Source organism: Kluyvera ascorbata, from assembly GCF_023195735.1.
GTDB lineage: Bacteria > Pseudomonadota > Gammaproteobacteria > Enterobacterales > Enterobacteriaceae > Kluyvera > Kluyvera ascorbata.
On the sequence record NZ_CP096201.1, the window covers coordinates 1,841,019 to 1,898,689 of the forward strand.

54 protein-coding genes, 2 tRNA genes and 1 other annotated feature (1 of these 57 only partly in view) are annotated in these 57,671 nt (G+C 53.3%); of the genes, 35 read left to right on the top strand and 21 right to left on the bottom strand.

The window, feature by feature from the left end:
- The 3 genes from gndA to ugd all read left to right on the top strand — a co-directional run.
- Nucleotides 1–812, top strand: partial view of an NADP-dependent phosphogluconate dehydrogenase gene (gene gndA, locus MY052_RS08615; RefSeq protein WP_202217653.1) — the 3' portion only. The gene continues 595 nt to the left of window position 1, outside the view; 812 of the gene's 1,407 nt are visible here — the last part of the coding sequence; its start codon lies off the left edge, out of view; its stop codon occupies nucleotides 810–812.
- Nucleotides 813–1,018: 206 nt separating this feature from the next.
- A complete protein-coding gene (locus tag MY052_RS08620) occupies nucleotides 1,019–2,038 on the top strand; it encodes a Wzz/FepE/Etk N-terminal domain-containing protein (protein ID WP_248538571.1) in 1,020 nt (339 codons plus the stop codon).
- Between the two features lie 302 nt (nucleotides 2,039–2,340).
- Nucleotides 2,341–3,507 (top strand): UDP-glucose 6-dehydrogenase, encoded by a 1,167-nt coding sequence (gene ugd / locus MY052_RS08625; RefSeq protein WP_248538572.1) that lies wholly within the window; start codon nucleotides 2,341–2,343, stop codon nucleotides 3,505–3,507.
- Nucleotides 3,508–3,559: 52 nt separating this feature from the next.
- Here the strand turns inward: ugd and hisIE are convergent, their stop codons facing one another.
- From hisIE to hisL, 9 genes are all read right to left on the bottom strand, one after another.
- Complete coding sequence (gene hisIE / locus MY052_RS08630) at nucleotides 3,560–4,159, bottom strand: bifunctional phosphoribosyl-AMP cyclohydrolase/phosphoribosyl-ATP diphosphatase HisIE (protein WP_248538573.1); 600 nt, start codon at nucleotides 4,157–4,159, stop codon at nucleotides 3,560–3,562.
- Nucleotides 4,153–4,929, bottom strand: coding sequence for an imidazole glycerol phosphate synthase subunit HisF (gene hisF, locus MY052_RS08635; RefSeq protein WP_248538574.1), 777 nt, complete (start codon nucleotides 4,927–4,929; stop codon nucleotides 4,153–4,155). The genes hisIE and hisF overlap by 7 nt, the downstream gene beginning before the upstream one ends.
- Nucleotides 4,911–5,648, bottom strand: coding sequence for a 1-(5-phosphoribosyl)-5-[(5-phosphoribosylamino)methylideneamino]imidazole-4-carboxamide isomerase (gene hisA / locus MY052_RS08640; RefSeq protein ID WP_035894869.1), 738 nt, complete (start codon nucleotides 5,646–5,648; stop codon nucleotides 4,911–4,913). The genes hisF and hisA overlap by 19 nt, the downstream gene beginning before the upstream one ends.
- Nucleotides 5,648–6,238: an imidazole glycerol phosphate synthase subunit HisH gene (hisH, locus tag MY052_RS08645; protein WP_035894867.1), complete on the bottom strand. Its 591-nt coding sequence runs from the start codon at nucleotides 6,236–6,238 to the stop codon at nucleotides 5,648–5,650. Before hisH ends, hisA begins: the two co-directional genes overlap by 1 nt.
- A complete protein-coding gene (gene hisB, locus MY052_RS08650) occupies nucleotides 6,238–7,305 on the bottom strand; it encodes a bifunctional histidinol-phosphatase/imidazoleglycerol-phosphate dehydratase HisB (RefSeq protein WP_248538575.1) in 1,068 nt (355 codons plus the stop codon). The genes hisH and hisB overlap by 1 nt, the downstream gene beginning before the upstream one ends.
- Nucleotides 7,302–8,363 carry a histidinol-phosphate transaminase gene (hisC, locus tag MY052_RS08655; protein ID WP_248538576.1) on the bottom strand — a complete coding sequence of 354 codons (1,062 nt, stop codon included), beginning with the start codon at nucleotides 8,361–8,363 and terminating at the stop codon, nucleotides 7,302–7,304. The genes hisB and hisC overlap by 4 nt, the downstream gene beginning before the upstream one ends.
- Entirely contained in the window at nucleotides 8,360–9,664 is a 1,305-nt protein-coding gene (gene hisD, locus MY052_RS08660; RefSeq protein WP_248538577.1) for a histidinol dehydrogenase, read from the bottom strand. Before hisD ends, hisC begins: the two co-directional genes overlap by 4 nt.
- Before the next feature lie 5 nt (nucleotides 9,665–9,669).
- Nucleotides 9,670–10,569: an ATP phosphoribosyltransferase gene (gene hisG / locus MY052_RS08665; protein WP_035894861.1), complete on the bottom strand. Its 900-nt coding sequence runs from the start codon at nucleotides 10,567–10,569 to the stop codon at nucleotides 9,670–9,672.
- Between the two features lie 34 nt (nucleotides 10,570–10,603).
- Nucleotides 10,604–10,724: a sequence feature (His leader region), on the bottom strand.
- Nucleotides 10,700–10,750 carry a his operon leader peptide gene (gene hisL / locus MY052_RS08670; protein ID WP_071594744.1) on the bottom strand — a complete coding sequence of 17 codons (51 nt, stop codon included), beginning with the start codon at nucleotides 10,748–10,750 and terminating at the stop codon, nucleotides 10,700–10,702. It overlaps the preceding feature by 25 nt.
- Nucleotides 10,751–10,928: 178 nt before the next feature.
- Between hisL and MY052_RS08675 the strand changes: the two genes are divergently transcribed.
- The 4 genes from MY052_RS08675 to tsuB all read left to right on the top strand — a co-directional run bounded on the left by MY052_RS08675 (nucleotide 10,929) and on the right by tsuB (nucleotide 14,989).
- Complete coding sequence (locus MY052_RS08675; RefSeq protein ID WP_035894860.1) at nucleotides 10,929–11,750, top strand: SDR family oxidoreductase; 822 nt, start codon at nucleotides 10,929–10,931, stop codon at nucleotides 11,748–11,750.
- Nucleotides 11,751–12,168: 418 nt separating this feature from the next.
- A complete protein-coding gene (locus MY052_RS08680) occupies nucleotides 12,169–13,527 on the top strand; it encodes an APC family permease (protein WP_035894859.1) in 1,359 nt (452 codons plus the stop codon).
- Between the two features lie 171 nt (nucleotides 13,528–13,698).
- A complete protein-coding gene (gene tsuA, locus MY052_RS08685; protein WP_035894858.1) occupies nucleotides 13,699–14,754 on the top strand; it encodes a thiosulfate utilization transporter TsuA/YeeE in 1,056 nt (351 codons plus the stop codon).
- A gap of 10 nt (nucleotides 14,755–14,764) precedes the next feature.
- Nucleotides 14,765–14,989, top strand: coding sequence for a thiosulfate utilization sulfurtransferase TsuB/YeeD (gene tsuB, locus MY052_RS08690; RefSeq protein WP_035894857.1), 225 nt, complete (start codon nucleotides 14,765–14,767; stop codon nucleotides 14,987–14,989).
- Between the two features lie 84 nt (nucleotides 14,990–15,073).
- Here tsuB and sbcB read toward each other — a convergent pair whose 3' ends face one another.
- Both sbcB and MY052_RS08700 read right to left on the bottom strand, forming a co-directional pair.
- A complete protein-coding gene (sbcB, locus tag MY052_RS08695; protein ID WP_248538578.1) occupies nucleotides 15,074–16,498 on the bottom strand; it encodes an exodeoxyribonuclease I in 1,425 nt (474 codons plus the stop codon).
- 47 nt (nucleotides 16,499–16,545) lie between these two features.
- Nucleotides 16,546–16,800 (bottom strand): hypothetical protein, encoded by a 255-nt coding sequence (locus tag MY052_RS08700; RefSeq protein WP_248538989.1) that lies wholly within the window; start codon nucleotides 16,798–16,800, stop codon nucleotides 16,546–16,548.
- On the opposite strand from MY052_RS08700, the gene dacD reads away from it, so the two are divergent.
- From dacD to cobT, 6 genes are all read left to right on the top strand, one after another.
- Entirely contained in the window at nucleotides 16,712–17,878 is a 1,167-nt protein-coding gene (dacD, locus tag MY052_RS08705; RefSeq protein ID WP_248538580.1) for a serine-type D-Ala-D-Ala carboxypeptidase DacD, read from the top strand. The two genes, MY052_RS08700 and dacD, sit on opposite strands and share 89 nt — an antisense overlap.
- A 170-nt stretch (nucleotides 17,879–18,048) precedes the next feature.
- A complete protein-coding gene (locus tag MY052_RS08710; protein ID WP_035894878.1) occupies nucleotides 18,049–19,107 on the top strand; it encodes an FUSC family protein in 1,059 nt (352 codons plus the stop codon).
- 201 nt (nucleotides 19,108–19,308) lie between these two features.
- Entirely contained in the window at nucleotides 19,309–19,629 is a 321-nt protein-coding gene (locus MY052_RS08715) for a DUF496 family protein (RefSeq protein WP_035894853.1), read from the top strand.
- Nucleotides 19,630–19,828: 199 nt separating this feature from the next.
- Nucleotides 19,829–20,374: a bifunctional adenosylcobinamide kinase/adenosylcobinamide-phosphate guanylyltransferase gene (gene cobU, locus MY052_RS08720; protein WP_248538919.1), complete on the top strand. Its 546-nt coding sequence runs from the start codon at nucleotides 19,829–19,831 to the stop codon at nucleotides 20,372–20,374.
- Nucleotides 20,371–21,111: an adenosylcobinamide-GDP ribazoletransferase gene (gene cobS / locus MY052_RS08725; RefSeq protein WP_248538582.1), complete on the top strand. Its 741-nt coding sequence runs from the start codon at nucleotides 20,371–20,373 to the stop codon at nucleotides 21,109–21,111. Before cobU ends, cobS begins: the two co-directional genes overlap by 4 nt.
- A 28-nt stretch (nucleotides 21,112–21,139) precedes the next feature.
- Nucleotides 21,140–22,192: a nicotinate-nucleotide--dimethylbenzimidazole phosphoribosyltransferase gene (cobT, locus tag MY052_RS08730; protein WP_248538584.1), complete on the top strand. Its 1,053-nt coding sequence runs from the start codon at nucleotides 21,140–21,142 to the stop codon at nucleotides 22,190–22,192.
- Between the two features lie 3 nt (nucleotides 22,193–22,195).
- On the opposite strand, the gene MY052_RS08735 is transcribed toward cobT, so the two are convergent.
- The gene (locus tag MY052_RS08735; protein ID WP_248538586.1) at nucleotides 22,196–23,086 is read right to left on the bottom strand and encodes a LysR substrate-binding domain-containing protein; all 891 of its coding nucleotides are present in this window, start codon (nucleotides 23,084–23,086) and stop codon (nucleotides 22,196–22,198) included.
- A gap of 122 nt (nucleotides 23,087–23,208) precedes the next feature.
- Here MY052_RS08735 and MY052_RS08740 point away from each other — a divergent pair, with 122 nt between their 5' ends.
- The gene (locus tag MY052_RS08740) at nucleotides 23,209–23,727 is read left to right on the top strand and encodes a hypothetical protein (RefSeq protein WP_248538588.1); all 519 of its coding nucleotides are present in this window, start codon (nucleotides 23,209–23,211) and stop codon (nucleotides 23,725–23,727) included.
- A 44-nt stretch (nucleotides 23,728–23,771) separates the two neighbouring features.
- Here MY052_RS08740 and MY052_RS08745 read toward each other — a convergent pair.
- Nucleotides 23,772–23,847: transfer RNA gene (locus tag MY052_RS08745), tRNA-Asn, on the bottom strand.
- Nucleotides 23,848–23,853: 6 nt separating this feature from the next.
- Between MY052_RS08745 and MY052_RS24285 the strand changes: the two genes are divergently transcribed.
- The 3 genes from MY052_RS24285 to MY052_RS08755 all read left to right on the top strand — a co-directional run bounded on the left by MY052_RS24285 (nucleotide 23,854) and on the right by MY052_RS08755 (nucleotide 25,692).
- Entirely contained in the window at nucleotides 23,854–24,033 is a 180-nt protein-coding gene (locus tag MY052_RS24285) for a DUF5951 family protein (protein WP_368894051.1), read from the top strand.
- A complete protein-coding gene (locus tag MY052_RS08750) occupies nucleotides 24,009–25,475 on the top strand; it encodes an EmmdR/YeeO family multidrug/toxin efflux MATE transporter (RefSeq protein ID WP_248538590.1) in 1,467 nt (488 codons plus the stop codon). Before MY052_RS24285 ends, MY052_RS08750 begins: the two co-directional genes overlap by 25 nt.
- 141 nt (nucleotides 25,476–25,616) lie before the next feature.
- Nucleotides 25,617–25,692 (top strand) — tRNA-Asn (locus tag MY052_RS08755).
- 91 nt (nucleotides 25,693–25,783) lie between these two features.
- Here the strand turns inward: MY052_RS08755 and MY052_RS08760 are convergent.
- Nucleotides 25,784–27,232 (bottom strand): AMP nucleosidase, encoded by a 1,449-nt coding sequence (locus MY052_RS08760; protein WP_035894848.1) that lies wholly within the window; start codon nucleotides 27,230–27,232, stop codon nucleotides 25,784–25,786.
- 187 nt (nucleotides 27,233–27,419) lie between these two features.
- Between MY052_RS08760 and ldtA the strand changes: the two genes are divergently transcribed.
- Together ldtA and MY052_RS08770 are read left to right on the top strand one after the other, a co-directional pair.
- Nucleotides 27,420–28,352: a L,D-transpeptidase gene (gene ldtA / locus MY052_RS08765; protein ID WP_248538592.1), complete on the top strand. Its 933-nt coding sequence runs from the start codon at nucleotides 27,420–27,422 to the stop codon at nucleotides 28,350–28,352.
- A gap of 79 nt (nucleotides 28,353–28,431) precedes the next feature.
- Nucleotides 28,432–29,373, top strand: coding sequence for a Gfo/Idh/MocA family protein (locus MY052_RS08770; RefSeq protein WP_202217667.1), 942 nt, complete (start codon nucleotides 28,432–28,434; stop codon nucleotides 29,371–29,373).
- Between the two features lie 271 nt (nucleotides 29,374–29,644).
- Here the strand turns inward: MY052_RS08770 and MY052_RS08775 are convergent, their stop codons facing one another.
- From MY052_RS08775 to MY052_RS08800, 6 genes are all read right to left on the bottom strand, one after another.
- Nucleotides 29,645–29,929, bottom strand: coding sequence for a type VI secretion system PAAR protein (locus tag MY052_RS08775; protein ID WP_202217668.1), 285 nt, complete (start codon nucleotides 29,927–29,929; stop codon nucleotides 29,645–29,647).
- Nucleotides 29,930–29,949: 20 nt separating this feature from the next.
- Nucleotides 29,950–30,798, bottom strand: a complete 849-nt coding sequence (locus MY052_RS08780) for a hypothetical protein (protein WP_202217669.1) — start codon at nucleotides 30,796–30,798, stop codon at nucleotides 29,950–29,952.
- Between the two features lie 218 nt (nucleotides 30,799–31,016).
- Nucleotides 31,017–32,462, bottom strand: coding sequence for a hypothetical protein (locus MY052_RS08785; protein ID WP_248538594.1), 1,446 nt, complete (start codon nucleotides 32,460–32,462; stop codon nucleotides 31,017–31,019).
- Between the two features lie 13 nt (nucleotides 32,463–32,475).
- Nucleotides 32,476–33,282: a DUF4123 domain-containing protein gene (locus MY052_RS08790; RefSeq protein ID WP_248538596.1), complete on the bottom strand. Its 807-nt coding sequence runs from the start codon at nucleotides 33,280–33,282 to the stop codon at nucleotides 32,476–32,478.
- Nucleotides 33,282–35,240: a type VI secretion system tip protein TssI/VgrG gene (tssI, locus tag MY052_RS08795; protein WP_248538598.1), complete on the bottom strand. Its 1,959-nt coding sequence runs from the start codon at nucleotides 35,238–35,240 to the stop codon at nucleotides 33,282–33,284. The genes MY052_RS08790 and tssI overlap by 1 nt, the downstream gene beginning before the upstream one ends.
- Before the next feature lie 220 nt (nucleotides 35,241–35,460).
- Nucleotides 35,461–35,979 carry an Hcp family type VI secretion system effector gene (locus MY052_RS08800; protein ID WP_016149965.1) on the bottom strand — a complete coding sequence of 173 codons (519 nt, stop codon included), beginning with the start codon at nucleotides 35,977–35,979 and terminating at the stop codon, nucleotides 35,461–35,463.
- Nucleotides 35,980–36,596: 617 nt separating this feature from the next.
- Here MY052_RS08800 and tssB point away from each other — a divergent pair.
- From tssB to MY052_RS08880, 16 genes are read left to right on the top strand one after another with little or no spacing between them, the layout of a single operon-like run.
- Nucleotides 36,597–37,094, top strand: coding sequence for a type VI secretion system contractile sheath small subunit (gene tssB / locus MY052_RS08805; protein WP_202217676.1), 498 nt, complete (start codon nucleotides 36,597–36,599; stop codon nucleotides 37,092–37,094).
- Nucleotides 37,095–37,113: 19 nt separating this feature from the next.
- Entirely contained in the window at nucleotides 37,114–38,592 is a 1,479-nt protein-coding gene (gene tssC, locus MY052_RS08810) for a type VI secretion system contractile sheath large subunit (RefSeq protein WP_202217677.1), read from the top strand.
- 5 nt (nucleotides 38,593–38,597) lie between these two features.
- Complete coding sequence (gene tssE, locus MY052_RS08815; protein ID WP_202217678.1) at nucleotides 38,598–39,029, top strand: type VI secretion system baseplate subunit TssE; 432 nt, start codon at nucleotides 38,598–38,600, stop codon at nucleotides 39,027–39,029.
- Nucleotides 39,029–40,855 (top strand): type VI secretion system baseplate subunit TssF, encoded by a 1,827-nt coding sequence (gene tssF / locus MY052_RS08820; RefSeq protein WP_202217679.1) that lies wholly within the window; start codon nucleotides 39,029–39,031, stop codon nucleotides 40,853–40,855. The genes tssE and tssF overlap by 1 nt, the downstream gene beginning before the upstream one ends.
- On the top strand, nucleotides 40,822–41,856 hold the full coding sequence (gene tssG, locus MY052_RS08825; protein ID WP_248538600.1) for a type VI secretion system baseplate subunit TssG: 1,035 nt from the start codon (nucleotides 40,822–40,824) through the stop codon (nucleotides 41,854–41,856). Before tssF ends, tssG begins: the two co-directional genes overlap by 34 nt.
- Before the next feature lie 16 nt (nucleotides 41,857–41,872).
- Nucleotides 41,873–43,150, top strand: a complete 1,278-nt coding sequence (gene tagH, locus MY052_RS08830) for a type VI secretion system-associated FHA domain protein TagH (RefSeq protein ID WP_248538602.1) — start codon at nucleotides 41,873–41,875, stop codon at nucleotides 43,148–43,150.
- Complete coding sequence (gene tssJ, locus MY052_RS08835) at nucleotides 43,150–43,680, top strand: type VI secretion system lipoprotein TssJ (RefSeq protein WP_374044019.1); 531 nt, start codon at nucleotides 43,150–43,152, stop codon at nucleotides 43,678–43,680. Before tagH ends, tssJ begins: the two co-directional genes overlap by 1 nt.
- 2 nt (nucleotides 43,681–43,682) lie before the next feature.
- Complete coding sequence (tssK, locus tag MY052_RS08840) at nucleotides 43,683–45,026, top strand: type VI secretion system baseplate subunit TssK (RefSeq protein ID WP_202217682.1); 1,344 nt, start codon at nucleotides 43,683–43,685, stop codon at nucleotides 45,024–45,026.
- Nucleotides 45,027–45,030: 4 nt separating this feature from the next.
- Entirely contained in the window at nucleotides 45,031–45,792 is a 762-nt protein-coding gene (gene icmH / locus MY052_RS08845; protein WP_248538605.1) for a type IVB secretion system protein IcmH/DotU, read from the top strand.
- Nucleotides 45,793–45,803: 11 nt separating this feature from the next.
- Nucleotides 45,804–48,464, top strand: a complete 2,661-nt coding sequence (gene tssH, locus MY052_RS08850) for a type VI secretion system ATPase TssH (RefSeq protein WP_202217684.1) — start codon at nucleotides 45,804–45,806, stop codon at nucleotides 48,462–48,464.
- Nucleotides 48,461–49,213 (top strand): type VI secretion system-associated protein VasI, encoded by a 753-nt coding sequence (gene vasI / locus MY052_RS08855; protein ID WP_248538607.1) that lies wholly within the window; start codon nucleotides 48,461–48,463, stop codon nucleotides 49,211–49,213. The genes tssH and vasI overlap by 4 nt, the downstream gene beginning before the upstream one ends.
- 5 nt (nucleotides 49,214–49,218) lie before the next feature.
- A complete protein-coding gene (gene tssA, locus MY052_RS08860; protein ID WP_248538610.1) occupies nucleotides 49,219–50,625 on the top strand; it encodes a type VI secretion system protein TssA in 1,407 nt (468 codons plus the stop codon).
- 20 nt (nucleotides 50,626–50,645) lie between these two features.
- Nucleotides 50,646–54,176 carry a type VI secretion system membrane subunit TssM gene (tssM, locus tag MY052_RS08865; RefSeq protein WP_338033449.1) on the top strand — a complete coding sequence of 1,177 codons (3,531 nt, stop codon included), beginning with the start codon at nucleotides 50,646–50,648 and terminating at the stop codon, nucleotides 54,174–54,176.
- Between the two features lie 10 nt (nucleotides 54,177–54,186).
- Nucleotides 54,187–55,533, top strand: a complete 1,347-nt coding sequence (locus MY052_RS08870; protein WP_248538612.1) for a VasL domain-containing protein — start codon at nucleotides 54,187–54,189, stop codon at nucleotides 55,531–55,533.
- Nucleotides 55,534–55,557: 24 nt separating this feature from the next.
- On the top strand, nucleotides 55,558–56,037 hold the full coding sequence (locus MY052_RS08875) for an Hcp family type VI secretion system effector (protein ID WP_248538614.1): 480 nt from the start codon (nucleotides 55,558–55,560) through the stop codon (nucleotides 56,035–56,037).
- 8 nt (nucleotides 56,038–56,045) lie between these two features.
- Complete coding sequence (locus MY052_RS08880) at nucleotides 56,046–56,291, top strand: hypothetical protein (protein WP_248538616.1); 246 nt, start codon at nucleotides 56,046–56,048, stop codon at nucleotides 56,289–56,291.
- Here MY052_RS08880 and MY052_RS08885 read toward each other — a convergent pair.
- The gene (locus MY052_RS08885) at nucleotides 56,275–57,036 is read right to left on the bottom strand and encodes a lipoprotein YafT (RefSeq protein WP_248538618.1); all 762 of its coding nucleotides are present in this window, start codon (nucleotides 57,034–57,036) and stop codon (nucleotides 56,275–56,277) included. The genes MY052_RS08880 and MY052_RS08885 overlap by 17 nt on opposite strands.
- Between the last annotated feature and the right edge of the window lie 635 nt (nucleotides 57,037–57,671).

Genomic DNA, 57,671 nt, shown 5'->3' on the forward strand with positions numbered 1-57,671 from the left:
AAGCTTACTCCCTGCTGAAAGGTGGCCTGAATCTGTCTAACGAAGAGCTGGCAACCACCTTCACCGAGTGGAACGAAGGTGAGCTGAGCAGCTATCTGATCGACATCACCAAAGATATCTTCACCAAGAAAGACGAAGAAGGTAAATACCTGGTTGATGTGATTCTGGACGAAGCGGCAAACAAAGGTACCGGCAAATGGACCAGCCAGAGCTCTCTGGATCTGGGTGAGCCGCTGTCTCTTATCACCGAATCCGTGTTCGCACGTTACATCTCCTCCCTGAAAGACCAGCGCGTTGCGGCAGCTAAAGTGCTGTCTGGCCCGCAGGCGAAACTGGCTGGCGATAAAGCAGAATTCGTTGAGAAAGTGCGTCGCGCACTGTACCTGGGCAAAATCGTCTCCTATGCACAGGGATTCTCTCAGCTGCGTGCCGCGTCTGACGAATACAATTGGGATCTGAACTACGGCGAAATCGCGAAGATCTTCCGTGCGGGTTGCATCATTCGTGCACAGTTCCTGCAGAAAATTACCGATGCGTATGCTGAAAACAAAGGTATTGCAAACCTGCTACTGGCACCGTATTTCAAAAATATCGCTGATGAATACCAGCAGGCGCTGCGTGACGTTGTTGCTTATGCGGTTCAGAACGGTATTCCGGTTCCAACCTTCTCTGCAGCCGTCGCGTACTACGACAGCTACCGTTCTGCGGTGCTGCCTGCGAACCTGATTCAGGCTCAGCGTGACTACTTCGGTGCGCATACTTATAAACGCACTGATAAAGAAGGTGTATTCCATACTGAATGGTTGGATTAATAAATAAATAAACATAGCCTGGGGTTTACCCAGGCTATACTCAAGATGAGCAAATGTATCCATATAAATTATTTATTCATTATTTGTTGATATTCTATTATTCTTTGACGTAACGCTTTATTTATAGTGTTTACTATAAAGAGTGGCGTATTTTCATTACACATTAATATACTGAAAGCACTTGATAACATATAGGTTGATGCAACATGAATCAAAAATCAGTGAAAGACATTTCGAATGATGAAAAACAGAGTGAAGTGGATCTGATTAAAGTTGCGATGAGACTATGGCGTGGAAAATGGACTGTTCTTTTTTGCGTTATTATATCATTGGCTACTTGTATGATATATTTGAAACATTCAAAAGAAAAATGGGTCTCAAGTGCATTAATAACTAGGCCAGCAGTAGGAGAAATATCTCCATATATTGATATTTTAGGTATTATATATGGTGAGGATGCGCCTAAAATTAGTGATAGTCAGAAGTTGTTTTTGGAACAATTCAAATCATCATTATATACATTGTCGTTGGATTATATGGGGAGGACTAGTGATGTTATTAGCTTTGATACGCTAGATATCGACCAGGCTAAAAATGCTGCATTGTCCCCCCTTGCTCCAACATTGCCTTTTAGAATTTCATACATGGTGCAGAGAGGCTCTGCAGAAGAGGCTCAAAGATCTCTAATTAGTTTGATTCATAATGCCAATGACGTTGCAACTGAGCGGCTAAAGAAAGATTTGGTGGCCTCATTAAATCACAAACTCTTCTTGCTAAAGAATGAGTTGTTAATTCAAAAGAATTTGGCCGCAGAAAAAAAACTACAGCGTGTGTCTGATGTCGAACAATCTTTAAAATTAGCAAATGAATTAAATATTAAAAAATCGAAAGCTGGCTTTGCTGAATACGTTAGCAACGATAAGCTTTTTATGCTTGGTAGCGATAATTTAGAACTTCTTTTGCAAAATTATAAAAATAGCCCTGTGGTACTTTCTGATAAATATTACGCTGTAGACAATAAAATAAAAATATTGGAGTCAGTCGACATTAAAAATATCAACATTGGTTCTTATGACTATTTAATGAGGCCTTTCTTGCCAACTGTAAGTATGGGCCCTAAAAAAATACCACTAATAGCTTTTTCCATTCTATTTGGTTGCATGCTGGGTGCTATAGTTGTATTAGGCTACGGTGCATTCAGAAAATATTGGTTAGAAAAAGCCTAAGAAAAACTGAGTCGCTTAGTTAATGCTCTTATGTTTAGTCGGTTTATTTTAGGGGGTTAGAGAAACTGAGACTCTGTTACAGAGTGTTTATAATTGAATAATTATATAATTCAGCATTGTGGTCGTGCTCACTAGCGTTTCTCCTAAAAATGTCAATACTAGGCTAACTCTTATCGGCCCAAGTTCAATTCAGTTTATACTTGCAGGGTTATTACTGAATGATCACTATATTTGGTGACAAATCAAGTAATATCGATGATGCATTCACCCTAAATGTTTAACCGGAAGAAGTTACACAACGAATGAAGATAACTATTTCAGGAACAGGTTACGTAGGTTTATCTAACGGCATTCTGATTGCCCAGCACCATGAAGTGGTGGCGCTGGATATCGTGCAGGCCAAAGTCGACATGCTGAATCAGAAAAAATCGCCGATTGTCGATAAAGAAATTGAAGAGTATCTGGCGACGAAGTCGCTGAATTTCCGCGCGACGACCGATAAGCATGATGCTTACCGTGATGCTGACTTCGTGATTATTGCTACGCCGACCGATTACGACCCCAAAACCAACTACTTTAATACTGCAAGCGTTGAATCCGTGATCCGTGATGTGACGACAATCAACCCGAAAGCGGTGATGATTATTAAATCGACTATCCCGGTTGGTTTTACGAATTCTATTAAAGAGCAGTTGGGCATCGATAACGTCTTCTTCTCGCCGGAGTTCTTGCGTGAAGGGCGTGCGCTGTACGACAACCTTCATCCGTCACGTATCGTTATCGGTGAGCGTTCAGAGCGTGCCGAGCGTTTTGCCGCATTATTGCAGGAAGGGGCAATTAAGAAAGACATCCCTACGCTATTTACTGACTCGACAGAAGCCGAAGCCATTAAGCTGTTTGCGAATACCTATCTGGCAATGCGCGTGGCCTACTTCAACGAACTGGATAGCTATGCGGAAAGCCTGGGTCTGAACTCCCGCCAGATTATCGAAGGGGTCTGCCTGGATCCCCGTATTGGCAACCATTACAACAACCCATCGTTTGGCTACGGCGGCTACTGCCTGCCGAAAGATACCAAACAGCTGCTGGCCAACTACGCTGCGGTACCCAATAACATTGTGGGCGCGATTGTGGATGCTAACCGTACCCGTAAAGATTTTATCGCTGATTCTATTCTGGCACGTAAGCCGAAAGTGGTCGGTGTATATCGCCTGGTCATGAAGTCAGGCTCGGACAACTTCCGTGCCTCCTCGATTCAGGGGATCATGAAGCGCATTAAAGCGAAAGGTATCCCGGTTATCGTGTACGAGCCGGTGATGGAAGAGGATGAATTCTTTAATTCTCGCGTTGTTCGCGACCTGGATGCGTTTAAACAGGAAGCTGATGTCATCATTTCTAACCGTATGGCGGAAGAATTGTCAGACGTCGCGGAGAAGGTATATACCCGCGATCTGTTTGGGAATGATTGATTGTTGATCTAAGAAATAAAAAGCCCGGTTCTGATACCGGGCTTTTTGTTGTTTACTGATGCCGCTCCCGCAAATTATCGATAACGGTCGTCAAATCTAACTCCTGATCCTGCAGCAGCACCAGCAGGTGATACATCAAATCTGAAGCTTCATTCTTCAACTCAAACTTATCGTGCACGGTAGCCGCCAGAGCGGTTTCCACGCCTTCTTCGCCCACTTTCTGCGCAATGCGCTTGGTGCCGCTGGCATACAGTTTCGCCGTGTAGGAGCTAGCCGGATCGGCGGTCTTACGCTCGGCCAGCAGTTGTTCAAGCTGATACAGGAACAGCCATTTGTGGCTGGTGTCACCGAAGCAGCTCGACGTGCCTTTGTGGCAGGTTGGGCCGATAGGGTTTACCAGAATCAGCAGCGTGTCGTTATCGCAATCGGGGGCGATACTGACCACGTTCAGGAAGTGGCCGGAGGTTTCACCTTTGGTCCACAGACGCTGTTTGGTGCGCGAGAAGAAGGTGACTTTGCCCGTTTCCTGCGTTTTCGCCAGCGCTTCCTGGTTCATATAGCCCAGCATTAACACTTCGCCGGATACCGCGTGTTGGATAACGGCGGGCATCAGTCCGTCGATTTTTTCCCAGTCCAGTTGTTCAGTTAACATACCCGTATCTCCACGCCCTGTGCTGCCAGGTACGCTTTTAGTTCACCAATATTAATAATCTGTTTGTGGAACACCGACGCGGCCAGCGCACCGTCGACGTTGGCGTCGCGGAATGCTTCCAGGAAGTGCTCCATGGTGCCAGCGCCGCCGGAGGCGATCAGCGGCACGTGGCAGACTCCGCGTACTTTTTTCAGCTGTTCCAGGTCGTAGCCGTTACGCACGCCATCCTGGTTCATCATGTTGAGGACGATTTCGCCTGCGCCGCGCTTTTGAACTTCCTGTACCCAGTCCAGCGTTTCCCACTGGGTCACGCGGGTGCGGCTCTCATCGCCGGTATACTGATTGACATGATACTTGCCGGTGTCGGCATCAAACCAGGTATCAATACCTACCACGATGCACTGCACGCCGAAGCGATCCGCCAGGCGGGTAATCAGTTCCGGGTCGGCGAGTGCCGGGGAGTTGATAGAAATTTTGTCCGCGCCGAAGGAGAGGATGCGCGCGGCGTCATCGATGGACTTGATGCCACCGGCAACGCAGAACGGGATATCAATGACTTCGGCAACGCGGGAGACCCAGCTTTTATCGACCACGCGGCCATCGCTGGAGGCGGTGATATCGTAGAACACCAGCTCGTCTGCGCCTTCATCAGCGTAGCGTTTTGCCAGCGGAACAATATCGCCGATGATTTCGTGGTTGCGGAACTGCACGCCTTTAACGACCTGACCATCACGCACATCGAGACAAGGGATTATCCGTTTTGCCAGCATTGGATGGCCTCCGTTACGTTAAATTTACCTTCCAGCAGCGCACGCCCAACAATCACGCCGCGCACGCCGGTACCGCGCAGCGCGGCGATATCGTTAAGGTCGCCAATACCGCCGGAAGACTGGAATGCCACCTGCGGATAGCGAGCGCAGACTTCTTCGTACAGCGAGACGTTAGAGCCCGCCAGCGTGCCGTCGCGGGAGATATCGGTACACAGCACGTGCTGCAGGCCAACCGGCAGATAGGTTTCGACCAGCTCTTCCAGCGTGACGCCGGAGTTTTCCTGCCAGCCGCTGACCGCCACCTGCTTGGTGCCGTTCTCATCAATGCGCACGTCAAGCGCCAGCACTAAATGCTCGGCGCCAAAACGTTTGAACCAGCCTTTGACCACTTCCGGTGATTTTACCGCCGTTGAGCCCACGACTACGCGAGCTACGCCTGCGTCGAGCAGGGCGGCTACATCTTCTTCAGTACGCACGCCACCACCAACCTGAACCGGCACCTTTACACCGGCAACCAGCGTTTTCAGCAGTGGGATCTGCCGCTGTGCCGGGTCTTTCGCGCCGGTTAAGTCTACCAGGTGCAGCACTTCTGCGCCCTGAGCCGCGTAATCTTGCAAACGCGGCATCGGGTCATTGCCGTAGTCACGCTGTTGCCCGTAATCTCCCTGATGGAGACGCACCACGGTGCCGTTAATCAAATCTAAAGCAGGAATGATCATCACATCTCCAGGAAGTTTTTCAGCAGCTGTGCGCCTGCGGCACCCGACCGTTCTGGGTGGAACTGCACGCCGTAAAAGTTATCTTTCTGCACGGCGGCGGTGAACGGCTCGCCATAGTTGCACTGGGCGATGGTGTACTCGTTGACCGGCATGGCGTAGCTGTGGACGAAGTAGAAGTAGGCGCCGTCTTCAATGCCGCGGAACAGACGGTCGCCTGCTTTCGGGTAGACGCGGTTCCAGCCCATGTGCGGCAGCGGCAGGCCAAAATCGGTCATCTTCGGCACATCTTGTTCAATGATGCCGAGTAGGTCTACGCCGTTTGTCTCTTCGCTACGGCGGCCGAGCAGCTGCATACCGAGGCAGATTCCCAGCACCGGCTGAGTACAGGCTTTGATTAAATCGACCAACTCGCGCTCGCGAATCTGGTCCATGGCGGCTTGCGCCGTGCCTACGCCCGGTAGAAAGAGCTTATCGGCGCGCAGCACCACCTCCGGGTCGCGACTCACCACTGGCTCGTAGCCGTGGCGAGCAATCGCTGACTTCACCGAGTTAAGGTTCGCGCAGCCGGTATCAAGGACGACCACATTCATCACAGCACTCCTTTCGAAGAAGGAAGGGTGTTGCCGTCTACGCGAATCGCCTGGCGCAGAGTACGGCCGAAGACTTTGAACAGACTTTCTACGCGGTGATGATCGTTTTTGCCCTTGGTTTTCAGGTGCAAGGTGATGCCCATGGCGTAGGAGAGCGATCGGAAGAAGTGCTCGATCATCTCGGTGCTGAGATCGCCTACGCGCTGGTAGGTGAACTCGGCTTTATATTCCAGGTGCGGGCGGCCGGAGATATCCAGCGCGCAGCGCGCCAGACATTCGTCCATTGGCAGTACAAAACCAAAGCGGTTGATACCGCGTTTGTCGCCGAGCGCCACCTTCAGCGCCTCGCCGAGCGCCAGGCCGGTATCTTCCACCGTGTGGTGATCGTCGATATACAGGTCGCCCTTCACGGTGATGTTCATGCGGAATCCGCCGTGGGTGGCAATCTGATCCAGCATGTGGTCAAAGAAGCCGACGCCGGTATTGATTTTGCTGCCGCCTTCGCGATCAAGCCACACTTCCACGTCAATCTGCGTTTCGCGGGTGTTGCGTTCGATGTGCGCGTAGCGGTCGCGGCGGGTCAGCCGTTCGCCAATCATCGCCCAGTTCAGCGTGTCGCGGTTATAGCGCAGGCCGGTAATGCCCATGTTGACCGCCAGCTCAACGTCGGTGGCGCGGTCGCCAATCACGTAGCTGTTGGCCGTGTCCATTACTTCATTCGCCAGCCATGCGGTCACCAGCTGCGTTTTTGGCTTGCGGCACTCGCAGTTGTCGGCTGGCAGGTGCGGACAGATCAGCACATCGTCAAAGATCACGCCCTGAGAGGTGAAGATCTGCATCATCAGGTTGTGCGGGCCGTCGAAGTCCGCCTGTGGGAAGCTGTCGGTGCCCAGTCCGTCCTGGTTAGTGATCATCACCAGCTTATAACCGGCTTTTTGCAGTTGAAGCAGCACCGGAATAGCGTCGGGTTCGAAGGCCAGTTTGTCAAAACGGTCTACCTGATAGTCGCTTGGTGGTTCGGAAATCAGGGTGCCATCGCGATCGATAAAGAGAAACTTCTGGGTCATACGGTCTCCGCTTTCAAAGCGTCAATCACGCGCTGGCTTTCAGCACGAGTGCCGATAGTGATGCGCAAACAGCCGCTTAATGAAGGTTGTTTATTCTGGTCTCGTAAGATAATGCCCTGATCCCACAAAGATTTAAATACGCTACTTGAGGCTTTGATTCGGGCCAGTACGTAGTTGGTCTCGGAATCAAAAACCTGCTCAACGCAGTCAATGGTGCGCAGGGCCTCTACCAGATACTCGCGCTCGCTTAAAATCTGCGCCACGCGCTCGCGCATCGCGGCAATCCCCTGCGCGCTAAGCGCCTGTGCCGCGATATCAGCAACCGGGGTTGAAAGCGGATAAGGCGCGATCACTTTCATTAATAGAGCAATGACTTCCTCGTTGGCGAGCGTGAAGCCGCAGCGCAGCCCTGCCAGGGCAAAGGCTTTGGAGAGGGTGCGCAGAATGACCAGGTGCGGGTATTCCGCCAGCCAGCCTGCCAGCGTCGCCTGCGGGCAGAATTCAATATAGGCTTCATCGGCAACCACCAGCGCTTTGTCGCGGGTCATCTCCAGCAGGGTACGGAAATCCTGCGGGTTAATAACCTGCCCGGTTGGGTTGTTCGGGCTACAGACGTAGACCACTTTCACGTTGCCAAGGCTATCGGCGATGGCAGGCAGGTCGAGCTGCCAGTCGGCTTTGGCCGGCACGGTGCGGCACTCTACGCCGATGGTTTCGGCGCTAACGCTGTACATACCGTAGGTTGGAGGGCAGAACAGTACCGCATCGCGGCCCGGCTCACAGAAGGCGCGTACCAGCAGTTCAATGCCTTCATCCGCGCCGCGGCTAACCAGCACCTGCGTGGGCTTCACGCCCGCATAGGCGGCATAGTTTTCAATCACCGCTTTTGGCTGACACTCCGGGTAGCGGTTCAGCGTTTGCTGGCTCAGCTCGAATGGCACCGCCGTCGGGTATTCATTGGCATTCAGCCAGACGTCACCTTTGCCGCCAAGACGACGGGCAGACTGGTACGGGGTTAAAGCGCGAATGTTGTCGCGGGCTAACTGTTCAATGCTCATGCTTGCTCCTTCAGGGCGTTAACGCGCAGGGTGACGGCATTTTTGTGGGCGGTAAGCAGCTCGGCGGCGGCCAGCGTTTCAATCGTGGCGGCGATAGCACTAAAGCCATCGCGGGACAGTTCCTGAACGGTCATCCGTTTCTGGAAATCGGCCAGCCCCAGGCTTGAACAGGTTGACGTGTAGCCGTAGGTCGGCAGCACGTGGTTAGTACCGGAAGCATAATCGCCCGCTGACTCCGGCGACCAGTCACCGAGGAACACGGAACCGGCGCTGGTGATATCGTCAACCAGCTCACGGGCGTTGCGGGTCTGGATGATTAAGTGTTCCGGGCCATAAGCATTGGAAATCGCCACGCATTGCGCCAGGTCTTTTGCCACGATAAGGCGGCTAGCGGAGAGCGCTTGTCGCGCGGTATCTGCGCGGGAGAGTTCGGCAAGCTGGCGTTCAACGGCTTCGGCGACGCCTTCGGCAATCTTCGCATCTGGCGTCAGCAGGATAACCTGTGAGTCCGGGCCGTGTTCCGCCTGAGAAAGCAGGTCAGAGGCGATAAAATCTGGCGTGGCACCGCTGTCGGCGATCACCAGCACTTCAGAAGGGCCGGCAGGCATATCAATTGCCGCACCGTCGAGGCGCTGGCTGACCTGGCGCTTCGCTTCGGTGACATAGGCATTACCTGGGCCGAAGATTTTATCGACCTTCGTAATCGATTCGGTGCCCAGCGCCAGCGCGGCAATCGCCTGCGCGCCGCCGACTTTATAGACGTTCTCTACGCCGCAAAGCTGCGCGGCATACAGGATCTCATCGGCAATCGGCGGTGGTGAACAAAGCACCACTTTTTTGCAGCCGGCGATACGCGCCGGGGTCGCCAGCATTAATACGGTAGAGAACAGCGGGGCGGAACCGCCTGGAATATAAAGGCCAACTGAGGCGATAGGGCGGGTTACCTGCTGGCAACGCACGCCCGGCTGAGTTTCAATATCCACCGGCGGCAGAATCTGCGCCGTGTGGAAGGTATCGATATTACGCACTGCCGCCTGCATCGCCTGCTTAAGTTCATCGCTCAGACGATTGCTGGCCTGCTGAATTTCGTCTGCGGTAACTTTCAGCGCGCCGACTTCGGTTTTATCAAACTTCGCGCTGTATTCACGCAGCGCGCTGTCACCGTTGGCTTTGACGTTATCCAGAATCTCGGCCACCGTGCGGGTGATGCTGTCGGAGGCGGAAATGGCCGGGCGCATCAGCAGCGCTTGCTGTTGTTCGGGGCTACAGCTATTCCAGTCAATCAGGGTATTGAAGCTCATGGTTATTACTCCATCATCTTCTCAATTGGCAGCACCAGAATAGAGCTGGCACCCAGGGCCTTCAGTTTTTCCATGGTTTCCCAGAACAGAGTTTCGCTGCTCACCATGTGCATCGCCACGCGCTGCTTATCGCCCGCCAGCGGCAGAATGGTTGGGCGTTCAGCGCCAGGCAGCAGGGCGATAACTTCATCCAGACGCTCGGTTGGCGCGTGCATCATGATGTACTTCGATTCGCGAGCCTGAATCACGCCCTGAATACGGGTTAACAGACGGTCGATCAGCTGCTGTTTGGCTTCGCTCATCTCGCCGTCGCGCTGGATAAGGCAGGCTTTAGAGCGGAACATCACTTCGACTTCGCGCAGGCCGTTGGCTTCAAGCGTTGCGCCAGTCGATACCAGGTCGCAAATGGCGTCGGCAAGGCCAGCGCGTGGGGCAACTTCGACGGAACCGTTCAGCAGACAGGATTTAAAGCTGATGCCTTTCTGATCGAGGTAACGCTTCAGCAGGTGTGGGTAAGAGGTGGCGATGCGTTTGCCGTCGAGCGCAGCAGGGCCGTTCCACGCTTCATCCGCCGGGGTTGCCAGCGACAGGCGGCAGCCGCCGAAGTCCAGGCGACGCAGGGTAAAGTAGCGCGGGTCTTCGCCCTGAGCGCGGCGGCTCAGCAGCTCTTCTTCCAGCACGTTCTCGCCAATGATGCCGAGATCAACGACGCCATCCATAATCAGACCAGGGATATCGTCATCGCGAACGCGCAGAATGTCGATAGGCATGTTCTCCGCCATCGCAATCAGGCGCTGGGTGTGGAGATTGATTTTGATGCCACAACGGGCCAGTAATTCGCGTGAATCATCGCTCAGGCGACCTGATTTCTGCATAGCTATGCGTAAACGGCTGTTATCTAACATTCTGTATTCCTCATTACCCTGCTGAATTTTGTTCAAAAAAAAGCCCCCGGAAGATATCTTCCGGGGGCTCTCTTGCGTTCATGCACCACTGGAAGATCTGAATGTCTCCCAGCACACATCGCCTGAAAGACTAGTCAGGGTGATGGTGATGATGGTGGTGTTTAAATTGAACGCGGCTCATAAATTTCTCGTTGAATGACTATTCACTTGATGTCTTTTAACCTAAACCACTTTTGTCATTGAACGCAAGCGCTTTTTACATTCATTAAATCAATTCATGTAGCGACTATAAATTGTCAGTTTTATCGTGGTGGCGTAGCCTTATTAAGGTAGTTCGGCAAGAACCAGGAGATAGCGCAATGAAGAAAGTGGCAATCGTCGGTTTAGGGTGGCTGGGTATGCCGCTGGCGCTGTCGTTGATGGCGCGTGGCTGGCAGGTGACCGGCAGTAAAACGACAGAGGACGGCGTGGAAGCAGCACGGATGTGCGGGATTGATAGCTATCCGTTGCGGCTCGATCCACAGCTGGTGTGCGAGGCCGATGACCTCGATGCTTTAATGAACGTCGACGCATTAGTGATTACATTACCGGCGCGTCGTAGCGGCCCGGGGGAAGATTTTTACCATCAGGCGGTGCAGGAGATTGTGGACTCGGCGCTGGCGCATCATATTCCGCGCATCCTCTTTACCAGTTCGACGTCGGTGTACGGTAATGAAGAGGGGACGGTAAAAGAAATTTCTCCCCGCAATCCTGTGACGGCGAGCGGACGAGTACTAAAAGAGCTTGAGGATTGGCTGCATCAGCTGCCGGGAACGTCGGTCGATATTCTGCGCCTCGCAGGGCTGGTGGGGCCGGAACGTCATCCCGGCCGTTTCTTTGCTGGAAAATCGGCTTCTGACGGCCAGCAGGGCGTAAATCTGGTGCATCTGGACGATGTGATTGCAGCTATTACGCTATTGCTGCAGGCACCGAAAGGCGGTCACATTTACAATATTTGTGCGCCAGGGCATCCAGCCCGCGGTGTGTTTTATCCGCAGATGGCCCGTGAGCTGGGGCTGCCGGTGCCCGTTTTCAGCGATAGCGGTAAAGGGCAGGGGAAAATCATCGATGGCAGTCGAATCTGTCGTGAATTAGGCTTTGAATATCAATTCCCAGACCCCCTGCGGATGCCTCTGGAGTAGCAGTCTGGAATAGCCACTCATTTATGTAACATATAGATAGATATAAAATTTGTAGGGTTATTGATTATTGTTGGCTCAGATGTTTTAGCAAATCGTGCTATAAATCTGAGTCACACTTTATAGATTGCTGGTTAATCAGCCAGTTGGATGAGAACTCGCATTATTCCTTCTCTCACCGGCTTGTGTTTTTGCATTCGTTTGGTGCAAAATATGTCGAATGTAAAAAATGAGACTAACCGACGTGATTGCCACGTCGGTTATTTTTTTACATCAAAACAACCATCCAATAAAAGAGGCCGGGCTTCGTACCGGATAGATATTTACTTAAAAAACGACAGTTGTTGTCGCTGAGGAAACAGAAAAAAAATGGGGCAATTTTTCTTTTTTGCACCGGCAGTCGCCGAACAGGGGGCTCACCGTGTCAAATAACGTTACTCCAAACACCTCTCGCGTGGAATTGCGTAAAACGCTTACGCTGATTCCGGTTGTCATGATGGGCCTGGCCTATATGCAGCCAATGACGCTGTTCGATACGTTCGGTATCGTATCTGGCCTTACAGACGGTCACGTTGCAACGGCGTATGCCTTTGCGCTGATCGCTATTCTCTTTACAGCGCTAAGCTACGGTAAGCTGGTTCGCCGGTTCCCGTCCGCTGGCTCTGCGTACACCTATGCTCAGAAATCCATTAGCCCGGTCGTTGGCTTTATGGTGGGCTGGTCATCACTGCTGGACTATCTGTTCATGCCGATGATCAACATTCTGCTGGCTAAAATTTACTTTGAAGCGCTGATGCCTTCTGTACCATCGTGGATCTTTGTTGTCGCGCTGGTGGCCTTTATGACCATCTCTAACCTGCGCAGCATCAAAGCCGTGGCGAACTTCAACACGCTGATTGTGGTTCTGCAGATGGGTATCGTGGCGGTTATCGTCGGCCTTATCATTTACGGTGTGATGCACGGTGAAGGCGCAGGTACGCTGACCAGCACCCGTCCGTTCTGGTCTGAAGGCGCGCACGTTGTGCCGATGATTACCGGTGCGACCATTCTGTGCTTCTCGTTCCTGGGCTTCGACGGTATCTCTTCTCTGTCTGAAGAGACTAAAGATGCAGAACGTGTGATCCCGAAAGCGATTTTCCTGACCGCGCTGATTGGCGGGATGATCTTTATCGGTGCATCTTACTTCCTGCAGCTGTACTTCCCGGACATCTCTCGCTTTAAAGATCCGGATGCGTCTCAGCCAGAAATCATGCTGTACGTAGCGGGCAAAACCTTCCAGTGGGGCGTACTGATCTTCTCCAGCGTCACCGTACTGGCATCAGGTATGGCGGCACATGCGGGCGTATCGCGTCTGATGTACGTTATGGGCCGTGACGGCGTGTTCCCGAACAGCTTCTTCGGTTACGTGCATCCGAAATGGCGTACCCCGGCGTTCAACGTGCTGCTGGTTGGCGCGATTGCGCTGCTGGCGATTAAATTCGACCTGGTAACCGCAACGGCGCTGATCAACTTCGGTGCGCTGGTGGCATTCACCTTCGTTAACCTCTCCGTGATCTCTCAGTTCTGGATCCGTGAGAAGCGTAACAAGACGTTGAAAGACCACTTCCAGTACCTGGTGCTGCCAGTGTGTGGCGCGCTAACCGTTGGCGCACTGTGGATTAACCTGGAACAGAGCTCAATGATTCTGGGTCTGATCTGGGGTTCTATCGGCCTGCTGTACCTGGCATGCGTGACCAAGCGTTTCCGCAACCCGGTACCACAGTACGAAGACGTCGCATAATTTGCGAGTGCTGAAAAGCGAAACCGGAGGCCATGTGCCTCCGGTTTTTTTTCGTCTGAATAACAGAGAATTAATAACCATCAGGAATAACATAGAGTTTTTGGTTATTGGAGACCAAAGACACGGTCGGGAATAATTTTACGACTGATAATATTGGGTTAATTAATTCTTATGTTGCACATGATAATAAGCGGAATACTCTGCGGCGCCTTATTGGGATTCGTTATGCAGCGCGGTCGCTTCTGCCTGACCGGCGGTTTCCGCGATATGTATATCACTAAAAATAACCGCATGTTTTACGCGTTATTAATCGCCATCTGTATTCAAAGCGTGGGCGTTTTTGCGCTGATTCAGACCGGTCTGGTGCAGTATGACGCAGGTGCGTTTCCGTGGTTGGGCACCGTCGTCGGCGGCTTCGTCTTTGGTATCGGTATTGTCTATGCAGGTGGATGTGCCACCGGGACTTGGTATCGCGCCGGGGAAGGGCTTATCGGTAGCTGGATTGCGCTGATAACCTACATGGTGATGAGTGCTGTGATGCGCTCGCCTCACGCTGCGGGTCTGAATAAGTTTCTTGGTGAACATACCACCGCGCACAACGGCATCGCGGAAACCCTCAATATCTCCGTCTGGCCGATTATTGCGCTGCTGGTGGTGGTCACGCTCTGGTTTGTACGCAAAGAGCTGCGTAAACCAAAGCTGAAAGTGGCTTCGTTGCCGCCACGCCGTACCGGTCTGTCGCATCTGCTGTTTGAAAAACGCTGGCATCCGTTTTTCACCGCGGTGTTGATTGGTCTGATTGCGCTGCTGGCGTGGCCGATGAGTGAAGCGACGGGCCGTATGTTCGGTCTGGGTATCACATCGCCTACCGCCAATATTTTGCAGTTCCTGGTGGGCGGTGACAGCAAATACCTTAACTGGGGCGTGTTCCTGGTGCTGGGCATTTTCATCGGTTCCTTTATTGCTGCCAAAGCTAGCCGTGAATTCCGCGTGCGTGCCGCCGATGCGAGCACGACGCTGCGCAGCGCCGGTGGTGGTGTGTTGATGGGCTTTGGCGCCAGCATTGCCGGTGGGTGTTCTATCGGTAATGGCCTGGTCATGACCGCGATGATGACCTGGCAGGGCTGGATTGGCCTGGTATTTATGATCCTTGGCGTGTGGTGTGCGTCCTGGGTGTTATATGTTCGCCCGCAGCGGAAAGCCAAACTGAAATCCGCGACGGCATAAGGAGCTAAACATGGTTGTGAAGAAACTGGATGTGGTCACCCAGGTGTGCCCGTTCCCATTAATTGAAGCGAAAGCGGCGATGGCTGAACTCGCCAACGGCGACCAGCTGGTGATTGAGTTTGACTGTACCCAGGCGACGGAAGCGATTCCACAGTGGGCGGCAGAAGAGGGTTATACGGTGACGGATTACCAGCAGTCCGGCGATGCGGCCTGGACTATCACCGTACAGAAGTAAATATGTTGCCCTACGGGGCAAAGCGACGTCGGGTTCTGGTTGCGAGCAATCCCGGCGTCGCTTCGCTCGGCCGGGCTACAAGGGTTAAACAATCTCCTGCGCGTACTGATACAGCGCCTTCAGCAGTGACAGCTTTTCCGCATTCCCTTCATATTGCCCATAGAGCATTTCGAGCTCCTGCGCGTAAGCCTGTAAAAACTCCGGAGTAAAGATCTGCCGACGGTGCTCTAACCAGCGCTGCTGCTCGTGTTCATCGAGCGTACCGGGGAAATTTCGCGCCCGATAGTTAAACAGCAATTTCTCAATACGTTTATCCGCGAAGGTAATATCCAGCGCGGGAAGGTTGCGTGGCTCGGTCTCCAGCACGATTTTCATCGCTGCCCTGTCGGCATCGCTAAAGAAGCCGTTATAGAGCTGGGCATCGACGTTCTCCGACGGTACAAACGGCTCGGCTTCGGCAAAAATCGCCACGGCTTTCTCGCGTACCTGCGGATTTTCACGCAGCGTTTTCAGATTATCCAGACAGTGTTGACGGTTGATTCCCAGGCGGTCGGCATCTTCCGGGCGCAGGGTGTTGGCCTGGGCCAGCACCGGGCACTTATTCAGATGAACCAGCTTAATCGGAACCGGAGCATTATCGCCAAGATCAGCTTTTGCCGTATAGAGACGCTCGCGCAAGGAATCAACATCAAGCTCCAGCAGTGGGCTGATATCACCAGCAAGATCCACCATGATAACCGCGTTGCGGTTATCCGGATGCCATGCCAGCGGTGCGACCCAACTGGTGTTACCGCGCCACGCGCCGAACATCCCAGAGACGTGCACCAGCGGCTTCATCTGCGGCACATCGATCAGCGTCATCAGCTTGTTTTTACCGCGATAGGCATAGAGATAATCAAATAGCTTAGGCTGCTGCGTTTTCACCAGTTTCGCCATGGCGATGGTGGCATAAACGTCGGCCATCGCATCGTGGGCGTTGCTGTGTTCAATGCCGTTGGCTTTGGTTAAATGCTCGAGGCGGAAGCTTGGCAGGCCGTCGTCGTTTTCTGGCCAGTTGATTCCTTCCGGGCGCAGGGCGTAACAGGCGCGCATTACGTCGAGCAGATCCCAACGCGAGTTGCGGTTTTGCCAGCTCCAGGCATACGGGTCATAGAAGTTGCGATAGAAGATATTGCGCGTCACTTCATCGTCGAAACGAACGTTGTTATAGCCCACTACGCAGGTATCCGGGACGGTGAAAATATCGTGGATACGCTTAGCAAATGCGGCTTCGTTATCGCCTTTCGCGCGCGCTTCCTGCGGTGTGATACCGGTTATTAACACCGCTTCGGGCTGCGGCAGATAATCCTCAGCCGGCTTACAGTAAAAAACCTCAGGCTCACCGATTATCGTAAAATCTTTATCGGTACGAATGGCGGCGAATTGCGCAGGGCGGTCGAGGGAAGGGCTGGTTCCGAAGGTCTCGTAGTCGTGAAACAGGAATCCCGGCGCGCTTGAAGTTTCTTGCATGGCGTTAACAGTGTCCGTCTATGGCTTTGTTGCTCATGGTAAACGATTTAGCGGTGCATCAGAAGGGCGTTAACCGAATCTGGAAGCGGGCGCGCAGGGTATTTTTTCACGCCCGAGACGAGTAATGTCATATTTTCTTGCAATTTAAGCCTGTCACAAAGCACGAACTTCCGTAAAAAGGACGACGAATTTGTGAATGTTGAGGATTTACCGTTGAAAGCCCGTTTTTTTATTGCCGTTTCTTTGCTCGCTTCGAGCGTTTCCTGTGCCTTTGCTGGCGAATCCGCGATACCTTCCGTCACCCCTCCGCCGATTAAAGCTGGAGCCTGGGTCCTGATGGATTACACCACTGGGCAAGTTCTGACGGCCGGTAATGAGCACCAGCAGCGCAACCCTGCGAGCCTGACCAAGCTGATGACCGGCTATGTAGTGGACCGTGCCATCGACAGCCATCGTATTACGGCCGATGATATGGTGACCGTGGGCCGCGATGCCTGGGCGGCGGGTAACCCGGTGTTTAACGGCTCTTCACTGATGTTTCTTAAGCAGGGCGACCGTCTGAGCGTTCGCGATCTCAGCCGAGGGCTGATCGTCGACTCCGGTAACGATGCCTGCGTGGCGCTTGCTGATTATGTCGCGGGCGGACAGCCGCAGTTCGTCAAAATGATGAACGACTACGTGCAGAAACTGAATCTGCGCGATACCCACTTTGAAACCGTACATGGCCTGGATGCGCCGGGGCAGCACAGCTCCGCCTATGACCTGGCAGTGCTCTCCCGCGCGATTATTCACGGCGAGCCAGATTTCTATCATATGTACAGCGAAAAGAGCCTGACGTGGAACGGTATTACCCAGCAGAACCGTAACGGCCTGCTGTGGGAAAAATCGATGAACATCGATGGCTTGAAAACCGGTCATACCTCCGGTGCGGGCTTTAACCTGATTGCTTCTGCGGTTGACGGCCAACGTCGTCTGATTGCCGTGGTGATGGGAGCCGACAGCGCGAAAGGGCGCGAAGACCAGGCGCGCACGCTGCTGCACTGGGGCCAGCAGAATTTTGATACCGTACAGATTTTGCAAAACGGTAAGAAAGTGGGCACCGAGCGTATCTGGTACGGCGATAAAGAGAACATTAACCTGGGCACGGATCAGGATTTCTGGCTGGCGTTGCCAAAAGCCGAAGTGCCGAATATCAAAGCCAAATACGTGCTGGATACCAAAGAGCTCGATGCACCGATCGCCGCGCACCAGCGTGTAGGCGAGATACAGCTGCTCGATCGCGATAAGGTTGTCGCACAGTGGCCGCTGGTTACGCTGGAAAGCGTTGGCAAAGGCGGGTTGTTCTCGCGCATGAGTGATTATTTACATCACAAAGCCTAACCAAGCGTTGCTCGTCCGGGCTACTTGCTCATGTGTAGCCCGGACGAGGTGCTTAGCGCCGACTTCGGGGCGGCTCGGTGCAAAATCCCGGTGTCGCCTTGATCGGCCGGGCTACTTTCTTCATGCAGGAGCAGGTACAATTCGCGCTTTAGTCTTGTCGGAGAGTGGGTGTGCGTCCGGATAAGTCACTCAGCCCTTTTGAAATTCGTTTATATCGTAATTACCGCACCGTGCACGGGGCGCGTATCGCTCTGGCCTTTGTACTGACCTTTTTGCTGGTCCGCTTGCTGGATATCCCTGACGGCTCCTGGCCGCTGATCACGCTGGTGGTGGTGATGGGGCCCATCTCTTTTTGGGGTAACGTGGTGCCGCGTGCGTTTCAACGCATCGGTGGGACAGTTTTCGGCTCGGCTCTCGGGCTGATAGCCCTGAAGCTTGAACTCTTCTCTTTGCCGCTGATGCTTATCTGGTGCGCTGCGGCGATGTTCCTGTGCGGTTGGCTTGCGCTGGGTAAAAAACCATACCAGGCGCTGCTTATCGGCATTACTCTCGGTGTGGTAGTTGGCGCACCGGCGGGGGATATGACCACCGCGCTGTGGCGAAGCGGCGACGTTATCTTTGGCTGCCTGTTGGCGATGCTCTTCACCGGTATCTGGCCGCAGCGCGCTTTTATCCACTGGCGAATCCAGATGGCTTCGTTTGTGACCCAGTTTAACCGTATCTATCAGGCGGGACTGTCACCGAATCTTATCGAGCGACCGCGTCTGGAAAAACATCTGCAAAAAGTCCTCAACGACGTCGTGAAAATGCGCGGTCTGATTACGCCAGCGAGCAAAGAAACGCATATTCACAAGGGTATTTTTGAGGCCATCCAGACCGTGAGCCGCAACCTGGTGTGTATGCTGGAGCTGCAAATTAACGCCCACTGGGCATCGCGCCATGGTCACCTGCTGATGCTCAACGCCCATACTCTCCGGGAAACGCAGCTTATGACGCAAGACACGCTGCTGGCGATTGCCCACGCGTTGTACGAAGGCAATCCACGTCCTATCAAGGCAAACAGCGAAAAGCTCAACGAAATTGTCGCGGAGCTGCGTCAACTGGTGAATGAATACAAAGACGACAATCTGGCTGAGACCTCCATTCATGGCTACGTCTGGTTAAGCATGGAATTGGCGCGTCAGCTGGAATTATTATCGAGTCTGATGTGCCGCGCGTTGCGTAAATAAAAGACAGATGCACGCGCTTTTGCGCCAGGTTGTTTCGATTCAGCTAGATTTAGGGTTATGATGAACCCAAAGTAAAAATGATTGTTTGCTACAACGGCAGTACGAAAAATCATACAGGTTGAAGGGTATATGACTAATGTGTACCTTATCGTGTAGCCGTTGTTTAACGAATCCGACTCTCAACATATCAGGGGTATAAAAATGGAAACCACGAAACCTTCGTTTCAGGACGTACTGGAGTTCGTACGTTTGTTCCGTCGTAAGAACAAGCTGCAGCGTGAAATTCAGGACGTTGAGAAAAAGATCCGTGACAACCAGAAACGCGTGCTGCTGCTGGACAACCTCAGCGACTACATCAAACCAGGCATGAGCGTTGAAGCTATTCAGGGCATCATCGCCAGCATGAAAGGCGACTACGAAGATCGCGTTGATGACTACATCATCAAAAATGCCGAGCTGTCCAAAGAACGCCGCGACATCTCCAAGAAACTGAAAGTGATGGGCGAGCAGAAAGGCGAGTAACCGTCATTAACGGGTGGTGGCTTCGTCGCCACCCGGTCTTTGTTTTATTCCTCCCAGTCCCTCTCCTCTTCGACAATCCAGTGACATCGCGAGCAATGCGGAGTATAAAGCTTTCTGTTTGATATATTAGCCACAGTGATGTGGGAACGTATTGATATCAAAGGATCTCGCCTACAATGCAGCAACATCTGGAAGCGCAATCATGATTCTGGTAACCGGCGGCGCGCGCAGCGGAAAAAGCCGTCACGCTGAAACGTTACTCAGCGGCTCGCCTCGAGTTTGCTATATCGCCACTTCGCAGATTTTCGATGCCGAAATGGCCGAGCGCATTCAGCACCATCGGGACGACCGTCCTGCACACTGGCGCACCGAAGAGCGCTGGCAGCACCTTGCCGACATCATCACGCCACATAACGATCCTGCAGAAGCCATTCTGCTGGAGTGCATCACGACGCTTGTGACCAATATTCTGTTTGCCTCGGGTGACGAGCAGGAGATAGATAATTGGGACTTCACGGCGCTTGAGGCGAAGGTCAATGTGGAAATCGATGCGTTGATAGCCGCCTGCAAGCGCTGCCCATCGCCAGTTGTGCTGGTGACCAATGAAGTAGGAATGGGCATCGTGCCCGAAAATCGTTTGGCCCGGCATTTTCGTGATATCGCCGGGCGTGTGAATCAAAAGCTGGCGCAGGCGGCAGATGACGTCTGGCTGGTGGTTTCAGGGATTGGAGTCAAAATAAAATGAGTCGACTTTTTTTCGCCACACTCTCTTTCATGAGCCGTCTACCGGTGCCACAGCGCTGGTCGCAGGGGTTGGATCTGGACCGCTACGTGAGCGGTGTTATCACCTTTCCCGTAATTGGCCTGCTGTTAGGTGCGATTAGCGGCCTGGTGTTTATAGTGGTTCAGGCCTGGTGCGGCATTCCTCTGGCTGCATTCTTTACCGTACTGGCGCTGGCGCTGCTGACCGGCGGCTTCCACCTGGATGGTCTGGCGGATACCTGTGACGGTATTTTCTCCGCGCGCCGTCGCGAGAAGATGCTGGAGATTATGCGCGACAGCCGCCTTGGCACCCACGGTGGATTGGCGCTGATTTTTGTCCTGCTCGCGAAAGTGCTTACCCTGAGTGAACTGGCGCTACGAGATGTCCCTATGCTGGCGGCTATTGCCAGCGCCTGCGTTGCTGGCCGCGCGGCGTCGGTGTTCATGATGTACCGCCACCGCTACGCGCGCGAAGAGGGGTTAGGGAACCTGTTTATCGGCAAAATAAGCTTCCGCCAGACGTGGGTTACTCTGGTGATTGCGGGTGCGCTGGTCACTGCGATGCTCGGCATGCATGGCCTGCGGGCACTGCTGGTGGCCTTTATCGGTATCTTTATCCTGGGTCAACTGCTTAAGCGTACGCTGGGCGGTCAAACCGGCGATACGCTGGGAGCAAGCATTGAGCTGGGCGAAGTGATTTTCTTGCTGGCGCTTTTGTAAGCCAGCGTATGACAATGTGGGAATAACAATGCAAACACTGGCTACACTGCTGGCCGCTATCCCTGAAATGGATAGCGCCGCGATGGCGCATGCGCAGCAGCATATTGATGGGCTTTTAAAACCTACGGGCAGCCTTGGGCGGTTGGAAGAACTGGCGATACAGCTAGCGGGCATGCCCGGGCTTAAGGGCGCGCCGCGCGTCGATAAAAAAGCGATTCTGGTGATGTGCGCCGATCATGGCGTGTGGCATGAAGGCGTCGCGATTTCACCGCAGATAGTGACCGCCATTCAGGCTGTTAATATGACGCGTCACAATACCGGCGTTTGCGTGCTTGCTGCGCAGGCGGGGGCGGACGTGCATGTGATTGACGTCGGTATTGATGCTGACCCGATCCCCAGCCTTATCGATATGAAAGTCGCCCGCAGCAGCGGCAATATTGCGCAGACCGCCGCCATGACCGCTGAGCAGGCGCAAACCGTACTGCTGTCGGCAATCAACTATACCCGTAGTCTGGCAGAGCAGGGCGTGACCCTGTTTGGCGTTGGTGAACTCGGCATGGCCAACACCACGCCAGCGGCGGCGGTGGTTAGCGTTCTGACCGGCAGCGAGCCGGAGGCGGTCGTGGGCATTGGCGCTAATCTGCCGCATGAGCAGTTGACGCATAAAGTTGAGGTTGTCCGCCGCGCGATTGCGGTAAACCAGCCCGATGCAACTGACGGGCTTGATGTGCTGACCAAAGTGGGGGGTTACGATCTGCTGGGGATGACCGGCGTGATGCTGGGTGCAGCCTCCTGCGGCCTGCCGGTCGTGCTGGATGGCTTCCTGTCATACGCTTCCGCGCTGGCGGCCTGCCGAATGGCACCTGCGGTAAAACCTTACCTGATCCCTTCCCATTTCTCGGCGGAGAAAGGGGCGCATATTGCACTGGAACATCTGGAACTCAAACCGTATCTGCATATGGAGATGCGTCTGGGGGAAGGAAGCGGTGCGGCTATCGCGATGCATATTGTTGAGTCTGCTTGTACTATGTACAACCGCATGGGCACCCTTGCAGGCAGCAATATTGTGCTGCCTGCCTAAAGGTTACGTTCCTGCCATTTGTCGTAAAAGCCATTCGCGTAGCGCCGTAATATCCTGGCGCTGCGCGTTCTCTTCGGTTGTCACCAGATAGTAATTTGCGCCAGACAGTGACATGTCGAACGGCATCGTCAGCACCCCACGTTGCAGTAAATCCCTCGCCAGGAGTTCGCTAGCAATGACCGCGCCTTGCCCTGCGACCGCCGCCTGTAGCGCATGCGTTTCATCGCTGAAGGTCAATCCTGCCTGGAGGTTCAAGGCCTGAGGCCCATAGCGCTTTTTCCAGTTAGCCCAACTAGGTTCATCAGCAGGGACATGACGATTTTCGACGTGGAAAAGCGTCACGCCGCATAGGTCTTCCGGCCGTTGAAGCGCCAGAGCAGGACTTGCCACCACGATAAACCTATCGGCATGCAGAAGCGTGCAGTGCAGCGCGGATTCCGGCGTTTCACGATAGCGGATCGCCACATCCACGGTACGCTGGCTGAGATCGACACGCTCAACGCTGGTATGCAGCCGCAGGTCGATGGTCGGGCATTCGGCTTTAAACTCCGCAAGCCTCGGCACCAGCCAGTGGGTGAGAAAATTTGAGGTGGTGGTCACCGTCAACGCGGGTGGCTGCTGGGTCTGAAGCACCTGCGCGGTAGCCTCTTCCAGCGCGCTAAAGGCGCGTTGTGTACCGGCATAAAGTAGTTTACCGCTTTCGGTCAGGCTGACGCCCTGCGCACTGCGTTCACAGACCCGACACTCCAGCACCGACTCTAGCAGTTTAATCTGATGGCTGACCGCCGTAGCGCTCACGCCAAGTACCTCTGCGGCACGTTTGAAGCTCAGCTGTTCAGCCAGCGCATGAAAGGCGCGCAGCGCGCCGAGCGGTGGCAATCTGACTTTTCTCATGGGTGAGTTTTTCTCATCTATGGCTGAAAACTATGAGTTTGTTTTACCCATTATCGCGGCAGTAGTCTACACGGCATATGAAAGGTGATGAATTAATCTCATGGTCGCGTAAGGAGCGAGAAATGAACGTATGGGTGAACGGTAATGTGCCGAGAAACGAAAAGCGCGCAGAGCGGGCGATAGCGCTAAGCACGACTATTGCCGCTGCGGGCCTGCTGATAAAGCTATCGATAATGGTGAATGTCACAATGTGCCTGATACAACTTGCCGCACTGGGCGTGAGTTTTGCGGCCGGGCTGATGTTGGTCAATAAAGGTGGCGTAGCGCGCTATGGGTTTATGCTCTCGGCGGCGGGCTGGCTGCTGGTGCTATTGACCTTGCTGGGTGGGCATATGGGGGCAATGCTGTTGCCGGGCATCGTCGTGGGCGGTCTGGGGTTAGGGCTGGCTCATGGGCCATTTCATTCCAGCAAGAGCAATATCAGCGTGTTGAGCAGCGTGGCAGCGCTTGGAGCGGCATGGTTAATCCAGGCGAATTCGGCACCGGGTGTTAATGGCTACGGCTTTGCCTTTGCGCTGTTGATTGATTTGGCGTTACTGGGGGCGATACTGGTCAGCATTGCGGAGCGTGAGGAAGTTTAAAAAGCAAAAAGCCTGCTTAGTTTCCTAAGCAGGCTTCTTAAATGTGGCTCCTCTGACTGGACTCGAACCAGTGACATACGGATTAACAGTCCGCCGTTCTACCGACTGAACTACAGAGGAATCGTTGTGGAGTCGTATCTTAGCGGCGAAAAAACTTTTGTCAAACACCAATTCTCGCCTTGTGATGCGATTGCCTATTCCATCAACAATTTGTCGCCATTCCCAACAAAAATTAAGGAAAAATGCTTTGCAGGATCGGCATTTCTCAATCATCATTTGAAATGGAGTTTCAACTTTCTGATCTAAGGCCCATTTTGAACGTCACCGCCGTACTTCGCCAGGCAGTCACACGCACGCCCTGGTACAAAAAACGTAAAAGTTATCGAGTGCTCTTCTGGCGTGAAATCACCCCCCTTGCCGTACCTATTTTTCTGGAAAATACCTGTGTTTTATTGATGGGGGTGCTGAGTACCTTCCTCGTGAGCTGGCTGGGTAAAGAGGCGATGGCGGGCGTGGGTCTGGCCGACAGCTTCAATATGGTCATCATGGCCTTTTTTGCCGCTATCGACCTTGGTACTACGGTGGTGGTGGCCTTCAGTCTGGGCAAGCGAGATCGCCGTAAGGCGAGGGCAGCTGCGCGGCAGTCTCTGGTTATCATGACCATCTTTGCCACCATTCTGGCGGCGGTGATTCACTATTTTGGCGCCGGGATTATTAACATTGTGGCCGGTGACGCCACGGAGGAAGTAAAAGGGCTGGCGCTGACCTACCTTGAACTGACCGTACTGAGCTATCCGGCGGCGGCGATTGCGCTCATTGGCAGCGGTGCGCTGCGCGGGGCAGGGAATACAAAAATTCCGCTGATGATTAACGGCGGGATGAATATCCTCAACATTATCATCAGTAGCTTCCTGATTTATGGCGCATTCTCCTGGGACGGTATGGGGTTTGCCGGGGCGGGGCTGGGGCTAACTATTTCTCGTTATATTGGCGCGGTGGTGACCATTATTGTGCTGATGGTTGGCTTTAACCCGGCGCTGCGCATTCCGCTCAAAAGCTATTTCAAGCCGCTTAACTTTGCCATCATCTGGGAGGTGATGGGGATTGGTATTCCGGCAAGCGTGGAGTCGGTGCTGTTTAACGGCGGTAAATTGCTAACGCAGATGTTTGTGGCCGGAATGGGGACCGACGTTATCGCCGGTAACTTTATCGCCTTCTCGGTGGCGGCGCTGATTAACCTGCCGGGGAACGCCCTGGGTTCGGCATCGACCATTATCACCGGTAAACGTCTTGGTACCGGGCAGCTTGCCCAGGCAGAGCGTCAGCTACGCCATGTGTTCTGGATGTCGACCATCGTGCTGACGTTGATTGCCTGGAGTACCGCACCGTTTGCTGGGCTGTTTGCCTCGTTCTATACCCACGAGCAGGATGTTAAAGACGTGGTGAAGATTCTGCTGTGGATGAACGCGGCGTTTATGCCTATCTGGGCGGCGTCCTGGGTACTGCCCGCGGGCTTTAAAGGAGCACGAGACGTACGCTTTGCCATGTGGGTCTCCATGCTGAGCATGTGGGGCTGTCGCGTGGTGGTGGGTTATGTGCTGGGTATTCTGTTGGGCTGGGGCGTGGTCGGTGTCTGGATGGGGATGTTCCTCGACTGGGGCGCGCGTGCGGTGCTGTTCTACCGTCGCCTTATCACCGGCCGCTGGGCGTGGAAATACGCGAAGGCAAAGAATACTGATGCGGCGTAACGGCCTGATTGCGGGGAAAATCGGCAAGAAAAGTCAGTTTTCAACCGAATCGAAGAATTAATCGGCAAACGATTTATTTTGTGCAAATCAGGCTTTGACAACAATGGGGTACATCGATAATATGCGCCTCGTTCACACGATTCCTCTGTAGTTCAGTCGGTAGAACGGCGGACTGTTAATCCGTATGTCACTGGTTCGAGTCCAGTCAGAGGAGCCATATTTAAGAAGCCTGCTTAGGAAACTAAGCAGGCTTTTTGCTTTTCTGCGTCTGGTAAAAAAAGCCGGACGAGCGTCCGGCTGGGGTTGGCTTAACGGAATGGCGGTTCGTTGAAGGTGCGCAGTTTGCGTGAATGCAGGCGGTCGCCCTCGGCGCGCAGCAGGTCGATGGCCCGAATGCCAATCTGCAGGTGCTCTGAAATCGCCCCTTCATAGAAACGGTTTGCCTGACCGGGCAGCTTAATCTCTCCGTGCAGCGGTTTGTCGGAGACGCACAGCAGCGTGCCGTACGGTACGCGGAAGCGGTATCCTTGGGCGGCAATGGTCGCACTCTCCATATCAATCGCCACGGCGCGGCTCAGGTTGAAGCGTAACGCCGATGCGGAATAGCGCAGCTCCCAGTTACGATCGTCGGTGGTGACCACCGTCCCGGTACGCAGCCGCTGTTTGACCTCTTCGCCAGGCATACCGCTAACCTGCTTGGTCGCGTCATAGAGCGCGCGCTGTACTTCGGCAATGCTCGGGATCGGAATATCCGGCGGCAGCACGGCGTTCAGCACATGGTCGTCGCGCAGATACGCGTGTGCCAGCACATAGTCGCCAATCGACTGGCTTTCGCGCAGGCCGCCGCAGTGGCCAATCATCAGCCAGACGTCCGGACGCAGCACCGCCAGATGGTCGCAGATGTTTTTAGCGTTAGACGGACCTACGCCGATGTTGATCAAGGTGATCCCTTGTCCGTCTTTGGTGATCAGGTGCCAGGCCGGCATCTGATGCTTTTTCCACGCGAGGTCGGAAATGGCCTCTTCCGGCGCTTCGGTGTCGGCGGTAATCCAGATTCCTCCGGCGCAGGAGAGTGAAACATACGGGCTGTCCGGGTCGAGGATCTGGCTGCAGCCCCAGCGCACAAACTCATCGACGTAGCGGGTGTAGTTGGTGAACAGGACAAACGGCTGGAAGTGCTCGACCGGCGTGCCGGTATAATGACGCAGGCGCGCCAGCGAGAAGTCTACGCGGCGAGCGTCAAAGTGCGACAGAGGATAAAAATCGGTGGCGTGGGTCAGGCCATCCGCCGTTTCGTCGCCAATCTGCGATAGCTCGGTGGTTGGGAAGACACGCGTGAGATCGGCGCTCATCGAACGGTCGAGGTTGAGGCCGTCAATCACGTAGGGATAAGGAATCTCATGCTGTGACAGGCCAACCTCAATATGCGCGTCGTAGTCTTCATGCAATAGACTTAGCTGTTCGAGCAGGTAGCTGCGAAAAAGCGTCGGGTGCGTGATGGTCGTGGTGTAGCAGCCGGAGTGGGTAAAACGACCAAAGGCGCGCGTTTTTTGCGCTTTATGCGCGTTGCCGCTCCAGGAAACAGAAAGCTGCGGGTAGACAAATAATCCATTCGCGCGTGCTTCAGCGCTGGGTAGCGAGCGGTCGTCAATAAAAAGACGAATAGCGTCACGTAATGCACTTACCGATTGATCGTACAGCGCCTGGAGTTTCTCCAGCGCCTGTTCTGGGGTCAGACTCACACCCGTATTACTCATCGTTCGCTCCTTGTGTGCGGCTTTCCCCGATAGTATGCCAGCCGATGATGAAACAAAAGCGTATGCCAGTTTCAATGTAACAACTGATTAACCTTTAACCGGATGATTTCTGATACGGTTAAACGCAACGCAGTGGGGCAAAAAAGCTATAATCAACCCACATCTGCCGTGAATTGAGGAAAGGGAAATGAAACCTCGTGTAAAACTCTTGTGTGCGTTAGCGCTGGCCTTTAGTAGCCAGAGCGCGCTGGCTGTGACTTATCCGCTTCCACCGGAAGGGAGCCGTCTTGTGGGCAGCACGCTGAACATCACGGTGCCGCAAGATAATCACCTGCCGCTGGAGGCCTTTGCCGCGCAGTACGGACAGGGGCTGAGCAATATGCTGGAGGCGAATCCGAATGTGGATGTCTTCCTGCCAAAATCGGGTTCCACGCTGGTGATTCCGCAGCAATTGATTTTGCCAGACACGGTACGTCGGGGGATTGTGGTGAACGTCGCTGAAATGCGGCTGTACTATTATCCGCCTGAAGGGAATACCGTCGAGGTGCTGCCGATTGGTATTGGCCAGGCCGGACGAGAAACACCGCGCAACTGGGTCACTACCGTTGAGCGTAAGCAGGAAGCGCCTACCTGGACACCAACGGCAAACACCCGTCGTGAATATGCCAAGCGCGGTGAAAGCCTGCCGGCTTTTGTTCCCGCAGGGCCAGATAACCCGATGGGGCTCTACGCCATTTATATCGGTCGACTTTATGCGATTCATGGCACCAATGCGAACTTCGGTATTGGGCTTCGCGTCAGCCAGGGCTGTATCCGTCTGCGCAACGACGATATTAAATACCTGTTTGACAACGTGCCGGTTGGGACGCGGGTGCAAATTATCGACCAAGCGGTGAAGTACACCACCGAGCCTGACGGCAGTCGCTGGGTGGAGGTTCATGAGCCATTGTCGCGCAACCGCGCAGAATATGAATCTGATAACAAAGTTCCGTTGCCTATTACGCCTGCACTGCGTAGTTTTACTCAGGGTGAAGGCGTAGATGGCAGCCGGGCAAGAGGGGCGTTGGATAGACGTTCCGGTATGCCTGTGAACATCAGCGCCTCGCATAACGCGTTATAAGTCTGCTTGTATTCAGCGCCAGAAGCCCGCGATTGCGGGTTTTTGACTTTTTAACCAGGGTTGGCGGAAGGAGCATTGAATGAGTGATGTTGTGAACTGGGGCGTGCTTGGTTATGCCCGAATCGCGAAGAATTCCATTATTCCTGCTATTGCGCGTGCCGATAACGCCCGCGTCTACGGGGTGGCTTCCCGCCATCAGGATGAACTACCGGTCGGTGAATGGCAAAAAAGCTACGGTGACTATGCCGCACTGCTGGCCGACGATGCGATTCAGGCGGTCTATATTCCTCTGCCGAACTCGCTCCACAAAGAGTGGGTTATCCGGGCGCTGGAAGCGGGTAAGCACGTGCTGTGCGAAAAACCGATTGGCCTGACCGCTGATGAAGCGCGCGAAATGCAGCAGGTGGCAAAGCAGCAAAACCGTCTGCTGATGGAAGCCTTTATGTATCAGTACACCGACCGGGTGCGGGTTATTAAGCAGGTGCTCGAGAGCGGTGAACTGGGCGAGCTTCGCCATATTAACGTTTCGTTCCGCTTCCTGCTCGACCGACCTGGCACCATCAAAATGCAGCCTGCGCTCGGCGGCGGCGCGTTGTATGACGTCGGCTGCTATCCGGTGAACTTTATCGGTATGGTTACGGGTCGCCTGCCGGTGAGCTGCAAAGCGGTGAGCGAAACGGAGCAGGGCGTGGACACTAACCTGTCTGCACTGCTGCAATATGACGATGGTTTGATCGCCAATATCCACTGCGGCTTTAACGCCTTTGGGCGTAACTACGCGGAAATCATTGGGACGAAAGGGATGCTGGTGGTTGATAAGCCGTTCCTGGATGACGCGGGAACGCTGTATTTGCATACCAATGAAGGCGTGCGTGAACTGCCGGTCAGCGAATCAGATCGCTATCAGGCAGAAATCCGCCACTTCTCCAGTGCGATCCTCAACGAGCCGTCGCGGTTAATCCCGCTTGATGAGACCGTCCGCAATATGCAGGTGCTGGATATGATCCGCGCTGCGCTATAGTGCAGCTGGCCCGGCGGTGGGCTGCCGGGCTGCTTTAGTGGAAGTGCATTTATAAAAGAAAAACCAAATTTATCAGGGTAAAAAGGGCTGATTTTTTCTGCCATTCTTCCGTGAAACCTCTGGCGTAACGTAGTCGTGAGGGCCTGCTACGACAGAATGCACCTGACGAAGCTGATAACTGTGAGGCGAGAATGGGAGATTTTTGCTCTGTATCTAAGGGGTAACAAACTCTCACCGGATTAAATTCACTGAGCGGTGCTGAAAACGGATATCAGCCGATACTGACGGTGCCGCTACCGAGAACCACGCCGCCACAGTCAACCGCATCACCGGTTCTGGCGGCAGGGAGCCCATCAATAAATACAGTGGATGAGCCACTGGCGATTTTTCGCGGATGAGGAGGGTGTTTGGGTTTTGAATGCGGAGTTAACGGGTCCCCCATACGGGCGGCGGGTAACCCGTCAATAAAGACGGTAGAGGAGCCTGCGGTAATTACGGTCTCGTAATAACCATCATGCTGAGTACCTTTGTCTGATAGTTTAGCGGCCAGCGACATAGTATTCTCCGGATAATTTATTATCTTACGATAACGACTTTGTCATTGATAATTGAAAAATATGGCGTGTAAGAATACACGATTTCATTATTTTTATTTTTAAGTCTCAATGGTGAATTCTCATAAATGCCACTAGATAATCTGAATACCCGGCCATTACAATAGGTAGTAAGTTTATATTTTTTCCACTCTAAATCTATCGGTGTTAAATTCATATCAAGAACATTTCTAGGGAGGTCATATGATTCAAAAACGATATCAGGAGATATACCTTCCGCATTTCCCATTTCCTCGTTTGAAATAGCTGCCATTTTCTTCAATGTATTCACATCTTTGTCCTTCATGGCCTGCCAGATTTCCCTGTATATATCCTGAATGGCAGGTAAATCCTTTTCTGATACGACTCTGTCTGCATCTACCCATGACCATGTCTTTATACCGCTAAATTCAATATCACGATAAAATCGATGCAAATACAACCAGCTATCTTCGGGAAGTTGCTCCTCAATAATTCTCCCCTCATGTCTGGAACCATCATAGCTAGAGGATGATGTTGCGATAATATTTTTTTCATCATCGACAGAAAGTTTGACTGTTGTTACGTTTTCGCTGGAATTAATAGTGTCTCTGGTAATCGTAAATTCACATTCTGAATCAGAGAAAAGGGTATCCCGGTCTTGAGAATCCACTGACCCCATGAGTACTTCAATCCTGTTTTTCCCATTTTCGATAAATGACGTAATGTTGTCACCTGCTGCTATTGTGCCACTTGAGTACGTGAAATTATCAAAAACAGGAAATCCATTAACCCTGACCATGCATGCGCTACGTTTTGTTTTAAATGACACTAAATATTTTATACCATCCATTGTTTCTGCCTTGGGTGAAGAAATGTTGAATAATATAAGTAAAAAAGTAATGCTATAATAAATGAAATCGATAAGGTGATTTTTTTTCTCAAGTTTACCATGAATAATCCATTCCTTTTTTTGTCCTTCGGTGTGCTTTGTCGTTACACCAGTAGTTTTTGTTGATACTCGACCGCTTTCTCCGTTTCTTGTTTTATCGCCATCTTTGGCAATACCTACTAAAAGCTGGCCCCAACCTCTGCCCGAATTCCATTATGATAAAATATCATCTCTATATTATTTTGTGCAGTTGAATCAAAGACAATGACCCCTTCAGCAATTGCCTTTGCATAAACTTCAAAAGCCCCTTCAAAAACATAAATTTTGACCCCGGACCGGGCGTTGGCTTCCAGAGATAATGCCAGCTTAACCTCATTACTTCCTTCCACCCGCCAGTTCCAATTTTTCTTATCATCTGATTCAAATATTAGGGACAAATTAATTGTTCCGGAAGCTATCAGATCAAATTTCAATCCCAGATATGCTCCATTATCACCACTCTTGACGGAACTTTCACGCGCGGCAAGTTGTTGTCTGATTATATCAGTGACACTTGCAGCGCCATACCATGCAGCAAAGGCCTGTAATAAATCAAATGTTATCCTGAGTCCTATTAGAGGGGAAAATCCTGCAGAGACTTTTCCCTTAATATAAACTGATTGTGTATTATTATCTTCAACCAGTTCTCCACTCCCCCCGACTGATAATTTTGGGTATAATATATCAGTATTCAATATTTTATATTTAGTGCCAGCGCCTTCATTTGTTGATAATGCTTTACCAACCATATCAAGGGTTCTGGTGGCATCCTGTAACAGTTTCAATTCTTTAGCTTTTCTTTTAAAGTCAACTTTTAATTTTTGGCTCAAATCATGTCGTGGAGATGTGCCTAATTTATATGACAGGGTTCCATCAATATCAAGGGCATCACTAATTGAATATTTAGGTCGTTTGGTCCAGCCTCTGGTTCCTCGATTTTGCTGTCCTGCCTTTCTGTTCTCTTTACGCTGTTGATCTTTTAATTCACCATCGCTGTATTCTTTAGTCTTATCAGTAAGACCAATTTTGACATCTATCTTCCAGTCATAATTTGGATATACATTGATATGGCTCCATATTCTGTCATGCGGGGCAATATTGAATATTTGCCTGAATCCATCTGAAAAATTAATGTCTCTTTCAACAAGTTGGTCGCCATAGCATTGACCCACGCGTAATATATATTGACTCTTTGGTAACCAATTTAACGAACTGTTTTGATAGAGTATATATTTACTTATAAATATGATTGTATTTATATCTGATAGAGTGTTTGTTACTTTCTCATTGTAATTTACTTCATAGTTTACAGTTCCACTTGTGAATTTTTTTAACGTTTCCTTGTTGTCTATGTTATATATAATGCCATTGGGGCAGGCAGGATTATGAGAAACACAGGTTTTTCCTGTCAAGGATAAAGCAAGCGGAGTGGACTTATCGGTCTTGTTAATTATTTCTATATGAGAGTAAAAATCATTCTGTTTGTATTCATATGTCCTTTTTTCGATTGTTAATTTAAATGAATGAATACATGTATCCGGGTGTTTACAATTGCAGATAGATGAACCTGCGGTTGTACTTGTCATAATTCGCCTCTATTTACAATGGAACATTACCTAGTTCCCTGATTAACAGGGTTTCGGCTTTAAATACCCCATCTTCATTGATGTCGCAGAGGATTTCCCTGAAATCTGTGGGTATCAAACCCACCTCCAGACAGCCACGTCGGCAGAATAAATAAAACAATCCACGAATACTTCTGTCATCTGTGATCTTCTGGAGTCTTAGCCATTGTAATATATCTGATATTACTTCATTATTAATCTGTTTTGGATGTACCCCCCACGATTTGAGGCATTCTATAAGTTTCACAATATAGCGTTGCTCAAATATTGATGTTAGGGTATTCATTTGAGCAGGAGATATTTTTATCATTTTATGCCTGATGCCAGCACCTGCTGGGAACTTATTCTTGATAGCCATAAAAACTTCTATTTTTTGTTTACCATCCAAATTAGTAGATATTGTTTCTATGGGGCCAAGAAACAGATATTTTTCCCATTCAGATAAAACAGAAAGAAAATCCCAGACATTTCGGGGATCATAAAAGCGAAACAATACTGGCTTCGTTTCCCCTGGTATCAATACCTGGAGATATCTTCGTAAATGTTGCCGTAGCACATTCATGGAGGAGGGCGTGGTCAGAGATATTCCCCACGGAGTATCTTTGGCACTTAACCAAGCCTCCACCTCCTGCGTCACTTCTGTCAGGTAAGGTGCTAACGCCACTAAATCTGGCTGTATTGGCTCCGCATACAGGCAGCAATGAGGTGGATTCGTCTCCCTTAAAAAATCCAGCAATCCTTCTTCAACGGCGCCATCAATAATGGCATACTTTTTCTCCATTACTGGTCCTCCTTCGGACAGTGCGCCACAAACATTGAGCCACTTCCGGCTGCTGCTTTCAAGATCACTGGGCGCATCGGCAAAATCACATCTCCTGGGCTGCCTCCGCCATTGAGGTTAATTTTCGCTCCTTTTATATCCACCCCTCCTGAATGAATGACTACGAATGTACTACCTACACGCAGGCTGATTTTACTGTCGCTCTGCAATACAACATCGCCCTGTACACTAATACCTAGCGCACCGCTTATTTTCTGTGCCAGGTCGCCTTTTACTTCTAACCCTTGGTTGCCTTCCGTCAGGCTGAGATGGTCTTTCGTGGTTTTATGGTCCTGCTTTCCTTCAACCGTAACTTTCCTATCATTCGCTACGACCAGCGATTCATCATGGCCGATACTGGTTGTCCGGTCATAATTGACCCGTACATCCTTGCTATTGAGTACTTTTACCTGCATATTTTTCTGTGCGTGAAGAAAAATCTCCTCATTATCAGTCGCATCCTCAAACCGCAGTTCGTTAAATCCGCTTCCCATATAGGTTTTCGAGCGGATGGTCATCTGCGTTTTTGTTCCCGGCAGGCTGCCCGGCGAGCGGTTATCCTGGTGGTAGGTGCGTCCCATAATAATGGGCTGGTCGGGGTCGCCGTTGAGGAAATCCACTATCACTTCCTGGCCCACGCGGGGAATGGCGAGGTTGCCAAATCCGGCACCGGCCCAGGCCTGTGACACCCGTATCCAGCAGGAGCTGTCTTCGTTGCCCGGGCAGTAGCGGTCCCAGTGAAAACGTACCCGGACACGGCCATGTTTATCGCAGAAGATTTCCTCGCCAGCCGGCCCGGTGACGATGGCGCTCTGCGGGCCGTCCACGGAGGGTTTTGGCAGAGGAGAGGAGCGCCATGTCCGGTCAGCCGGAATGACGTCAAAATTGTTGCTCAGCGTGGTTCCCTGACCCTGTCTGCCGTGCTGTGCCTGAGACTGTTCCCCTTTCAGCACACAGGCGGTGACCTGCCATTCGCGGTTCAGCGTGAGAGAAGGGTGACCAGTAAGGGTGAAACGTCTGCCGGGCCACAGCTTCGCTGAGTTACTGACCCCGGCAGCGGTTTCTGCATCGTGGCGGAAGCCGTCAGCCAGATAGCGGGCAAAGTCCTGCCCGTGCTGCTCGTCCTTGAAGCGCCCCGGATAATCGAAGATTTCGTACTGGGTGCGCTGACCGTTGAGGTGTGTGGCGTGGTGGCTGAAGTAGCCGGGCCAGCCGGGGGTTTTAAAGGTGTAATCCTGGTTTTCGACGGAGGAGGGGCGAATCTGTGCCCGATAGAGGAACTCACTGACGCATTCCGTGGAGACCTCGCTGCGGGTGTTAGGATTAAAGGGCAGGGAGCCCAGCGTGGAGACTCCCGCCACATCGTCGCAGAGCATCAGCGTCTGCTCCGTTCCGGTCGGCGAGCACCAGTCAAAATAGAAAATGCCTTCTTCGGCCCACAGGCGGGAGAGAAAGGATAGGTCACTTTCGCCATACTGTACGCAGAATTCGCGTGCAGGATGGGCTTCATAAAAGGACGGAGTCCAGTCGGAGACGCCGTTTTCGTCCAGCAATGTGGACGTGATGGCCAGGATATCCTGCTGCTGAAAGATGCGGAAGTTTTGGCGCAGTCCGGCCCGCCAGAGCGGTGGCGAAAGGGTCAGATGGTAATTCATCTGCCAGTCGTTGTTCTCGCCAAGCGCCACGCCGGTGATGATAGCGCAGAGGCAGCGCTGGACAACATTCCCCTGCCAGACAGTGAGGGTGGCGTTTTTCTCGAGAAAATTTTTAGCTGTGAGGTCGGGGAGACCGCTGGCGATATCGACTGTGAGTGTAAAGGGGGTGGAGAGGTTTTGATGGAGGGTGAAGCTCACCACGGCGGTGCTCATCGCCAGTAACCCGTCCACGTCGAGTGTAAAACGCAGACCCTGTTGTGACATAACCTTATTCCCGGAGTTGTTGGCAGAAAACAGAGCCACAGTCAGACATTCTTACAGTAATGGCACGGTGCAACGTGCGTTTTCAGACATGCTACCGCCGAAGTTTCCGGCATCCACCATCTCCCGTATGCAAAACGTAACTCTGTACTGATACTGCTTTTTATGACCTGACCTTTAAAAACAGCACCCTGCCTTTCGGCAGAATGCTGTCAGTTTTTACTTATGCTTCCAGCGGCGCGCGCCAGTCGTCCGCGCCTGAGGTGCCTGCTGAGACGTGCTCCCACTCAATTTTGCGGTAAGCCAGGGAGACTTTGACCAGTTGAGTGAACTCACGTTTCCCTTCATCCTGGCAGTGCGGCATATGGCAGTCGATATCCACGATGGTGGAATCGGTCAGACGGGTGGTGAAGAAGTGCTCCTGTTTACCTTCCACAGAGGTGCGGTACCAGTGCAGTTCGGTGGTCGGCAGCATTTCACCGGAGGCCAGTGCGTTGTACAGCAGCGGAACTGCTTTGTTCAGAGCCACGGTAAATATAAACGGTTTGTGCGAACGCTGGCCTGACGGCTGACCGGACTGCGGATCGGTCGGAACGGTGACGTTATGGCTGAATTCCTGCACCAGCATTTCGTCTTCATGGCCCTGAACGTAGATATTACCGACGGATTCAGCGGTAAAGGCGCGATCGGTGATCAATCCCTGAGTTTGTCCCTTAATTGAGATGTAACACGGTGTTGGCATTTTCTTAACTCCTTTGCACTATTTTATGTTTACGCTAATTTCCATTAGCGCGGTAAATATTTTCCGACAAACGCAAAAACATTTTTCCAAAATTTTTTGCGTTTGTCTCTGAACTGGCCACTCTGCTGTTTGTATAGATTTCAGTAAAATTTAATCTACAGATTATCATGCCTGGTAATAGATTCTTGAAATAATAAGAACCTCAAGAATTAATATTAATTAACCCTGTTTTATGTTAGTTGTTTGATTTAATGGGCCTACTTATTTGTTTTTTAAATGCATTTATCTGTTTCATTTTCCGTAATTATTAAAAATGGACGTGGAAACAAAATATCCATACAAAACAACGCGTTAATTTAGTGTCTATCCTTGCTGTCAAACTAGGATATACCAACATAAAAAATAAAACACGAAATTGTGTGTTATCTTTCGTACGGATACATATTCCTTGACTAGTGCTTGGGAAATGGTTTTAAAATTACAAATCGAGATCGTTGTAATCCTATGATGATGTTTTTGTCATAGCGATTTTTATTCCCTTTGTCGTATATTTTTTATGGATGATTCGACCCTGTATAATCAGGGAGAATATTTATCATTATCTACGGAATATATCTATGATTAATCATAATGACGGAAGTATAGCTCCAAAGGAAAGAATTAACGTCCGTTACATTCCACGGACGGATGGCCAGACAGCTGAAGTGGAATTACCGCTCAGCTTGCTGGTTACCGGGGATTTAAAAGGTAAACCGGACGATACTCCTTTGGATGAACGCCAGCCGGTGGCTATTGATAAAAATACCTTTAACGCCGTGCTGGCGAAGTCTGGCATTGAACGTAACGTTTCTGTGCCATCGGTACTTAACGGCGTGTCGGGTGCCCGTATGGATATCAGCCTGAAGGTGAAATCTATGGCCGATCTCTCGCCGGATAACATCGCAGCTCAGGTACCGGAGTTGAAAAAAATGCTGGAGCTGCGCGAGGCCCTGGTCGCCCTGAAAGGGCCGATGGGCAATATCCCTGCGTTCCGGGCCCAGCTACAGGCGCTGCTGGATAACGAGGAAACCCGTGAGCAGTTGATTCAGGAACTGGGTCTTGCCAGCGGCAAATAACGTGTACAAGGATTTCACTATGTCAGATATTGCATTGCAGGAAGCTCCTGGCTCCACCTCTCCAGCAGCTTCGTCATCCCTGCTGGATAACATCATGGCGCAGAGCCGCTTTCAGCCAGAGTCCGAAAGCTATGACATTGCCCGCCAGGGCGTGACGGCGTTTATCTCCGCCCTGTTGCAGAATGAAGCCGAGTCCGTCGATATCCTGGCGGTGAACGCTATGATCGCTGATATTGACGATCGCACTGGCCGGCAGATGGATCTGATCCTCCACGACCCGGCCATTCAGGAGCTGGAAGCGCTGTTGCGCTCTCTCAAACTGCTAGTTGAACGCACTGACCCACGCGAAAACATCAAAATTTATCTGCTGCATGCCACCAAAGAAGAACTGCTGGATAATTTCGAGTTCGCCCCGGAAATCACCCAAAGTGGCTTGTATAAACACGTTTACTCCAGTGGTTACGGCCAGTTTGGTGGCGAGCCTGTTGCAGCGGTGATTGGTAACTACGCGTTTAATAACAATGCGGCAGACCTGAAGTTACTGAAATACATCAGTGCGGTGAGCGCGATGGCCCACGCGCCGTTTATTTCATCAGTAGCGCCGGAGTTCCTGGGGCTGGAGTCCTGGACTGAGCTGCCGGGCATTAAAGACATTGGTGCTATCTTTGAAGGCCCTGCTTACACCAAGTGGCGCGCCCTGCGTGAGTCAGAGGATTCCCGCTATCTGGGGCTGACCTCTCCGCGTTTCCTGCTGCGCCAGCCTTATGCGCCGGGAGATAACCCGGTGAAAAGCTTCAACTATCGCGAGAATGTCAGCCATCATCATGACGACTATTTGTGGGGCAACACCGCCTTTCTGCTGGCGGCAAACATGGCGGACAGCTTCGCGAAGTACCGCTGGTGCCCGAATATTATTGGCCCGCAGAACGGTGGCTCGGTGAAAGATCTGCCCGTTCATCTGTATGAAGCTATGGGACAGGTTCAGGCCAAGATCCCGACCGAAGTGTTAATCACCGACCGCCGCGAGTTCGAACTGGCGGAAGAGGGCTTTATTACCCTGACCATGCGTAAAGGTTCGGATAACGCCGCGTTCTTTTCGGCCAATTCGGTACAGAAGCCAAAAACCTTCCCGAATACGCCGGAAGGTAAGGAAGCCGAGACCAACTACAAGCTGGGAACGCAGTTACCTTACCTCTTTGTTATCAGCCGTCTGGCGCACTACATCAAGGTGCTGCAACGTGAGCAGATCGGCTCCTGGAAAGAGCGTGGCGATCTGGAGCGCGAACTGAATGCCTGGATACGGCAGTATGTGGCTGACCAGGAAAACCCACCCGCAGATGTTCGCAGTCGTAAACCGCTGCGCCAGGCAAAAATTGAGGTGCTGGATGTGCAAGGCGAGCCGGGTTGGTACCAGGTGTCGTTATCGGTGCGTCCGCACTTCAAATATATGGGCGCCAGTTTTGACCTTTCGCTGGTCGGGCGTCTGGACCGGGATTAAACATCATGATGAAGCGGGATATTGAGAAAGGGGGCAGCCTGTTTGACCGCATTGGCGAGGCGGCGACTTCCCGGTTTTATCGCCGGCCAGGCGTCAGTCTGCTGCACTCCATCAGCGAAAACCTGCACAACATTCTCAATACCCGCACCGGCAGTTGCGCTGGTTCTCCAGCTCTAGGCATTACTGATTTAAATGACGATATTTTAGCCTCAGGTAATTTCAGGGAAGAGATTGCCAGAGGTATCCACGACTGCATCCGTCGCTATGAGCCCCGCATCACTCGGGTGACGGTGACAGCGGCGTCACCGGACGACTATGTACCGCTGACGCTGCGTTTTCATATTGCGGGGCAGGTCAGTTTTCATGACGCCAGGGACGTTCTGGAGTTTGACATTCTGCTGGATAACCGCCAGCGCTACCGGGTGGAGTACCTCTGATGGCCTTTGAAGAACGCTATTACCGTGAAGAGTTGGACTACCTGCGGCAACTGGGCAAGTTGCTGGCGCGGGATAAACCCTATCTGTCCCGCTTTCTGGCTGAGAAAGAAGGTGACCCTGACGTTGAGCGCCTGATGGAAGCGTCGGCTTTTCTGGCTGGCGGCGTGCGGCAGAAGCTGGAGGACGCGTTCCCGGAGTTCACTCATGGGATAATCCGCATGTTATGGCCTAACTATCTGCGCCCGGTGCCTTCTATGTCGGTGATTGAGTATCTGCCTGAAGGTAATATCAAAGCACCGGTGCAGGTTTTGCGTGATGAACTAGTCAGTTCAGGCGTTCGCGTCACCTCATCAGGCCGGAAGGTGCTGGGAGACGATGACCGGACGCCACCGTCTTCCTGCCATTTTACGCTGGCGCGCGATATCTGGTTACAGCCTTTACAGATTCGGGATGTGTGTAATGCCAGTAGCCTCGAGGAAGGCATCATTGATATTGACTTTTTTGCCGAAAACGGTGTGTCTTCCCGAGCGCTGAATTTAAATAAAATCAATTTCTGGCTGGGTAATGAAGATGACTACACCCGCTATCAGCTATACCTGTGGTTCAGTGAACGTCTGATGGACGCTGAACTGATTATCGGAGAACAGCATGTTCCTCTGCCGGATCTGTGGCTGAAAGCCGCCGGGTTTGAACGCGAGGATGCGTTGCTGCCGTGGCCAAAAAACGTTCACAACGGCTATCGCGTGCTTCAGGAGTACTTCTGCTACCCGGAAAGCTTTTTCTTTTTTCATCTGCGTGATGCTGTGCCGTTACCGGATAATTTTCACGGTGGCGCATTTACACTACGCCTGCACTTTAACCAGCCGTTGCCGGTGGATATCAAGCTCCGTGCCTCATCGCTACACCTGTTCTGCACACCGGTGGTGAATCTGTTTGTCCATCAGGCCGAACCCATCGCGCCGGACGGTAGCGCTCCGCAGTATCCGCTGCGGGCCAGCCACCAGAATGCCAATGCATACGATATTTTCCGCGTGAAGTCGGTATCCAGCAAGATATCCGCTTTCGATGAGGCTTCCGGAGTTGCCAGCGCGTCGCGTCTCTGGCCGGAGTTCGAAAGTTTCAACCACCAGATGGAGTACAGCCGCCAGCGTGAGGTGGTCTACTGGCATCACCGGACAAAAACCTCGCTGTTTCATCGCGGGCTTGAGCACAGCATTGCGTTTGTGCATGCCGATGGCAAACTGCCCGATCCCGCACACCTGAGCGGCGAGGCACTCAGCGTTTCGCTGGTCTGCACCAATCGGATGCTACCCACGCAGTTGCACATTGGCGACATTTGCGTGGCGGTGGGCAAAAACCCAGCGGTCGCTAGCTTCAGCAACGTTACCCGCCCGACGCGTCCACTTTATCCGGTAACCGACGGCGATATGCAGTGGTCGCTAATTTCCTGTATGAACCTGAACTATCTCTCGCTACTGGATCGGGAGGCGCTGGTGCAAATCCTGCGTACTTTCGACCTGCCGGGTATTCAGCATCCGCAGCAGGCCCGCTTGTCGCAGCAGAAGCTGGACGCCATCGAGAGGATGGAAACAAAACCGGTGGATCGGCTGTTTAAAGGTGTACCGGTGCGAGGTCTGTCCACCACGTTGTGGATCAATCCGATGCCGTTTGTTTGCGAAGGAGAAATCTACCAGCTTGGTAATGTGCTGACCCATTTCTTTGCGCTCTATGCCAGCATCAATTCATTTCATTGTCTGAAAATTATCAACACGGAAAGTCAGGAGGCCTGGGAATGGCAGAACAACGGCCAGCACGCCCTGATGTAGATTTTCCTGCAGACGTCCGTGATACCAGTTTTTATGTCCTGCTGGAGTCGCTGTACCGTCGTTACGGAAAGCCTGGCTGTGAACCTTCGCTGCGTGCGGAACCGGAACAGGAGGTGGTGCTGTTTAAATCCGATGCCAGCATTGCGTTTCCGGGCAGCGATCTGACCTCACTCACGCGTGATGACAACGGACAGTTTACGCTGACCACAAAATTTCTCGGCTTTTCCGGTAGCCAGTCGCCGTTACCCGGTTACTACCTGGATCGGATGGCGCGGGAGTCGGCGCAGAATGAAGAAGGGCTAAAAGAATTTCTCGATCTGTTCAGCCACCGCTGGACGCAGTTTGTGTATCACGCCTGGAGAAAATACCGCTATCACATCTGCTTTCGCAATGGCGGGACGGATAGCTTTTCGCAGCGCATGTATGCGCTGGTCGGACTGGGTAGTCAGAGTCTGCGTGACAAGCTCGCCATCAACCACAGCAAGATGCTGGCTTATGCAGGGGTGTTGGCCGCGCCGGGGCGGGCACCGGAAGTGGTCTGCGATCTGGTTTCACACTGCTTTGATTTACCGGATGTGACCCTTGAAAGCTGGCAGCTGCGCCGGGTGGCAATTGATCCCGGCGAACAAAACCGGCTGGGCGAGCGTAACCCGAAAAATAAAACCGCCGGATATGTTCCCGGTCGCTCGGTTGTAGGCGTCAATTTTACGCTCGGTGCCCACGTACCGGATCGTAGCGGCAAATTCCTGCTGCGGATCGGCAGCCTGTCCATGTCCCGCTATCTGTCGTTTTTGCCTGGCGGAGAACACCATGAGGCGCTGACCCTGTTTATCGCCTTTTTGCTGCGTGACCAGTTCGCCTGGGATTTACGTCTGGATCTGGCTCCGGCGCAGGCGCAGGGCATGAAGCTGGGCGACCGCCGCCGTGCCTGCATTGGTCGCACTGCTTTTATTGGTGAGCCGCAAACGCCGCCATCCATCACTCTCCACATCAGGGACTAATTTTATGGAGCCGCAAATGGCTGAGGAAAAAACGACATCTTCCGGATTATCGCTGACGTTGCAGGTGATGAACGGCAATGAGCTAGAAAGCGGCCGCGCCGCGAAATGTCTGTTTTCCGCTGAGGGTGGAGATATTGGTCATGCTTCCACGTGCCACTGGTCGGTGCAGGACAGAGCTGGTGCAGTTGCCGGTCGCGCCTGCCAGATAGTGCTGCATGACGCCGCGTTCTGCCTGCGTAGTCTGATGCCCGGCGTGATGATTAACCTGGCGGCGGTTGCCACGGATACCGGACTGGTACGTCTGCGTCAGGGCGATGAAATCAGCATTGGCGCGCTGGCGCTGAAAGCCTTTTTACATGAAGGCCGTCGTGTCAGCTATGACGAACAGATGGCCGCGCCGGAAAGCATTGTTAACCACCGTGACAGCCTGACAGAAACGTTGATGTCCACCGAAGGTCAGCCGGATTATTCGGGGCTGCCGTACCGCCATCAGCTGACAGCGACCGTGGCGAACGCCTTTTCCACCGATCCGTTGCAGGTTTTGCAGAGCGAAACTCTCACCACGGCGGCAGCAGGTGCCTTCGGTCAGCCGACCGTACCGCTGTCCGATCTGAAAGCGGGCGGCGGGATCGACACGCCATTTATGGATCTGCCACCCGTGTATACGTCACCGCATGATGAGGCGCTTTCCTCGGCGGAGACGGTGCAACGGCATCTGGCGGTGACGCCGCTGCTCCGTGGGCTGGGCAGTTCACTCAGCGTCAGCAATTCGCAGGATGCGGATGCCTTTCTGGAAGAATCCGGACGTGCGCTGCAGGCGGCCATTCAGGGACTGCTCGATTTGCAGTACAGCCAGAACAGTCTGTCGGATAAACATCTGCGTCCGCTGGAGGATAATCCGCTGCGTCTGAATCTGGACTATGCCACGGTGCTGGAGGTGATGTTCGCCGAAGGAAAAAGCCCTGTACATCTGGCAGCCCCGGCAGCAATCCACGAGAGCCTGCGCAACGTTCGCCATCACGAAGAAGCCAACCGGGCCGCGATTGCCGAAGCGCTGCGGGTGATGCTTGATGCTTTCTCACCACAAAACCTGCTGAAGCGCTTTGTTCAGTACCGGCGCAGTCATGAACTGCGCCGGGCGCTGGACGACGCTGGAGCCTGGCAGATGTACCGCCATTATTACGATGAACTGGCGTCTGACCGCCAGCAGGGGTTCGCGATGCTATTTAACGAGGTGTATGCCCAAGTCTATGACCGCGTGCTGCGTGAAAAGCAGCGGGAACCGGAAGCATGATGAGAGGCAGGTTTGCGTGCGTTCTGCTGTTTATGGCGCTGGTTGGAACGTTAAGCGGCTGTGAGATGAGCAAAAAAATCGGCCAGGTTATCGCCAATCCGGACATCACGGTGGGTGACCTGAAGCTGCAGTCCTCAACGGTGACACTCACGCTGCTGACTGAACCTGATGCCAATATGAACACGGAAGGGGAAGCTGCGCCAGTGGATGTGCAGCTGGTGTATCTGAGCGACGATTCAAAATTTGAAGGAGCGGACTATGACCTGGTGGTGTCCACGCCGTTGCCAGAGGCGCTGGGGAAAAACTATATCGACCATCAGGATTTTACCCTGCTGCCCGATACGCTTAAAACGCTGCCTGACATAGAGCTGGATGCCAAAACGCAATTTATCGGTATTGTCGCTTATTTCTCCGACGACCAGGCAGGCGTCTGGAAGCAAATCGTACCGGTGGAGAACACCGGCCACCACTATCGCCTGCTGGCGCATCTCCGGCAGAACAGTATTGAAATGAAAACCGAGGATAACTGACGATGGCAACCACCAATAACCGCGTGCTCTGGCAGGAGGGGCTGTTTGCACTGCCGCAGCATTTTCAGCAGCAGCAGCGCCATACCGATTATCTGCTGCACGAACGGCTGGACGCGCAGACGGACTTTGCCTGGGGATTTACCGAACTATCTCTGAATACCGAACTATTGGCGCAGGGAAGGGTGATGATTGACAAGGCCGCGGGTTGTCTGCCGGACGGTACGGTATTCCGCATTCCTGACCAGGATCTACTGCCGCTGCCGTTTCAGCCGGGCGAACTGACAACGCCGGAGAGCCACGACATTTATCTGGCGCTGCCGGTCAGTGGCCATAATATCAGCGAAATTCAGGACGTACGCCGTGCCGGGCAGAGTTCAGAACGTTATCGTCTGAGCTATATGGACGTCTGCGACGTGCATACGGAAAACGGTGACGTCCAGCCACTTTCGCTCGGTCAACTGGTGTTCCGCATTGTCAGCGGAGCGGAGGATCTCAGCGCGATGATGGTGCTGCCGCTGTGTCGTATTCGCAGTCTCCGGGCAGGCGGCGGTCTGGTAGTGGATGAGGAATTTATCCCCACCTGCCAGACGGTGCGTGTCAGTCCGATGCTGAACCGTTTTGTCGGTGACGTGCAGGGGATGATCGCCACTCGCGCCGCCGATCTGGCGAAACGAATTGGCTCGCCGGAGCAGAGCGGTATTGCCGATGTGGCCGAGTTTATGATGTTACAGATGCTCAACCGTAGCCAGATGCACTTCACTCACCGTGCTCATCTGCATACTCTGCACCCGGAGACGTTTTACCTGGATCTGGTGCGTCTGCTCGGCGAACTGATGACCTTTACTGAAAACAGCCGTCTGCCGTGTGCGGTCGAACCCTACGATCACCGGGATCTCACACAGTCCTTTAAAACGGTGATCCCCGAACTGCGCCGGGCGCTCAACATTGTTCTGCAACCGCGCGCGCAGAACCTGCCGCTGATCTTTACCGAGGGGGTGTATCTGGCGACGGTCAACGATCCGGGATTGTTGCAGTCCGGGGTGTTCGTGCTGGCAGTCCGTGCCCGGATGCCACATGCGCAACTAATCCTCCAGTTCACCCAGCAGTCTAAAATCGCCGCCACTGACAAAATCCGCAATATGGTCAGCGTTCAGGTGCCGGGTATCCCGCTGCGCGCACTACCTGCTGCGCCTCGCCAGTTGCCGTACCACGATGGCTATGTCTATTTCGAGCTGGAAAAAAGCGGTTCCACCTGGCAGGACGTGTTAACGGCGGGCGCGCTGGCGATGCATATCTCCGGTACTTTCCCGGATCTGGATATGCAGCTGTGGGCAATCAGAGGCTGATTTTATGAGTGAAAAGACGGTCCTTTCGCTGGATGAGCATGATGAAGAAGCCACCTCCCGCCAGTATAAACTGAGCCTTCGCGGCAACAGCCTTAACCCGATGATCGACGCCGCCACGCCGCTGCTGGGGATGGTGATGCGCGTGACCGAGATGAGCGGCAACGCCATGCCTGAGCACCTGTTCACGCAGGTGGTGACGGACGTTCAGGCGGTGGAGCAGTTGCTTCAGGAGCAGGGTTATGAACCTGGCGTGATCGTCTCGTTTCGATACATCCTCTGCACTTTCATTGACGAGGCTGCGCTGGGTAACGGTTGGTCGAATAAAAATGAGTGGATCAAACAGTCACTGCTGGTTCATTTCCACAACGAAGCCTGGGGCGGCGAGAAGATCTTTATTCTGTTGGAGCGTCTGATACGCGAACCTGCGCGTTACCGGGACCTGTTGGAGTTTTTGTATCTCTGTTTTTCGCTCGGTTTTCGCGGGCGCTACAAGGTGGCCGTGCAGGATCAGGGCGAGTTTGAGCAGATATACCGCCGTCTGTATTACGTTCTGCATAAGCTGCGTGGCGACGCGCCATTCCCTTTATTACATCAGGACAAGAAAACCCGAGGCGGGCGCTACCAGCTTATTAAACGACTCACCGTTAAGCACGTCCTGCTCGGCTGCGCTGCCGTGCTGGCGACATTCTATCTGTTTTACCTGCTACGTCTGGACAGCCAGACCCAGGACATTCTTCACCAGTTGAACCGGCTGCTTGCCAGGTAAGGACGCCTTTTATGATCCAGATTGATGTATCCACGCTGGTAAAACGACTGAACCCGTTTTCCCGCCAGGCGCTGGAGATGGCCGCCACGGCCTGTATGAGCCTACAGGCCACCGAAATTACCGTCAGTCATGTACTTATACAGATGCTGGCTATTCCGCGCAGCGATCTGCGCGTCATTATAGAAAAAGTCGCGATTGGTAGGGAAGAACTGGGGCTGGCGCTGACGGTGGAGCACTATGCCACGACGCGCCACGCCGACAGTTACCCGATGTTCTCACCGCTGCTGGTTGAATGGCTGCGTGACGGCTGGCTGCTGGCCTCCGCCGAGATGCAGCAGACCGAACTGCGTGGCGGCACTTTGCTGCTGACACTGTTGCAGTCGGCACACCGCTATGTCCCGCCCGCAGCGGCCCGCCTGCTGACGGGGATCAATCGTGACCGGCTGCGCCAGGATTTTCCCGACTGGACGCGGGAATCTGCGGAGTCGGTAATGCAGAACGGGGAGCAATCCGTATCTGCGGCGCATTCAGAAGACAGTCTGCTGGGACGCTACGCGAAAAACATGACTGAGGATGCCCGTCAGGGACGACTCGATCCGGTGCTGTGCCGTGATAACGAAATTGACCTGATGATCGACATTCTCTGCCGCCGCCGTAAAAACAACCCGGTGGTGGTAGGCGAGGCGGGCGTCGGCAAGAGCGCGCTGATTGAAGGGCTAGCGCTGCGTATCGTTGCAGGCCAGGTGCCGGATAAACTACGCGATACCGATATTATGACGCTGGACTTAGGCGCGTTGCAGGCGGGGGCATCAGTCAAAGGCGAATTTGAAAAACGGTTCAAGGGGCTGATGGCGGAAGTGCTCCAGTCACCGAAGCCAGTCATTCTGTTTATTGACGAGGCGCATACACTGATTGGTGCGGGCAACCAGCAGGGCGGGCTGGATATCTCTAATCTGCTTAAACCGGCGCTGGCGCGCGGCGAGCTGAAGACCATCGCCGCTACCACCTGGAGCGAATACAAAAAATACTTCGAGAAAGATGCCGCGCTGTCGCGCCGCTTCCAGTTAGTGAAGGTTAGCGAACCCAACGCCGCCGAGGCGACCATTATACTGCGCGGTCTGTCGGCGGTGTATGAGCAGGCGCATGGCGTGCTGATTGATGACGACGCCTTACAGGCTGCGGCAATGTTAAGCGAGCGCTACCTCTCCGGGCGACAGTTGCCGGATAAAGCCATCGATGTGCTGGACACCGCCTGTGCGCGGGTAGCGATTAACCTCTCTTCGCCGCCAAAGCAGATTTCAGCGTTAACCACACTGTGCCGCCAGTGCGAGGCGGAAATCCGTCAGCTCGAGCGGGAAATTCGTATTGGTCTGCGAGTGGACACCACACGTCTTGGTGAAGTCCACACGCAGTATGAAACCGCACAGACGGAACTTCAAACGCTGGAAGATGCCTGGCATCAGCAGCAGGCGCTGGTACAAGAGATTATTGCGCTGCGTAAAGGGCTGCTGGAGGAAACTGAAGCGATGGCTGAAGCAGAATCGGCAATTTCTCCTGCTGAACGCCTGGCGCAACTGACCGATGAACTGGACATCCTGCACTGCACACAGTTGTTGGTTTCCCCGCACGTGGATAAAAAACAGATCGCTGCGGTAATTGCTGAATGGACCGGCGTGCCGCTTAACCGTCTGTCGCAGAATGAGATGTCGGTCATCACCGACCTGCCGCAGTGGCTTGGCGACACCATCAAGGGCCAGGATTTAGCCATTAAGCATCTGCACAAGCACCTGCTCACCGCGCGCGCCGACCTGCGCCGTCCTGGCCGTCCGCTGGGGGCATTCCTGCTGGCGGGGCCGAGTGGCGTGGGCAAGACCGAAACTGTGCTGCAACTGGCGGAGCTGCTTTACGGTGGTCGCCAGTATCTCACCACCATCAATATGTCAGAGTTCCAGGAGAAGCATACCGTCTCCCGTCTGATTGGTTCGCCGCCGGGCTATGTCGGTTATGGCGAGGGCGGGGTGCTGACCGAAGCGATTCGCCAGAAACCGTACTCTGTTGTTTTGCTGGATGAAGTCGAAAAAGCCCACCCGGACGTGCTTAATCTGTTCTACCAGGCATTTGATAAAGGCGAGATGGCCGACGGCGAAGGGCGGCTGATTGACTGCAAAAATATCGTCTTTTTCCTCACGTCCAACCTTGGCTATCAGGTGATTGTCGAACACGCAGACAACGCAGAAACCATGCAGGAAGAACTGTACCCGGTGCTGGCCGACTTCTTCAAACCGGCGCTGCTGGCGCGTATGGAAGTGGTGCCGTACCTGCCGCTGTCACGCGACACGCTCGGGACTATTATTGCAGGGAAACTGGCGCGCCTCGACAACGTGCTGCGTTCCCGCTTTAACGCGGAAGTGATAATTGCGCCGGAGGTGACTGATGAAATTATGCAGCGCGTCACCCGCGCCGAGAACGGTGCACGCATGCTGGAGTCCGTGATTGACGGCGATATGCTGCCGCCGCTGTCGCTTTTGCTGTTGCAGAAGATGGCGGCAAACGCAGCGATCACAAAAATAAACCTCGGCGTGGCGGACGGCGAATTTACCGCTGACATTGAAGAAGAGATAGCCGTCAGCGATAGCGTGCCGGAGCAGGAAGCAGAGGATGCTGCCCTGTGAGTCACGCGCACGTTTTCCGGTATATCGCGTTACTGGCAGGGATGACTGTCAGCGCTGCACAGGCCACGGTTCAGCCGGAGCGGGGTGTTCCCGGTATTGCTCTGGAGGCCGCGGCGGCGACGGCGGCAGATATTCGGATCATTACTGGTGCGGATGTACAGGCCCGGGTGAAAGCCATGAACGCCTGCCGGAAAGAGCCTGCTCCGCTAGAGCGGCTTGACTGCTATGACCGCATTCTTGCGCCAGAACAACCGGAGGGCTTTACTCGCGTGCTGACAAAAGCGCGTTATCAGGGCGAGTCCTGGACACGAGCTATTGAACAGGAGAAGCGGCGCACGGATAACGCTACGACGCTGCTGATAAGCGAAAACACCGGTGAACGCCCGACGGTAATTATCACCACTCCCGCCATCGGCAGCCTGCCGCCGCGCCCGGTGCTGGTTTTCTCCTGCGTGGACAACATCACCAGGATGCAGGTGGCACTGACCCATACCCTTTCGGAAAACGATATGCCGGTCAGCCTGGTGACTGAGGGCGGCACGTTTCGTTCGCACTGGTTTGTGCGGGAAAACGGCATGCTGCTGGAATCCAGTCGAGGCCTGACCGGGATTGAAGAAATCAAACATCTGTTCGGCTCAAAAACGCTGACGATTGATACCGGACCGGGAAACAAACTGACCTTTAACATTGACGGACTGGCACAGACCATTGTGCCGTTGCGTGATGCCTGTCACTGGGCAGGGGAGTGACGAATATGGATATACAGAACCCGGAGTTCTGGCTGTCTCACTTGCTGGAAATACTGCCGGAAGAGAAACTGACTGCGAAACTCAGCGATGATAACCCGCAGTGGGAATATATAGACGGTGAAATCGTCAAGCTCGGCTCGCTGAATCATGCGCAGCTTGATGTGCCGGAACTCCAGCGGCAGGGGCTGATGCTTCTGGCTTCAGAAAGCAAGGATTTTCGCCTGGTGGCACATCTTCTGCGTACCTTGCAACACGCGGGGAATCCGCTGCTGGCGCTCAGGATGCTGATGCAGTATGTCGCGCACTACTGGACCACCGGCTGGCCGCAGAACGCCGCGAACAAAGGGCGTTTTGCCAGCCAGATACTGAAACGCTTTGAACCGGGGATCGCCGGATTTGCCGCCGCTTCAGCGCCGGAGCAACGGGACTTTCTGCTGGGCGAGCTGACAAAACTGGCGCAGTGCTGGCAGTCGCATAATATGCCGGAATTGGCCTCCGCGACGGATGATTTATTCGCGTTGTATCAGCGGGCGTTTCGTGACCGTTCTCCTGCAACGGCTACGTCAGTACCATCAATCGTAACAACAGATACCCCGGCCGCCATTTCTGCTCCTTCCGCGCCGGACACCGCTGTCCCTGCGCCGGTGGTGAGTATTGACAGCCACAGTGATAAAGCCTGGCGCGACACGCTGTTGAAAGTCGCCGCCATTCTCTGCGAACGCCAGCCGGACTCGCCGCTGGGCTACCGGCTGCGCCGTCAAGCGCTGTGGCAGACCATCACCAGCGTTCCTCAGTCGGAAAGCGACGGGCGCACGCCGCTGGCGGCAGTTTCCGCAGATATGACGGCGGACTACCGGGCGCGGCTCGCCAGTGCTGATGTGGCGCTCTGGCAGCAGGTGGAAAACAGCCTGCTGTTGGCCCCGTACTGGATGGATGGTCATTATCTGTCCGTACAGATTGCAAAGAGACTGGAGTTCAGCGATGTGGCAGAGGCGATTCGTGATGAAGTGCGTCGCTTCCTGACCCGCCTACCGCAGCTTACTGCACTGAGTTTTAACGACCACACCCCGTTTATCAGCGACGCCACCCGGAAGTGGCTGGCGGATGAACCTACAAAGAGCACAGGCACAGTGATGGACGGTGATGAATTAACACAGCAGGTCTGGCAAAGCTACCGAGAGCAGGGGCTTGAAGCCGCGCTGGTGCTGGCGGAACAGCAGCCGCAACACTCGCCTCGCCGGCGATTTTACAACCAGTTTTTGACGGCGCAGCTTCTGGATGCGTCCGGTATGGCACAGCTGGCGCAGCAGCACTACCGGATGCTGTTTAAGGCGGGCTTGCAAACCATGCTGTCCGATTGGGAGCCGTCGCTGCTCAAGCAGCTGGAAGAAAAACTCACGCAGGAACAGTGAGATAAAAACAGGAGCGTTTTGTGTTCAGAATACCCACACCCCGTGTCCCCCGTCTGTTCAGCGGACTGGCTTCCATGCTCAGACCGGCCATGCCCCGATTTAAGATTTCTGTGGCGTGGCTGTTGGCGCTGGTCTGGGTCGTGCTGTTGGTCTGGATCTGGTGGAAAGGTCCGGCATGGCAATTTTATGACGAATCATGGCTGAAACCGCTGTCACACCGCTGGCTGGCCACCACTGTCTGGGGCCTGATAACCCTGGCATGGCTGACCGTCCGGGTCACAAAACGCCTGCAAGAGCTTGAACGGCAGCAGAAACAACAGCGTGAGGAAGAAAAAGACCCGCTCAACCTCGAACTGAACGCCCAGCAGCGCTACCTTGACCGCTGGCTGCTGCGTCTCCAGCGCCATCTCGACAGCCGCCATTATCTGTGGCAACTGCCGTGGTACATGGTTATTGGCCCTAGCGGAAGCGGCAAAACCGCGCTGCTGCGCGAGGGCTTTCCGTCTGACATTATTTACACGCCGGAAGTGATACGCGGAACGGAACAGCGGCTGTATATCACGCCGCACGTCGGTAAACAGGCAGTGATTTTTGACGCCAGCGGTGCGCTGTGCGGAGAGCCGGATGCGGATACGCTGCACCGGCGTTTGTGGGAACACTGGTTGGGCTGGCTGGTACAAAATCGCGCCCGCCAGCCGCTGAATGGCCTGATCCTGACGCTGGACCTGCCCGATCTGCTGACCGCTGATAAGCGTCGCCGCGAAGCGTTGTTACAGATCTTACGCAGCCGCCTGCAAGCCGTGCGCCAACATCTTCACTGCCAGCTGCCGGTCTACATTGTGCTGACCAAGCTAGATCTGCTGGCCGGTTTTTCCCCGCTGTTTACCTCGCTGGATAAGGCAGGGCGCGATGCTATTCTCGGCGTCACCTTTACCCGCCATGCCCATGAGAATGATGACTGGCGTTCTGAGCTGAACGCATTCTGGCAGACATGGGGAGCCCAACTCAATCAGGCTTTGCCGGATCTGATGCTGGCGCAGAACCACCATCGCAGTGCCCTGTTCAGCTTCGTCCGCCAGATGCAAGGGGTCAACGATACGCTGACTGCGCTGCTCGACAGCCTGCTGGACGGTGAAAACATGGACGTGATGCTGCGCGGCGTATATCTCACGTCATCCCTACAGCGCGGGCAGGTGGACGATATTTTTACGCAGTCCGCCGCCCGGCAGTATCAACTGGGTATCAGCCCACTCATGGCCTGGCCTCTGGTCGACACCATGCCGTATTTTACCCGCAATCTGTTTCCACAGACGCTGCTGGCGGAACCGAACCTGTCCGGGGAAAACAGCATCTGGCTGGGTAACGCCCGCCGTCGGATGATGGCATTTACCGCCGCCAGCGCGGTGTTGATTGTGCTGGCGGCCGGTGGCTGGCATCACTATTACAACAGCAACTGGAGTGCGGGCGTCAGGGTGCTGGAGCAGGCCAGAACCTTTATGGATGTTCCCCCGCCGCAGGGAGTAGATGACTATGGCGATCGGCAACTCCCTTTGCTGAACCCGGTACGTGACGCCACTCTGGCCTATGGCGACTGGGGCGATCGCAGCCGTCTGTCTGAGCTCGGGCTATATCAGGGAAGGCGCATCGGCCCGTATGTGGAACAGACCTATCTGCAACTTCTGGAGCAGCGTTATCTTCCGGCGCTTACTAACGGGCTGATAAAGGATTTGGCAACTGCCCCACAGAACAGCGAGCAGAAATTGGCCGCGCTGCGCGTGCTCAGAATGCTGGAGGATAAAAGCGGGCGTAATAACGAAGTGGTGAAACAGTACATGGCGAAACGCTGGAGCGAACGGTTTCACGGCCAGCGTGATACTCAGGGGCAACTGATGGCGCATCTGGACTATGCGCTGCAACACACCGACTGGCACGCGCAGCGTCGGGCGGGTGAAGGGGAGGCCATCAGCCGCTGGACATTATACGATAAACCCGTCATTGATGCGCAGAAAGAACTCAGCAAACTGCCGGTTTACCAGCGTGTGTATCAGAGCCTGAAAACGCGCGCACAAGGCGTTTTGCCTGCCGACCTGAATCTGCGCGATCAGGTCGGCCCGACTTTTGATCAGGTGTTTATCTCCGGCGATGACGACAGACTGATTATTCCACAGCTTCTGACCCGTCACGGGCTACAACGCTATTTTGTGGCGCAGCGCGATGAACTGGTGGCGCTGACGGCGATGGATTCCTGGGTGCTGAACCTGACCGGCAGCGTGAAATACAGTGACGCCGACCGCACGGAGATCCAGCGTCAGCTGACCGAGCAGTATCTCGGTGACTACACCGCCACCTGGCGTGCCGGGATGGATAACCTTAACGTGCGCGAGTATGAGTCCGTCACGGAACTCACCGGGGCGCTGGAGCAAATCATCAGCGGCGACCAGCCGCTCCAGCGGGCATTAACCGCGCTGCGTGATAACACCCATGCCATCGTCCTGCCGGACAAGCTGGATGATAAAGAGCGTGAGGAGGTGCGGAACGCGCCGGACTACGCACTGTTGACGCGCCTCGGCCACGAGTTTGCTCCGGAAAACGGCACGCTGGACGCGCAGAAAGACAAGGAAAGCACAATGCAGGCGGTTTATCGGCAGCTGACGGAGCTGCACCGCTACCTGCTGGCGATACAGAATGCCCCGGCACCGGGAAAATCGGCCCTGAAAGCCGTGCAGTTACGGCTTGACCAGAACAGCAGCGACCCGATTTTCGCCACCCGCCAGATGGCGAAAACGCTGCCCGCGCCGCTCAACCGCTGGGTAGGTAAACTGGCGGATCAGGCCTGGCATGTGGTGATGGTGGAGGCGGTTCACTATATGGAAGTGGACTGGCGCGACAGCGTGGTGAAACCGTTCAGTGAGCAGTTAGCGGATAAGTATCCGTTTAACCCGCGTTCGTCGCAGGATGCGTCATTGGATGCCTTCGAACGCTTCTTTAAACCCGGCGGCGTGTTGGATACGTTCTACACGCAGAACCTGAAGCTGTTTGTCGAGGGGGGCTCGGAGGTGAACGATGACGATGCCGTAGTGATCCGCGAAGACGTGCTGCAACAGCTTGAACGGGCACAAAACATCCGCGACATCTTTTTCAGTCAGCAGAATGGATTAGGCGCGCAGTTTGCGGTGGAAACCGTGTCGCTCTCCGGCAACAAGCGGCGTAGCGTGCTGAATCTAGACGGGCAGTTAGTGGACTACAGCCAGGGACGTAACTATACCGCCCATCTGGTGTGGCCGAACAACATGCGCGAAGGCAATGAAAGCAAGCTGACGCTGATTGGCCTTAATGGCAGCGCGCCGCGCAGCATCAGTTTCAGCGGGCCGTGGGCACAGTTCCGGCTGTTTGGCGCGGGGCAGCTCACCGGCGTGCAAGAGGGCACCTTCAGCGTGCGCTTTAACGTGGACGGCGGGGTGATGGTCTACCGGGTGCATACCGATACTGAAGACAACCCATTCAGCGGCGGGCTATTTAGCCAGTTCCGACTGCCGGATACGCTGTACTGAGGAGACAGGGATGAATAACAACGTACTGACACAGACCATTGTGACCGGTAGCGATCCGCGTGCTCTGCCAGAGTTCGGCGCCATTCGCGAGGAAATCAATAAGGCTAGCCACCCGTCACAGCCAGAGCTTGACTGGAAGTTGGTGGAGTCGCTGGCGCTGGCGATTTTTAAAGCCAGTGGTGTGGATTTGCATACCGCGAGCTACTACACCCTAGCGCGTACCCGCACGCAGGGGCTGGCGGGGTTTTGCGAAGGCGTGGAACTGCTGGCGGCAATGATAAGCCATGAGTGGGACAAATTCTGGCCGCAGAGCGGCCCTGCACGCACAGAAATGCTCGACTGGTTCAATACCCGTACTGGCAGTATTTTGCGACAGCAGTTGTCCTTCACGGAGGCCGACCTGCAGCTGCTGTACCGCATCGAACGGGCGTTGCAGCTTATCTGCGACAAACTCCAGCAGGTGGCACTGAAGAAGATGCCGCGGGTGGAAAATCTGCTGTACTTTGTGCAGAACACGCGCAAACGGCTGGAGCCGCAGCCGAAGAACGCTACGGACACGGAGGCGAAAATCACCGTCAGGACGCTGGTCTATGCCCCGGAAAACGCCGTTGCCGCCATATCGACAGTTGCGGAGACTGTTCCTCCGTTACCTGACCTGCCGGAAATGACGGTGGAAGTTCACCCTCACGCGGCGGGAAACGCACCGCTTCTCAGCGTAAAAGGCTTTGTGGCGGGCGTGACCTGTAGCGCCATTATCGCAGCAGCGCTGTGGTGGTGGCAGGTGTACCCGATGCAGCAACAACTGGCCCAGGTAAACGACATCGCCTTGGGGGCCGCCACGGTCTGGCTGGTATCCCCCGACCTGAACCGCTACGGGCAACGTCTGCAACAGCTTTCGGATGTCTCGCCGCTACAGACGCTAGAAACCGGCATGCAGATGACGCTGACGGCGGACAGCCGCTGGCCGGATAGCCTGCAACAGCAGCAGGCGACCGCGCAGTGGAATGAAACGCTGAAAAACCGTGCGCAGAGTAGTCCGCAGATGAAAGGCTGGCAACAAACCCGCCAGGATTTACGGTCATTTGCCGAACTGCTGGTTCAGCGCGAACGGGCAAAAGAGGGCTTCACACTTTCCTATATCAAGACGGTGGTTTACCAGGCAGAGCGGACGCTGAACCATGAGATGCCGCTGGAATCGTTGTTGACGCAGTACCAGGACGCACAGGGGAAGGGGCAGACGACCGGTGTTCTGGAAAAACAGATTAATGAGCGGCTGGATGGTGTATTAAGCCGCTGGCTGCTGCTGAAAAATAACACCATGCCGGGAACGGCAGCCGGAACACCATCCGGAAAATAATAGCTGAACTAAAAGGAATTTATTATGGCAAATCCAGTTTACCTCACACTAAACGGGCAGCGTCAGGGGCTGATTTCAGCGGGATGTTCATCGCTGGCCTCCATTGGCAATAAAGCACAACTAAAACATCTGGACCAGATTATGGTGATGAGCCTTAATCATGGGTTAAGCCGGGTGCAGAATGTGAATCATCTGATGCTGACATTCCGCAAGCCGGTGGACAAATCCTCTCCGTTACTGAGCAAGGCTATTAGTGAAAATGAATGTCTGACCTGTGATTTTGATTTTTATCGTACCAACCGTTTTGGTATCAACGAAATGTACTACAGGATTAAGCTGTCAACCGCCCGGATAGCAAAAATAGATCTGATCGTTCCTCACACTATTACCAGCACTCAGGGACAACCCGAAGAATCTGTGTCGTTTACTTACGAAAGTATCAGTTGGGAGCACTGTATTGCTGGGACCAGTACGTACAGTTTGTGGGAGGACCGAATTTATTAAGGGAGCGGATGAATAGCGGGACAATCTATTCCATCCGGATTACCGATATTTTTCGTAGACAACATCCGCAGGTGCTGGCGAATATTGAACAGGCAAGCCTGAAGAAAGAGGAAAAAAATTACGGATCAGATACGGGCATGATTTCTGATCCGGTAAAAGAGATAAGCCTGTGGACCGAGCGTTTTTATATCACTGTCTGCCGCCGCAGATTATTGGTGGCAGACGTCATGATAGAGTTTACTGATAGCGGTTGACCAGATCTTTAACCACTGCAGCATAGGTTTTCTGTCTGAGCTGGGTAATTTGCAGATCGGTTACTGCCGTTTTTCCTTTCATGGCAGGCAGAATGCTATATTCATAGTTAACCGGAGACCAGGTGGCCCATTCCCCTGTCGCCACATCTACAAGCGCGAAGCGAACCAGATAGCGCAGTGACGTGGTGTCCTTCAGTTTTTCATTACGGTAATCTGACCAGCGGGTACTTTTTATTGCTGTATCATATGTCCCGGTCTGTAATGTGTCCCAGTAAACAATAATGGCCTTCTGATTGCCTTTTGCAGCAATATAACGCAATGCCTGCATATAATTCATGTTTTCACTGACATCGGTATTCTGCTCTTCATTTTTAACCGACTTATTGCAGGAGACCACTTTTTGTTTATCCGGAATACCGGAGAATGTCGATATCTGGTAATATTTCGCCATTTCTTGCTGCATTAACGTTTCTGGCGCACGATTTCCTGACTGAACCAGGATCACAGCTGCGTTCAATGGAACATGAAAATCTTCCCCATCAAGTGCCGTCTGAATATCTTCTTCCGAAACCGATAATGTGGTTTCGTTACCGAATACATCTTTATCAGTGAGTTGTATCGTGTGTTTACTGACGATGTCTACTGGCATCGGTTTTCCATTTTTTTTTGCATCAATAGGGGAGCGGGAGCATCCCGTTAACAGTAATGTTAACGCACATGAAAATATCACTAATCTGATATTCATTTTTATATTCCTTTATTTCATGATAACTTGCTTTTAACAAGACGAAACACCCTATTATTATAGCTTTCTGGTGGTTTTGTATATACTTAAATAAGTATTTACTTCTTCAATGAATGTTGTATTAATTATGTATTTTCCCTATTTTTAAATTTTGTAATGAATAGCGCTTGTACTTTAAGATGAAATACAAACTATGGAAAATAAGAAAGGAGAAGTTATGAATACTTTCCCCTGCTACAGTAATAATGCTTCTATACCACTCTGGCTTACCATTGACGAAGCACTTGAGGTTGTTAACCGGCAAACAGGAGTGAATATTATGGTCAGTGAAGGGGGGATGCCCTGGGGGGCTGGATGTCACTACAACTACACTCCAGCCTGACGCAACGGTCTTGCCTCAGAGAGTGAAATGAGGGGATAAGCACCGAGACTGATGCGGGATTTTTTGCCGCCAAAACGATACTTGAGATATCACAAACGCAGGCAGCCCGGATTGACTAGCAGACTTGAATCGTATGAATCAGAGAGTTTTACAGGATGTGGAGGAGAAAACAGATGAGCATCGGCAAGGATTTTCACGCTAACTTACTGAAACCTAATTATATAGGTACTTCCATAGTACGCCTGAAAACAAA

Bases quoted from the DNA above. Each gene is read 5' to 3' on its own strand.
- hisH (WP_035894867.1), bottom strand. From the start codon at position 6,238: ATGAATGTGGTCGTCCTTGATACCGGCTGCGCGAACCTTAACTCGGTG.
- cobT (WP_248538584.1), top strand. From the start codon at position 21,140: ATGCAAACACTGGCTACACTGCTGGCCGCTATCCCTGAAATGGATAGC.
- hisD (WP_248538577.1), bottom strand. From the start codon at position 9,664: ATGAGCTTCAATACCCTGATTGACTGGAATAGCTGTAGCCCCGAACAA.
- MY052_RS08790 (WP_248538596.1), bottom strand. From the start codon at position 33,282: ATGGAGAAAAAGTATGCCATTATTGATGGCGCCGTTGAAGAAGGATTG.
- hisG (WP_035894861.1), bottom strand. From the start codon at position 10,569: ATGTTAGATAACAGCCGTTTACGCATAGCTATGCAGAAATCAGGTCGC.
- tssC (WP_202217677.1), top strand. From the start codon at position 37,114: ATGTCAGATATTGCATTGCAGGAAGCTCCTGGCTCCACCTCTCCAGCA.
- tagH (WP_248538602.1), top strand. From the start codon at position 41,873: ATGGCTGAGGAAAAAACGACATCTTCCGGATTATCGCTGACGTTGCAG.
- MY052_RS08785 (WP_248538594.1), bottom strand. From the start codon at position 32,462: ATGACAAGTACAACCGCAGGTTCATCTATCTGCAATTGTAAACACCCG.
- hisB (WP_248538575.1), bottom strand. From the start codon at position 7,305: ATGACCCAGAAGTTTCTCTTTATCGATCGCGATGGCACCCTGATTTCC.
- hisF (WP_248538574.1), bottom strand. From the start codon at position 4,929: ATGCTGGCAAAACGGATAATCCCTTGTCTCGATGTGCGTGATGGTCAG.
- tsuB (WP_035894857.1), top strand. From the start codon at position 14,765: ATGGTTGTGAAGAAACTGGATGTGGTCACCCAGGTGTGCCCGTTCCCA.
- tssK (WP_202217682.1), top strand. From the start codon at position 43,683: ATGGCAACCACCAATAACCGCGTGCTCTGGCAGGAGGGGCTGTTTGCA.
- MY052_RS08770 (WP_202217667.1), top strand. From the start codon at position 28,432: ATGAGTGATGTTGTGAACTGGGGCGTGCTTGGTTATGCCCGAATCGCG.
- MY052_RS08750 (WP_248538590.1), top strand. From the start codon at position 24,009: ATGGAGTTTCAACTTTCTGATCTAAGGCCCATTTTGAACGTCACCGCC.
- sbcB (WP_248538578.1), bottom strand. From the start codon at position 16,498: ATGCAAGAAACTTCAAGCGCGCCGGGATTCCTGTTTCACGACTACGAG.
- MY052_RS08885 (WP_248538618.1), bottom strand. From the start codon at position 57,036: ATGAATATCAGATTAGTGATATTTTCATGTGCGTTAACATTACTGTTA.
- hisC (WP_248538576.1), bottom strand. From the start codon at position 8,363: ATGAGCATTGAACAGTTAGCCCGCGACAACATTCGCGCTTTAACCCCG.
- tssE (WP_202217678.1), top strand. From the start codon at position 38,598: ATGATGAAGCGGGATATTGAGAAAGGGGGCAGCCTGTTTGACCGCATT.
- tssG (WP_248538600.1), top strand. From the start codon at position 40,822: ATGGCAGAACAACGGCCAGCACGCCCTGATGTAGATTTTCCTGCAGAC.
- hisIE (WP_248538573.1), bottom strand. From the start codon at position 4,159: ATGTTAACTGAACAACTGGACTGGGAAAAAATCGACGGACTGATGCCC.
- MY052_RS08620 (WP_248538571.1), top strand. From the start codon at position 1,019: ATGAATCAAAAATCAGTGAAAGACATTTCGAATGATGAAAAACAGAGT.
- MY052_RS08715 (WP_035894853.1), top strand. From the start codon at position 19,309: ATGGAAACCACGAAACCTTCGTTTCAGGACGTACTGGAGTTCGTACGT.
- MY052_RS08775 (WP_202217668.1), bottom strand. From the start codon at position 29,929: ATGTCGCTGGCCGCTAAACTATCAGACAAAGGTACTCAGCATGATGGT.
- tssB (WP_202217676.1), top strand. From the start codon at position 36,597: ATGATTAATCATAATGACGGAAGTATAGCTCCAAAGGAAAGAATTAAC.
- cobS (WP_248538582.1), top strand. From the start codon at position 20,371: ATGAGTCGACTTTTTTTCGCCACACTCTCTTTCATGAGCCGTCTACCG.
- MY052_RS08780 (WP_202217669.1), bottom strand. From the start codon at position 30,798: ATGGATGGTATAAAATATTTAGTGTCATTTAAAACAAAACGTAGCGCA.
- tssA (WP_248538610.1), top strand. From the start codon at position 49,219: ATGGATATACAGAACCCGGAGTTCTGGCTGTCTCACTTGCTGGAAATA.
- tsuA (WP_035894858.1), top strand. From the start codon at position 13,699: ATGTTGCACATGATAATAAGCGGAATACTCTGCGGCGCCTTATTGGGA.
- MY052_RS08800 (WP_016149965.1), bottom strand. From the start codon at position 35,979: ATGCCAACACCGTGTTACATCTCAATTAAGGGACAAACTCAGGGATTG.
- MY052_RS08870 (WP_248538612.1), top strand. From the start codon at position 54,187: ATGAATAACAACGTACTGACACAGACCATTGTGACCGGTAGCGATCCG.
- hisA (WP_035894869.1), bottom strand. From the start codon at position 5,648: ATGATCATTCCTGCTTTAGATTTGATTAACGGCACCGTGGTGCGTCTC.
- MY052_RS08875 (WP_248538614.1), top strand. From the start codon at position 55,558: ATGGCAAATCCAGTTTACCTCACACTAAACGGGCAGCGTCAGGGGCTG.
- ugd (WP_248538572.1), top strand. From the start codon at position 2,341: ATGAAGATAACTATTTCAGGAACAGGTTACGTAGGTTTATCTAACGGC.
- tssF (WP_202217679.1), top strand. From the start codon at position 39,029: ATGGCCTTTGAAGAACGCTATTACCGTGAAGAGTTGGACTACCTGCGG.
- tssJ (WP_374044019.1), top strand. From the start codon at position 43,150: ATGAGAGGCAGGTTTGCGTGCGTTCTGCTGTTTATGGCGCTGGTTGGA.
- MY052_RS08735 (WP_248538586.1), bottom strand. From the start codon at position 23,086: ATGAGAAAAGTCAGATTGCCACCGCTCGGCGCGCTGCGCGCCTTTCAT.
- MY052_RS08675 (WP_035894860.1), top strand. From the start codon at position 10,929: ATGAAGAAAGTGGCAATCGTCGGTTTAGGGTGGCTGGGTATGCCGCTG.
- MY052_RS08760 (WP_035894848.1), bottom strand. From the start codon at position 27,232: ATGAGTAATACGGGTGTGAGTCTGACCCCAGAACAGGCGCTGGAGAAA.
- tssI (WP_248538598.1), bottom strand. From the start codon at position 35,240: ATGTCACAACAGGGTCTGCGTTTTACACTCGACGTGGACGGGTTACTG.
- MY052_RS08880 (WP_248538616.1), top strand. From the start codon at position 56,046: ATGAATAGCGGGACAATCTATTCCATCCGGATTACCGATATTTTTCGT.
- MY052_RS08740 (WP_248538588.1), top strand. From the start codon at position 23,209: ATGAACGTATGGGTGAACGGTAATGTGCCGAGAAACGAAAAGCGCGCA.
- tssH (WP_202217684.1), top strand. From the start codon at position 45,804: ATGATCCAGATTGATGTATCCACGCTGGTAAAACGACTGAACCCGTTT.
- icmH (WP_248538605.1), top strand. From the start codon at position 45,031: ATGAGTGAAAAGACGGTCCTTTCGCTGGATGAGCATGATGAAGAAGCC.
- ldtA (WP_248538592.1), top strand. From the start codon at position 27,420: ATGAAACCTCGTGTAAAACTCTTGTGTGCGTTAGCGCTGGCCTTTAGT.